The 55,300-nt window shown below is 47.1% G+C and carries 68 protein-coding genes and 1 pseudogene (2 of these 69 cut by a window edge); 55 read left to right on the top strand and 14 right to left on the bottom strand.

All coding sequences use genetic code 11. The features are described from left to right. The 4 genes in view from JQN59_RS25605 to JQN59_RS25590 are tightly spaced (at most 60 nt apart) and all read left to right on the top strand, a layout consistent with a single transcriptional unit that may run on beyond the window. Positions 1-174, top strand: partial view of a DUF4942 domain-containing protein gene (locus JQN59_RS25605; RefSeq protein WP_000096325.1) — the 3' end only. The gene continues 1,518 nt to the left of window position 1, outside the view; only the last 174 of its 1,692 coding nucleotides appear in the window; its start codon lies off the left edge, out of view; the stop codon is at positions 172-174. Then, on the top strand, positions 171-347 hold the full coding sequence (locus JQN59_RS25600; protein ID WP_000070862.1) for a hypothetical protein: 177 nt from the start codon (positions 171-173) through the stop codon (positions 345-347). Before JQN59_RS25605 ends, JQN59_RS25600 begins: the two co-directional genes overlap by 4 nt. Positions 348-407: 60 nt before the next feature. Then, the gene (locus JQN59_RS25595; protein WP_001805248.1) at positions 408-851 is read left to right on the top strand and encodes a hypothetical protein; all 444 of its coding nucleotides are present in this window, start codon (positions 408-410) and stop codon (positions 849-851) included. After that, a complete protein-coding gene (locus JQN59_RS25590; protein ID WP_000535423.1) occupies positions 838-1,119 on the top strand; it encodes a hypothetical protein in 282 nt (93 codons plus the stop codon). The genes JQN59_RS25595 and JQN59_RS25590 overlap by 14 nt, the downstream gene beginning before the upstream one ends. Positions 1,120-1,176: 57 nt before the next feature. Here JQN59_RS25590 and JQN59_RS25585 read toward each other — a convergent pair whose 3' ends face one another. Continuing rightward, positions 1,177-1,803 (bottom strand): hypothetical protein, encoded by a 627-nt coding sequence (locus JQN59_RS25585; RefSeq protein ID WP_000966518.1) that lies wholly within the window; start codon positions 1,801-1,803, stop codon positions 1,177-1,179. Between the two features lie 372 nt (positions 1,804-2,175). Here JQN59_RS25585 and JQN59_RS25580 point away from each other — a divergent pair, with 372 nt between their 5' ends. The 6 genes from JQN59_RS25580 (at position 2,176) to repHI2 (ending at position 9,273) form a co-directional block, all read left to right on the top strand. Next, positions 2,176-2,964 (top strand): Ig-like domain repeat protein, encoded by a 789-nt coding sequence (locus JQN59_RS25580; protein ID WP_239484236.1) that lies wholly within the window; start codon positions 2,176-2,178, stop codon positions 2,962-2,964. 82 nt (positions 2,965-3,046) lie between these two features. After that, positions 3,047-3,430, top strand: a complete 384-nt coding sequence (gene tnpA, locus JQN59_RS25575; RefSeq protein WP_001201739.1) for an IS66-like element accessory protein TnpA — start codon at positions 3,047-3,049, stop codon at positions 3,428-3,430. Then, entirely contained in the window at positions 3,427-3,774 is a 348-nt protein-coding gene (gene tnpB / locus JQN59_RS25570) for an IS66 family insertion sequence element accessory protein TnpB (RefSeq protein WP_000609174.1), read from the top strand. Before tnpA (JQN59_RS25575) ends, tnpB (JQN59_RS25570) begins: the two co-directional genes overlap by 4 nt. A 49-nt stretch (positions 3,775-3,823) precedes the next feature. Next, complete coding sequence (gene tnpC, locus JQN59_RS25565) at positions 3,824-5,359, top strand: IS66 family transposase (protein WP_032430836.1); 1,536 nt, start codon at positions 3,824-3,826, stop codon at positions 5,357-5,359. A 59-nt stretch (positions 5,360-5,418) separates the two neighbouring features. Further along, on the top strand, positions 5,419-7,077 hold the full coding sequence (locus JQN59_RS25560; RefSeq protein ID WP_239484235.1) for an Ig-like domain-containing protein: 1,659 nt from the start codon (positions 5,419-5,421) through the stop codon (positions 7,075-7,077). Between the two features lie 1,107 nt (positions 7,078-8,184). Further along, positions 8,185-9,273, top strand: coding sequence for an IncHI-type plasmid replication initiator protein RepHI2 (gene repHI2 / locus JQN59_RS25555; protein ID WP_000159528.1), 1,089 nt, complete (start codon positions 8,185-8,187; stop codon positions 9,271-9,273). A gap of 2,077 nt (positions 9,274-11,350) precedes the next feature. Here the strand turns inward: repHI2 and JQN59_RS25550 are convergent. From JQN59_RS25550 to JQN59_RS25530, 5 genes are all read right to left on the bottom strand, one after another. Further along, entirely contained in the window at positions 11,351-13,771 is a 2,421-nt protein-coding gene (locus JQN59_RS25550) for an Ig-like domain-containing protein (protein ID WP_000681217.1), read from the bottom strand. A 464-nt stretch (positions 13,772-14,235) separates the two neighbouring features. Beyond that, complete coding sequence (locus JQN59_RS25545) at positions 14,236-14,823, bottom strand: hypothetical protein (protein WP_000491820.1); 588 nt, start codon at positions 14,821-14,823, stop codon at positions 14,236-14,238. A gap of 43 nt (positions 14,824-14,866) precedes the next feature. Continuing rightward, positions 14,867-15,130 carry a hypothetical protein gene (locus JQN59_RS25540; protein ID WP_000149862.1) on the bottom strand — a complete coding sequence of 88 codons (264 nt, stop codon included), beginning with the start codon at positions 15,128-15,130 and terminating at the stop codon, positions 14,867-14,869. A gap of 93 nt (positions 15,131-15,223) precedes the next feature. After that, complete coding sequence (locus tag JQN59_RS25535) at positions 15,224-15,985, bottom strand: methyltransferase (RefSeq protein WP_001167418.1); 762 nt, start codon at positions 15,983-15,985, stop codon at positions 15,224-15,226. An 80-nt stretch (positions 15,986-16,065) separates the two neighbouring features. Continuing rightward, on the bottom strand, positions 16,066-16,566 hold the full coding sequence (locus tag JQN59_RS25530; RefSeq protein ID WP_239484234.1) for a hypothetical protein: 501 nt from the start codon (positions 16,564-16,566) through the stop codon (positions 16,066-16,068). Between the two features lie 62 nt (positions 16,567-16,628). Here JQN59_RS25530 and tnpA (JQN59_RS27300) point away from each other — a divergent pair, with 62 nt between their 5' ends. Genes tnpA (JQN59_RS27300) through tnpC (JQN59_RS25515) form a run of 3 tightly spaced genes read left to right on the top strand, consistent with a single transcriptional unit; the run spans position 16,629 to position 18,941 of the window. Then, positions 16,629-17,006 (top strand): IS66-like element accessory protein TnpA, encoded by a 378-nt coding sequence (gene tnpA / locus JQN59_RS27300; RefSeq protein WP_042922212.1) that lies wholly within the window; start codon positions 16,629-16,631, stop codon positions 17,004-17,006. Then, a complete protein-coding gene (gene tnpB / locus JQN59_RS25520) occupies positions 17,006-17,353 on the top strand; it encodes an IS66 family insertion sequence element accessory protein TnpB (protein WP_042922210.1) in 348 nt (115 codons plus the stop codon). The genes tnpA (JQN59_RS27300) and tnpB (JQN59_RS25520) overlap by 1 nt, the downstream gene beginning before the upstream one ends. Positions 17,354-17,402: 49 nt before the next feature. Further along, entirely contained in the window at positions 17,403-18,941 is a 1,539-nt protein-coding gene (gene tnpC / locus JQN59_RS25515; RefSeq protein ID WP_042922208.1) for an IS66 family transposase, read from the top strand. Between the two features lie 33 nt (positions 18,942-18,974). On the opposite strand, the gene JQN59_RS25510 is transcribed toward tnpC (JQN59_RS25515), so the two are convergent. Both JQN59_RS25510 and JQN59_RS25505 read right to left on the bottom strand, forming a co-directional pair. Then, on the bottom strand, positions 18,975-19,280 hold the full coding sequence (locus tag JQN59_RS25510) for a hypothetical protein (protein ID WP_239484233.1): 306 nt from the start codon (positions 19,278-19,280) through the stop codon (positions 18,975-18,977). Positions 19,281-19,716: 436 nt separating this feature from the next. Beyond that, positions 19,717-20,414, bottom strand: a protein-coding gene (locus JQN59_RS25505) for an IS1-like element IS1B family transposase (protein ID WP_095033700.1) whose coding sequence is annotated in 2 segments (ribosomal slippage) — positions 19,717-20,165 and positions 20,165-20,414 — 699 coding nt in all. Because the reading frame shifts where the segments join, the coding sequence is not laid out codon by codon here. Positions 20,415-20,666: 252 nt separating this feature from the next. Here JQN59_RS25505 and JQN59_RS27100 point away from each other — a divergent pair. From JQN59_RS27100 to JQN59_RS25390, 23 genes are all read left to right on the top strand, one after another. Continuing rightward, positions 20,667-20,903: a hypothetical protein gene (locus JQN59_RS27100; protein ID WP_000288449.1), complete on the top strand. Its 237-nt coding sequence runs from the start codon at positions 20,667-20,669 to the stop codon at positions 20,901-20,903. 103 nt (positions 20,904-21,006) lie between these two features. Further along, on the top strand, positions 21,007-21,438 hold the full coding sequence (locus JQN59_RS25495) for a hypothetical protein (protein ID WP_001251242.1): 432 nt from the start codon (positions 21,007-21,009) through the stop codon (positions 21,436-21,438). 236 nt (positions 21,439-21,674) lie between these two features. Further along, positions 21,675-21,863, top strand: a complete 189-nt coding sequence (locus tag JQN59_RS25490; protein WP_001107529.1) for a hypothetical protein — start codon at positions 21,675-21,677, stop codon at positions 21,861-21,863. A 32-nt stretch (positions 21,864-21,895) separates the two neighbouring features. Beyond that, entirely contained in the window at positions 21,896-22,147 is a 252-nt protein-coding gene (locus JQN59_RS25485) for a hypothetical protein (protein WP_000115760.1), read from the top strand. A gap of 402 nt (positions 22,148-22,549) precedes the next feature. Beyond that, positions 22,550-24,940 (top strand): Ig-like domain-containing protein, encoded by a 2,391-nt coding sequence (locus JQN59_RS25480; protein WP_176556462.1) that lies wholly within the window; start codon positions 22,550-22,552, stop codon positions 24,938-24,940. Positions 24,941-25,373: 433 nt separating this feature from the next. Further along, complete coding sequence (locus tag JQN59_RS25475) at positions 25,374-25,844, top strand: hypothetical protein (protein ID WP_000170639.1); 471 nt, start codon at positions 25,374-25,376, stop codon at positions 25,842-25,844. Between the two features lie 49 nt (positions 25,845-25,893). Next, positions 25,894-26,190, top strand: coding sequence for a type II toxin-antitoxin system RelE/ParE family toxin (locus JQN59_RS25470; RefSeq protein WP_000581857.1), 297 nt, complete (start codon positions 25,894-25,896; stop codon positions 26,188-26,190). A 44-nt stretch (positions 26,191-26,234) separates the two neighbouring features. Beyond that, positions 26,235-27,380, top strand: coding sequence for a hypothetical protein (locus JQN59_RS25465; RefSeq protein ID WP_000339750.1), 1,146 nt, complete (start codon positions 26,235-26,237; stop codon positions 27,378-27,380). Positions 27,381-27,785: 405 nt separating this feature from the next. Then, entirely contained in the window at positions 27,786-28,163 is a 378-nt protein-coding gene (locus JQN59_RS25460; protein ID WP_000645320.1) for a hypothetical protein, read from the top strand. A 91-nt stretch (positions 28,164-28,254) separates the two neighbouring features. Beyond that, on the top strand, positions 28,255-28,683 hold the full coding sequence (locus tag JQN59_RS25455) for a hypothetical protein (protein ID WP_000069824.1): 429 nt from the start codon (positions 28,255-28,257) through the stop codon (positions 28,681-28,683). 64 nt (positions 28,684-28,747) lie between these two features. After that, positions 28,748-29,005, top strand: a complete 258-nt coding sequence (locus JQN59_RS25450; protein WP_001290639.1) for a hypothetical protein — start codon at positions 28,748-28,750, stop codon at positions 29,003-29,005. Between the two features lie 155 nt (positions 29,006-29,160). Further along, positions 29,161-29,769, top strand: coding sequence for a hypothetical protein (locus tag JQN59_RS25445; protein ID WP_000833775.1), 609 nt, complete (start codon positions 29,161-29,163; stop codon positions 29,767-29,769). 170 nt (positions 29,770-29,939) lie between these two features. Further along, positions 29,940-31,190, top strand: a complete 1,251-nt coding sequence (locus JQN59_RS25440; protein WP_000104393.1) for a site-specific DNA-methyltransferase — start codon at positions 29,940-29,942, stop codon at positions 31,188-31,190. Between the two features lie 294 nt (positions 31,191-31,484). Beyond that, on the top strand, positions 31,485-31,805 hold the full coding sequence (locus JQN59_RS25435) for a hypothetical protein (protein ID WP_000834113.1): 321 nt from the start codon (positions 31,485-31,487) through the stop codon (positions 31,803-31,805). A 242-nt stretch (positions 31,806-32,047) separates the two neighbouring features. After that, positions 32,048-32,374, top strand: coding sequence for a hypothetical protein (locus JQN59_RS25430; RefSeq protein ID WP_000556022.1), 327 nt, complete (start codon positions 32,048-32,050; stop codon positions 32,372-32,374). A gap of 65 nt (positions 32,375-32,439) precedes the next feature. Next, positions 32,440-32,697 (top strand): hypothetical protein, encoded by a 258-nt coding sequence (locus JQN59_RS25425; protein WP_001052325.1) that lies wholly within the window; start codon positions 32,440-32,442, stop codon positions 32,695-32,697. A gap of 229 nt (positions 32,698-32,926) precedes the next feature. Then, on the top strand, positions 32,927-33,718 hold the full coding sequence (locus JQN59_RS25420) for a hypothetical protein (RefSeq protein ID WP_000774871.1): 792 nt from the start codon (positions 32,927-32,929) through the stop codon (positions 33,716-33,718). Between the two features lie 50 nt (positions 33,719-33,768). Then, positions 33,769-34,218 (top strand): hypothetical protein, encoded by a 450-nt coding sequence (locus tag JQN59_RS25415; RefSeq protein ID WP_000182312.1) that lies wholly within the window; start codon positions 33,769-33,771, stop codon positions 34,216-34,218. Positions 34,219-34,383: 165 nt separating this feature from the next. Next, entirely contained in the window at positions 34,384-36,768 is a 2,385-nt protein-coding gene (locus tag JQN59_RS25410; RefSeq protein ID WP_000469469.1) for a phosphoadenosine phosphosulfate reductase domain-containing protein, read from the top strand. A 249-nt stretch (positions 36,769-37,017) separates the two neighbouring features. Then, positions 37,018-37,257, top strand: coding sequence for a hypothetical protein (locus JQN59_RS25405; RefSeq protein ID WP_001180999.1), 240 nt, complete (start codon positions 37,018-37,020; stop codon positions 37,255-37,257). A gap of 62 nt (positions 37,258-37,319) precedes the next feature. Then, positions 37,320-37,631, top strand: coding sequence for a hypothetical protein (locus JQN59_RS25400; protein WP_000172888.1), 312 nt, complete (start codon positions 37,320-37,322; stop codon positions 37,629-37,631). Then, on the top strand, positions 37,628-37,822 hold the full coding sequence (locus JQN59_RS25395; RefSeq protein ID WP_000159617.1) for a hypothetical protein: 195 nt from the start codon (positions 37,628-37,630) through the stop codon (positions 37,820-37,822). Before JQN59_RS25400 ends, JQN59_RS25395 begins: the two co-directional genes overlap by 4 nt. A 54-nt stretch (positions 37,823-37,876) precedes the next feature. Then, entirely contained in the window at positions 37,877-38,410 is a 534-nt protein-coding gene (locus JQN59_RS25390; RefSeq protein ID WP_000241452.1) for an HNH endonuclease, read from the top strand. A gap of 160 nt (positions 38,411-38,570) precedes the next feature. Here JQN59_RS25390 and JQN59_RS25385 read toward each other — a convergent pair whose 3' ends face one another. Continuing rightward, positions 38,571-39,539 (bottom strand): IS5-like element IS903B family transposase, encoded by a 969-nt coding sequence (locus tag JQN59_RS25385; protein WP_004099053.1) that lies wholly within the window; start codon positions 39,537-39,539, stop codon positions 38,571-38,573. Between the two features lie 47 nt (positions 39,540-39,586). On the opposite strand from JQN59_RS25385, the gene JQN59_RS25380 reads away from it, so the two are divergent. The 17 genes and pseudogenes from JQN59_RS25380 (at position 39,587) to JQN59_RS25305 (ending at position 49,596) form a co-directional block, all read left to right on the top strand. Continuing rightward, positions 39,587-40,198 (top strand): DUF6012 family protein, encoded by a 612-nt coding sequence (locus JQN59_RS25380; RefSeq protein ID WP_239484232.1) that lies wholly within the window; start codon positions 39,587-39,589, stop codon positions 40,196-40,198. A gap of 570 nt (positions 40,199-40,768) precedes the next feature. Further along, complete coding sequence (locus JQN59_RS25375) at positions 40,769-41,578, top strand: toxic anion resistance protein (protein WP_094935606.1); 810 nt, start codon at positions 40,769-40,771, stop codon at positions 41,576-41,578. Further along, positions 41,575-42,687, top strand: coding sequence for a toxic anion resistance protein (locus tag JQN59_RS25370; RefSeq protein ID WP_000609386.1), 1,113 nt, complete (start codon positions 41,575-41,577; stop codon positions 42,685-42,687). The genes JQN59_RS25375 and JQN59_RS25370 overlap by 4 nt, the downstream gene beginning before the upstream one ends. Next, complete coding sequence (locus tag JQN59_RS25365; RefSeq protein WP_204528225.1) at positions 42,677-43,570, top strand: hypothetical protein; 894 nt, start codon at positions 42,677-42,679, stop codon at positions 43,568-43,570. The genes JQN59_RS25370 and JQN59_RS25365 overlap by 11 nt, the downstream gene beginning before the upstream one ends. A 174-nt stretch (positions 43,571-43,744) precedes the next feature. Then, on the top strand, positions 43,745-43,972 hold the full coding sequence (locus tag JQN59_RS25360) for a hypothetical protein (protein WP_000336109.1): 228 nt from the start codon (positions 43,745-43,747) through the stop codon (positions 43,970-43,972). A 178-nt stretch (positions 43,973-44,150) separates the two neighbouring features. Then, positions 44,151-44,471 carry a hypothetical protein gene (locus JQN59_RS25355; RefSeq protein WP_000071366.1) on the top strand — a complete coding sequence of 107 codons (321 nt, stop codon included), beginning with the start codon at positions 44,151-44,153 and terminating at the stop codon, positions 44,469-44,471. A 516-nt stretch (positions 44,472-44,987) separates the two neighbouring features. Beyond that, complete coding sequence (locus tag JQN59_RS25350; RefSeq protein WP_001165367.1) at positions 44,988-45,299, top strand: DUF957 domain-containing protein; 312 nt, start codon at positions 44,988-44,990, stop codon at positions 45,297-45,299. 4 nt (positions 45,300-45,303) lie between these two features. After that, positions 45,304-45,795, top strand: coding sequence for a DUF3085 domain-containing protein (locus tag JQN59_RS25345; protein ID WP_001371932.1), 492 nt, complete (start codon positions 45,304-45,306; stop codon positions 45,793-45,795). Positions 45,796-46,347: 552 nt separating this feature from the next. Further along, positions 46,348-46,551: a hypothetical protein gene (locus JQN59_RS25340; RefSeq protein WP_000781547.1), complete on the top strand. Its 204-nt coding sequence runs from the start codon at positions 46,348-46,350 to the stop codon at positions 46,549-46,551. A 54-nt stretch (positions 46,552-46,605) separates the two neighbouring features. Beyond that, a complete protein-coding gene (locus JQN59_RS25335) occupies positions 46,606-46,830 on the top strand; it encodes a hypothetical protein (RefSeq protein ID WP_000551490.1) in 225 nt (74 codons plus the stop codon). A gap of 39 nt (positions 46,831-46,869) precedes the next feature. Next, a complete protein-coding gene (locus JQN59_RS25330) occupies positions 46,870-47,070 on the top strand; it encodes a hypothetical protein (protein WP_000814953.1) in 201 nt (66 codons plus the stop codon). Between the two features lie 222 nt (positions 47,071-47,292). Beyond that, on the top strand, positions 47,293-47,604 hold the full coding sequence (locus JQN59_RS25325; protein WP_000633161.1) for a hypothetical protein: 312 nt from the start codon (positions 47,293-47,295) through the stop codon (positions 47,602-47,604). 53 nt (positions 47,605-47,657) lie between these two features. Beyond that, positions 47,658-47,834 carry a hypothetical protein gene (locus tag JQN59_RS25320; protein ID WP_000802040.1) on the top strand — a complete coding sequence of 59 codons (177 nt, stop codon included), beginning with the start codon at positions 47,658-47,660 and terminating at the stop codon, positions 47,832-47,834. 145 nt (positions 47,835-47,979) lie between these two features. Beyond that, the gene (locus JQN59_RS25315) at positions 47,980-48,261 is read left to right on the top strand and encodes a hypothetical protein (protein WP_000703842.1); all 282 of its coding nucleotides are present in this window, start codon (positions 47,980-47,982) and stop codon (positions 48,259-48,261) included. Between the two features lie 216 nt (positions 48,262-48,477). Then, positions 48,478-49,083, top strand: a complete 606-nt coding sequence (locus JQN59_RS25310; protein WP_000137794.1) for a hypothetical protein — start codon at positions 48,478-48,480, stop codon at positions 49,081-49,083. A gap of 335 nt (positions 49,084-49,418) precedes the next feature. Beyond that, positions 49,419-49,529, top strand: a pseudogene (locus tag JQN59_RS27095) (DUF5431 family protein); the annotation flags it as partial. Beyond that, complete coding sequence (locus JQN59_RS25305; RefSeq protein ID WP_223152483.1) at positions 49,477-49,596, top strand: type I toxin-antitoxin system Hok family toxin; 120 nt, start codon at positions 49,477-49,479, stop codon at positions 49,594-49,596. The pseudogene JQN59_RS27095 and the gene JQN59_RS25305, both read left to right, overlap by 53 nt. A gap of 608 nt (positions 49,597-50,204) precedes the next feature. Here JQN59_RS25305 and JQN59_RS25300 read toward each other — a convergent pair. The 5 genes from JQN59_RS25300 to JQN59_RS25280 all read right to left on the bottom strand — a co-directional run bounded on the left by JQN59_RS25300 (position 50,205) and on the right by JQN59_RS25280 (position 53,109). Next, positions 50,205-50,525, bottom strand: a complete 321-nt coding sequence (locus tag JQN59_RS25300) for a hypothetical protein (protein ID WP_000332796.1) — start codon at positions 50,523-50,525, stop codon at positions 50,205-50,207. A gap of 281 nt (positions 50,526-50,806) precedes the next feature. After that, on the bottom strand, positions 50,807-51,010 hold the full coding sequence (locus tag JQN59_RS25295; RefSeq protein WP_001015183.1) for a hypothetical protein: 204 nt from the start codon (positions 51,008-51,010) through the stop codon (positions 50,807-50,809). A 46-nt stretch (positions 51,011-51,056) separates the two neighbouring features. Then, positions 51,057-51,413, bottom strand: a complete 357-nt coding sequence (locus JQN59_RS25290) for a hypothetical protein (RefSeq protein WP_001371908.1) — start codon at positions 51,411-51,413, stop codon at positions 51,057-51,059. 53 nt (positions 51,414-51,466) lie between these two features. Continuing rightward, the gene (locus tag JQN59_RS25285) at positions 51,467-52,069 is read right to left on the bottom strand and encodes a hypothetical protein (protein ID WP_001371889.1); all 603 of its coding nucleotides are present in this window, start codon (positions 52,067-52,069) and stop codon (positions 51,467-51,469) included. Between the two features lie 95 nt (positions 52,070-52,164). Further along, positions 52,165-53,109, bottom strand: coding sequence for a DUF5417 domain-containing protein (locus tag JQN59_RS25280; protein WP_000778029.1), 945 nt, complete (start codon positions 53,107-53,109; stop codon positions 52,165-52,167). Positions 53,110-53,619: 510 nt separating this feature from the next. Between JQN59_RS25280 and JQN59_RS25275 the strand changes: the two genes are divergently transcribed. Next, positions 53,620-53,796, top strand: coding sequence for a hypothetical protein (locus JQN59_RS25275; protein ID WP_001371930.1), 177 nt, complete (start codon positions 53,620-53,622; stop codon positions 53,794-53,796). A 416-nt stretch (positions 53,797-54,212) separates the two neighbouring features. Beyond that, a protein-coding gene (locus JQN59_RS25270) for a hypothetical protein (protein ID WP_001272971.1) crosses the window boundary here: on the top strand, positions 54,213-55,300 show its 5' portion. The gene runs 97 nt beyond the window's last position; only the first 1,088 of its 1,185 coding nucleotides appear in the window; its start codon is at positions 54,213-54,215; its stop codon lies off the right edge, out of view.

Below are 55,300 nucleotides of genomic sequence, written 5' to 3'. Positions count from 1 at the left end.
GCCGGGGGATCTCTAGCAGCCGTTCTTCCATTATCTCTTCAGGGGCTCGATAACCTTCTGGGGGAAGAATTCCGGACGGAATGGATGGACGTTTTTGAGAACGAGTTTGAAAACACGACCGTTTCGGTTCGCATCCTGTACGCCGAACGTATTCAACAAGAGGAAGTCCTATGAGCAACCAACCCACCAGCCTGCCAGAAGAAGATATTGAGTTTGTTATGGATACCTTTCAGAGGAGCATGGGTAAATCCAAACCTGTCAGGGATACTCAAATAGAGGGCGAGAAACCGCAAAGTAAAGAGTCCGCAAACTCAACTGAAAACCCCGGTTATGAAGAATTCTTTTAATTACGCTCATGATATCCTGGTGCAGTTATTTAGAATGATATTTGAGGGATGGGGGACATTGTGATTAAAAGGCGTAACATTCGACGATCAGTTTATGGATTGCTTATTGTTCTTATCGCCGGAAATGTGTGGTTAGGCCTTAGAGCTGATAAAATTCATAAAGTGCGTTATCAGGATTTCTGGTCACCGGCAACTGTGATTAAAGTAACTGTAATGCCTTCAACGAATGAAATCCAGCTCAGTGGTAAAATCCCTAAATCGGTAAGAGTTTCAAACAATTATGTTGAGTACTCGTTACCGGGCACACTCTCGGACAAGACCATTTACCGAAGCGTGTTAGAAGATGAGATGCTCACTTTGCTTAATGCTGGAGGTCAACTTGAAGTTAAATACACTCTGGACAAGCAGACAAATCGAACTAAGGTATGCACTAAGTGCTTACGGGTGATTAAAGATATTAACCATCAATATTCAGCCACTGAGGTAAAGCATGGGCAGTCCTAAATTTGAAATTGCTGAGCAAATTAAAATGTGGATCGTTGTTTATCTAGTTTGCTTTTTAGCACTTTACTGTGTGTTAAGCGCTCTACATGCGCTTTATGATCCGCTAAATTTACCTGCCCTGACGTGGCCTATCAGCTGGTTCGTGGTGCCTGAAATGACAAGTTTTGGCAGTGCATTATTAGCTTTTGTCCTAACGCCAGGCCTTTGCTCTATAATTGCTGTTTTATTCGGTAAGTCTACCTTTAAAAAAGCTAAAACAAAAATATAGAGTTAATTAGATTGGTGGCTCAGGTTTATAAAACCTCTCACTAGAGAGGTTTATTTATTATTTTTGACTGAGATTAACAGCGTTTTCCATAAATGTATCAATAACAACCGTAAGAGACTGGCTGGTACCATGGCTATACTCAGGCCAAGGTAAAAAAGGATATGAAGAATACGCCATCAACATGATACTGGTTGGGCAACGCCAGTCCGTTGGAACACCTTTACTGTAATGGACAATCATAGCCGGGCGACTACAATCAATATCTCCAGCGTTTTTATCGAGTACGAAAGTAGCCAGAACGCCGGTGTCCTTCTGGGATACGAAAACAAGGCTGTCAGTAAAAATAAAGGCCATTAAGGAAGAGGCCAGGAAAGCGCCAGTAAATAAGGACTTCTTCTCTTTCCAAACGCGTCGAGCATATAACCCCATTAGCGCTACCGCTGAAACCATTCCGGACCACTGAGCACCCAAAGAAAAATCTGTTACTGTTTTAGATGTCATACTTTCATTAATAGTAATCATTGCGACAATGAATGGTGATGCAATTCCAAGTGTTGCTAGGACTATCAGCGATATTTCAGACCGGTTTTCTTTAGCGGATCCTTTACTTATTGCAGACATTGCTCTGAACATAACGAATGTACTGTTGAGCATCAGAAAACAGCATAAGAGCATGTATAACATTGGGTTTCCTCAACCTAGAAGTGATGGTTACCCTGTTATTTTACATAAATTTGACTCAACAGATGCTTTTAAAATCTCGCTTCCTTGAATTTAAAAACATATCAGCACAATTGGCAAACATAAAGGAGCAGCGTCTATCAAAAGTTACTTTTATGATTGGTTGAATACTCATTTTGAAGGCTAAAATCCAAAAAAGTGGGTACAAAAAGTTACTTTTGCGTCATCCAGATGCACTGCCGCCATTTTGCATTCTGTACGTTGGTTGCTTTCTCACTTGATGTCTCTTTTAACAGGCAAATTATCACTTTATCCGACCGGACCTTGTAGGCTGAATCCGTAGAATAAGGCTATAACCTATTCCCGGAGCATCATATGCGTAAAACTCTAATTGGCTGCATGGTTGCAACTGCCCTTGCTACTGTATCTTCGGCACATGCTCAGGTATTTAGCTACTCATTTACAGATACCAATAAGGCTGTTCGGAATATTAAGCCTGCAACACAAACATATCTTAATCCCGCTGGTGTTTTGACTCTGAACTTGATATCGGGTCTTGATCGGTACGAGCGAGTGACGGTCACACGAGACAGCGATAAAAAGGTTATGTATTCCTCCGTCTCGACCAAAACGAGCGTTGCAGATCGTATCGTTGCTGCCGATGGAACAGAATACTATGGAAAGGATATGGTTCTACCGGCGCTCGGAGAAGGGACCTTTACTGTAGTCAATGAAACTCTGGATATTCGCCAGACTGTAGTGAGCACATCTACTTATCATTTCATCGTTGATACAACTCCTCCACGCTATAAGAGTATTTATCCGAGTCAAAACGCAGGTTACGACATGGTACTTTCTGGGCCACTTTGGGAGTTGGGCCGAGGCGGTAGTGGCCAGTTTTCTATATTTGCAGACGGTATTGAGGATGCTAGTGGAATTGCCAAGATCCGTCTTGTCATTAAACGAAGTAATGGTTCTGTGGTCTCCGACAATAACCTGAGTTATGACACAGCCAATAAACGTGCGTTCTATCCGTGGATTAAAGATATGAACACCCAGGCTGGCATGCCCTCAAGTGATCTTGATGAAGAATTCACCTTCAATTTCATCGTTACGGACCTGGCAGGAAATACGCTTAACATTCCTCCCCAGCGGTTTTTATAGTAAGCGTCGTCTGAGTACCGTCTGGTCCCGAATCCAGGATCCTGTAACTTAAGCACCCACTTATTTTGCAGGTGGACACCTCATGCGCGCTAAAGAAAGACTTCCCCGGAAACACTATTCCCCTGAATTCAAAATGGAACTGGTCAGGCTGGCTCTTGAAGAAGAAGGCAGTATTGCCGCACTGGCCCGGAAACATGACGTCAATGATAACCTGCTCTTTAAATGGATAAGGCTCTGGCAGCGTGAAGGGCGGGTCTGTCGGCCCCGAAAAAACTCATCGTCGCTTCCTGCCCTGATACCCGTGCAGCTTCAGGCGGGCTCTTCTCTCCCAACCTTCGAACTACCATCCTGCTCTCCTCCCGCTACCTGCCACATAAAATGTCGGGGAGGAGAAATAACACTGACTCATCCCTCTGCTGAACTCATGAGCACTGTCCTGCGCGAACTGATGCGGGGGCCGGTATGATAAATCTTCCCGCAGGCACAAAAATCTGGCTGGTTGCCGGTATCACCGATATGCGCAACGGCTTCAATGGCCTCGCCGCAAAGGTGCAGACCGCGCTGAAAGATGACCCGATGTCCGGCCACGTCTTCATCTTCCGGGGACGCAGCGGCAGTCAGGTAAAACTGCTCTGGTCCACCGGCGATGGTCTGTGCCTGCTGACAAAGCGACTGGAACGTGGTCGCTTCGCCTGGCCCTCAGCCCGCGATGGCAAAGTGTTCCTGACGCCGGCGCAACTGGCGATGCTGATGGAAGGTATCGACTGGCGACAGCCAAAGCGGTTACTGACATCCCTGACCATGTTGTAGCGCTCTTTATCCTGGTTGTCGCAGAATAAGCCTGGTAAAATACAGGCTTATGAACGATACCTCTTCTGACGACATCCTTCTGCTGAAACAGCGCCTGGCCGAACAGGAAGCGTTGATCCACGCCCTGCAGGAAAAGCTGAGCAACCGGGAACGCGAAATAGACCATCTGCAGGCGCAACTGGATAAGCTGCGCCGGATGAACTTCGGCAGTCGTTCCGAAAAGGTATCCCGCCGTATCGCGCAAATGGAAGCTGACCTGAACCTGCTGCAGCAGGAAAGCGATACGCTGACCGGCCGGGTGGATGACCCGGCAGTGCAGCGCCCGCTGCGTCAGACCCGCACCCGCAAACCGTTCCCTGAGTCACTCCCACGGGATGAGAAGCGGCTGCTGCCGACTGAGCCGCGTTGCCCGGAGTGCGGTGGTTCGCTGAGTTACCTGGGTGAGGATGCCGCCGAACAGCTGGAGCTGATGCGCAGCGCCTTCCGGGTTATCCGGACAGTCCGTGAAAAGCATGCCTGCCGTCGGTGCGATCGCATCGTTCAGGCCCCGGCTCCTTCGCGCCCCATCGAACGGGGGATCGCCGGACCGGGGCTGCTGGCCCGAGTGCTGACCTCAAAGTATGCAGAGCACACACCGCTGTATCGCCAGTCGGAGATCTATGCCCGCCAGGGTGTAGTGTTGAGTCGTTCTGTACTGTCGGGCTGGGTGGATGCGTGTTGTCGTCTGCTGGCACCGCTGGATGAAGCCCTTCAGCACTATGTCCTGACCGACGGCAAACTCCATGCTGACGATACGCCTGTCCCGGTGCTGTTGCCGGGCAATAAGAAGACGAAGACCGGGCGCTTATGGACGTACGTTCGAGACGACCGCAACGCCGGATCAGCGCTGGCCCCCGCAGTGTGGTTCGCTTACAGCCCGGACAGAAAAGGTATCCACCCTCAGACCCATCTTGCAGGCTTCAGTGGCGTACTGCAGGCTGATGCCTACGCCGGGTTCAACGAGCTCTACCGCGACGGCCATATAAAGGAAGCCGCGTGCTGGGCCCATGCCCGCCGAAAAATCCACGATGTTCACGTCCGTACCCCGTCAGTCCTGACGGAGGAGGCGCTGAAACGGATCGGCGAGCTGTATGCCATCGAGTCGGAGATCAGAGGTAAAAGAGCAGAGGAACGGCAGGCAGTCCGGCACCAAAAAGTGCTGCCGCTGCTGGCGTCACTGGAGGGGTGGCTGCGGGAGAAACAGAAAACCCTCTCAAGGCACTCAGAACTGGCGAAGGCGTTCGGGTATGCGCTGAACCAGTGGCCGGCGCTGATCCGCTATGCAGAAGATGGCTGGGTGGAGGTGGATAATAACATTGCCGAAAACGCCCTACGACGGGTCAGTCTGGGGAGAAAAAACTGGCTGTTCTTCGGCTCGGATCATGGTGGTGAGCGCGGTGCGTCACTGTACAGTCTTATCGGGACGTGCAAATTAAACGGCGTGGATCCGGAACGCTATCTGCATTATGTACTTGATGTCATCGCCGACTGGCCTGTGAACCGGGTGGGTGCTCTGCTCCCGTGGCGGGTTACTCTGCCTGCCTGACCAGCTTCACTTCGTCAATACGGTTCTCACTGCACGCTTACTTTTTATATGACGATCAAATGGGAGAATTTACGCCATTTGCAGTTCATGACTCACGTGTAAGCACCAGTGTTGTACCCGGCATTTCTTCGGGATACGTCCCGTTTAAACGAGGCCTTACAGTGCTGGAAAACCCCTACAAGTTGGTTATACGTATCCCAAGAACTAACTGGAAGCCATATCGAAATGGTGGCATGAGCATTACCAATAACTATGGCGGAGTACAGGTCCTTTCCGAAGATGCCACCTATGTCTACGTGGAAGTTAAGCTGCCACAGGGTGCCTTAGATGGAAACTACTATAGACCTGTGAATACATATCAATGGTCTGGAGGAGATCTTGGTCAGTATGCCAGCTGGCTCAACTGGGATCCTGCCTCTGTAAAGAGTCCGGCTTGGGGAAGTTCACCCATAGAACGACAAAAGGCTGATGGAACATGGTTCAACAGCGTAAACTGGAACCTGTTCAAGGCATCTGATATGCCTATAAAACTTACTAATATCCGGTTCAATGTACAGGCTAGGCCATATGATCAAAAAATCACTGGCGGAGCAACATGCAGTATTCCAGCTGGCTCAACAACCTGTACCGTCTCTTTGCCCCAGGATATTATAAATGGCACTACCGGCTATCTTCATAGTGGCTATGAAGTAAGGTCAACCACCGAAGCAACCTTCTTTGCCCCTATATGGGAGAATATAGCCTGGCATACACTGGGTCCCTCCGTCACTGGATTTGATTACATTGAAACCACCAACATTCTCCAGGTTTACGTGAATCAACCTGGAGATGGTTCATATTTCGACCATGTTTATGTAAATCGAGTTTGGTTGTCAGATAAAAACCGTAACAACGCAGAAATAAGCGTAACCGGCAAACAAACAGGTAGAAATATGGCGTCTGGGAACTACACGTATGAGTTCAACATGAAAGAGGTACCAGAAGGCAGTTATAACGTGGTAATTAATGCCCAAGATACATTCAACAATACCGGTAACCTCCCTTATCAAACTGTTGTCGTTGATAATACAGCACCATCTGTAAGTATTAGCTACGAAGGAAAACCGATCAGCAAAAACGTAACAGTATATGGGCTGGAGAACGTCCGTATACAGCTCACCGATGCTCTAACTAAACCATCCTTAAGCCGTATGACTCTTCGCGGTGGCCCTGTTTCTGATGCGGTGGAATTGTCTTGGGTGAATCTGGGAAACAACCTGTATGCACCTAATTATCCCAAGATCTTTCCGTCTCTTAATGAAGGCGAAACATACACTCTCACAGTTCAGGCCAAAGATGAGATGAACAACGTTAAAGAAAGCTCAGTCGAATTTAACTACCTTCCAAACAATCTCGTCAGGCTAGAGAATCTGAAAACCTTAGCTGTCAATGCTTCTCTCAAAACATCTGACAATACTCCTCTGGCTGTTCTGTATGCCAGCCAGCTGCGTAAAAAGGATGGTTCAATCGCTACAGGGCTTCAGGACGCAGTGCTTACTGTCCGTAAGGACGCTGCATTCGGCGTGACTGTAAATGGTGTTTCTGCGATGCCAGGTGAAAGCAAAGAGCTTCAACTGGATTTGGGGCTCGGGGACAGCCGTAGCTTTCCTATTTTCCCTGCTGTATCCGGCCTTACAGGCAGATCTGAGTTCATGATTAACATTGAAGAATTAAAATAAAGCAGGGCTGTTTTGCTGAAGCACAACGGCCGTCTTCTGATGCGCCGTAGCCCATGTTGTTGCAAATCAGTCCGACGTTCATTGCGTAAGTAACGCTTACTGCGGACCATGGTAGTGATTAGACTCACTACCATGGTCATTTCACCACATATCTTCTCTGCATTGCTCTTGTTGGGCAGACTAGTAACTCGTCACTAAATTGCAGCTTTTGTCTTGCTAAGTCGCTGGTATAACTGCACTACGAAATCGTCAAAAGATTTTATCCCTCATGTAGATCCAATAAATGATCCCAAAGGTGCCAGAGAGTACAAAGAAGATCCCGGTACGCTGTAGGCCGCATGGTTACTGGGCTGGAGCATTGTCACTGACAACAGTAGCGACATAAGTGACAACGGGAGTGACTTAAAAGACAATGGTAGAGACTATTTCGACGTTGGTAATGATTTTAAGTGACAATGGTAGTGAGGTTAGACTTAAACTTCCACTGTAAGGTAAGGTGACTCGCATTATTTAAATAAATTATTACTTTCAATTACTTGCGACACGAGTCTGCATGTATGCTTCTATTTCTCAAAAATTTATCCACCGAAAATGCCTGTGGCTGTGATTTAGCTTTGACGACAGTTTTTATCAGGGAGGCAAGTTGAGACCTGTATAAGAACTAAGCATTTATTTATCCCCATTTTCCACAAGGTAGTTCCAATAATTAGTACCTTAGTGTTCCTGATAGATCAAAAGAGATCCCCGCTGCCTCCAGGCCAGACGGCACAAGGCCTGAGACGTGATCAGTGACAACAGTAGTGATTATTTTGACATTGGTAGTGATTATTATAACGTTGGTAATGAGTTTTTTGACATCAGTAGTGATCAGAGCGACAATAGTAGTGACTTTTCATTAGATCTTTTTAACTTGATCTGATCCGTTGTTGATAAGAGTTGCAGGTCATTGTATGCAAAGAGTTTTTGCCAAGTTTTAATGAGTGGAGTCGTTTTTTTAGGTAGAACTTATGCACAGATATGGATCATCACAATGATCCATCCAGTGACATAGAGTTCGCTGGGGCTTACTATTCACCAATCTGTTTACACATTCAGTGATAACTTATTATGACTAAAGAGAAAGATACTGAGCAGCAGGACCTGGTCACCAGGGCTTTCTCTGTTAGAGAGAAAGAATCAGGTAAAGACATCATTTTGCGTCCTAACAGCAACCGTACGGTGCAGTCTATTGCTTTGATGCGGCTCGGGCTGTTCGTCCCATCACCAAAGAGTGTGGGGCGTCAAAATCGGGAATATAAAACGGTTGGCTTTGACGCAACGAAAGAGTTACAGACGCTCTCTTTAATGGAGAGCGAGGGGTTCACCAATATTTCAATTGTCGGTGAGCGTCTTGATATGTCAGTAGATTTTAAGACGTGGATGGGCATCATTCGAACCTATGCCAATCATCCGATTAACAATGACACGATAAGCTTAAAATTCACTGAATTCCTCAAGCTATGTACGCCTGAAAATTATCGCTCATCTACAGCGTCCAGAAAACGTATAGACGCCTCCTTACGCAGGTTAGCATCCGTTACCTTGTCGTTCACCAGTAATAACTCGTCCAAAGTCTATACAACGCATCTGGTACAGTCTGCCCTGTTAGACCCGGAATCAGATCAGGTTGTCCTTCAGGTTGATCCTAAGATTTTCGAGCTCTATCAATACGATCATAAGGTTTTGATGCAGCTGAAGGCAATTAAGGAGTTGGCCAAGAAGGAAAGCGCCCAGGCTCTCTATACGTTCATAGAGTCATTACCGCCAAATCCTATACCGATATCCCTTACTCGGCTGAAAAATCGTCTGAACCTCAAAACACGAGCAAATAGTCAGAATGCTACCGTGAGAAAGGCTCTTGAAGAGTTGGCATCGATAGGATACCTCCAGTACACCGAAATTAAGAAAGACGGAAAAGTATACTTCCAGATTCATAAGCGGGATCCCGATCTGAATTTGAACAATACTCAGCCTCCTTTAGAAGTGGTTGAAGATGAAGAAGAGAACTCAGGGTCTTCTGTTTTAGAAGGTGAGTTATGCCCACCAGCTGACCCGATAGACGGCGATGATGTTCTTACCGTCCATGATTTAACCGCTGAAGAACTGCGCTATATTCGTAGTCTTCGAAGCCAGAAAAAGAACAGCAACGCCAGCTAAAGTTAACCCGGCGGTTCAGGCTCCGGGTGCTAAATTACTTCTTCGATTTTCGTTAGTCCCAGCCCGCTCTTTCACGTCAACGGTAATGAGTCAAAAGTCATTACCGTTGTCATTGTTCTCTACCACCCTATGTAGATCGAGATTGCGAATTCAACGCTTTCTCCTGAGTCACCTGTTAACACCCGGTTTCTACGCTTTACTTCATTGGCCAGTACATCCAACGGAAAATATCGTAACGGGGTGACAATGGCAGTGAGTTGACCCACTCACTACCATCGACATTCAAATCCCGGCTTCTCTGGTAGCTATAGTGACAATGGTAATGATGTGTACCTTACTGGCATTGTCATTGTCCTCCGAGTGTGCGTTCAGCTTTGGGAGGACACCGGAACTTAATGCGGCGAGTCACGGCCATTGTGAATCTCGATTGGATTGGCGAATACGGCTTCCGGTTGGGCCAGATGTCAATGGTTATGCTTCATCCAGCTCATTACTGTAGTCATTGCCGTTCAGCTGAGCTGATGCTCCTCTCATTCTATGTGGCGACAACGGTAGTGAGCCCAGAAAGTGACTACCGTTGTCATGGCCGTCCAGTAGAGCGGGTCAACCTCTTAAATCACAGGGTGACAACGGTATTGAGCCCAGAAAGTCACTACCGTTGTCATGGACGTCTGGTTAAGCGGATCTACCTCTCAATTCACAGGGTGACAATGGTAGTGAGCCCAGCAAGTCACTACCGTTGTCATAGTCGTCCCGTTGAGCAGATCAACCTCTTAACTTACAGGATGACAACGGTAGTGAGCCTATTAAGTCATTACCGTTGTCATTGCCATCCAGAAGAGCGGATGATCCTCTCAATTCATACGGCGACAATGGCACTGAGCCCAGCAAGTCACTTCCGTTGTCATAGCCTTCCAGAAGAGCAGATGAGCCTCTTAATTAACAGGGTGACAACGGTAGTGAGCTCATTAAGTCATTACTATTGTCATGGCCGTACAGCTGAGCTGATCATCCTCTCAATTCACACGCCGACAATGGTAGTGAGCTATTAAAGTCACTACCATTGTCATAGACGTCCAGTTAAGTGGACCATCCTCTCAATACACACGGTGACAACGGTAGTGAGCCATTAGAATCACTACCGTTGTCATTGCTTTTCAGGTGCACTGATAAGGCTCTCAATAGACACGACGACAATGGCAGTGAGCAATTAGAGTCACTTCCGTTGTCATTGCTTTCAGCTGAGCTGATAAGGTACGTCATTTACACGATGACAATGGCAGTGAGCCAATCGAGTCACTACCGTTGTTAATGCCGACCAACCGAGGGAAGGGTCCGCTCAAAGAACTGAGTGACAACAGTAGTGAGATCATCCAATCACTACCATTGTCAGCTTAAACCTGTAGGACGAAGAGGCTTGTCCGATAAAATGACGACAATGGAAATGAGCCTATCCATCACTACCACTGTCATTAAAGTCCAGCGGTTCAACGTTAATCAGTAGCTCCGGATGACAATGGTTGTGAGTCAGGCAATTCCCAAGCATTAAGTGACAGCAGCGTAACACCTCTAAGCTCACTCCTGTTGTCAGGGGTTAGGGTATTGAGTCTCTACCGTCGTCAGTGTTTCTGAGACACCAGTATTGCAGATCACTACAATTGTCACTTAAGTATCGACGGGGGAATAGATGCAAGTGACTGGCTAACCAGTACCAGTTTAGATTCAAAACGATCCCATCTTTGTGGATGCACTTGAGTAAGCTCGTATGACGATATGTCAGAGAAGTGACAACGGGAGTGAGTTGCCGGACTCACTACCGTTGTCATCCCCGGTTGAAGGAAGAGGATCCCCGGGGCTGTATATTTACCGGGTATCCTTACTCAAGGGTTTCGACACTCACTCCCATTGTCGTAATCAACGAGTGTGCATTGTCTTTTAAAAGCATCGCTGGAAACGTACGATTAAAGTAACTTTTCTTTCGGTTCTTCCTTGCGAATCTCTGAAGACGTACTGGCTGATCGGAGTCAAGGAGGGCAGTAAAATTGAAGCCGTCAGTTTTACTGTCGGCTCCGGGTAGTTACTTCAACTCGTCGATCTGAATCATGAATTCTGAGGTGCCAACTTTCCCATTTTCGGAAGGATAAACGGGTAACAGAAGATTATCCCCCTGGCCCATATCTATTTGCACCTCAACTGACTCACCTGGAGCCGCCTGTGCCCCGTTAAATTTAATACCGAAGGCTGCATCCTTCCGCACAGTCAGCGTTGCGTTCTGGACCCCTTTAGCAATTTCTCCATTTGTCTTACGCAGAACGTTAGTGGACAGGTACGCAAGGGGTACGCCATCTGTCGTTTTGAGAGGCGAACTGACCGATAATGTGCGTAGATTATGTAACTGCACAAGGTTATTCGGTAGATAACTGAACTTCTGAGTATAGGTTTTGGTATTCGACTGACTATCGGCAACTGTTACGCTAATTGAATAATTTTCAGATGGTTCGAAATTTGGGAACAGCCTCGGATACTCAGGCATGTATGTATCTTTGCCTGCCGGTGACCACGTAAGCTCAACGTTATCAGCTGTGGGGCCACCTACGAGCTGAAGACGGGTTATCCTCGGGGTTGTCAGATTATCTGCCAGAGCGATCCTGAGGTTCTCCAGGCCGTACACTACCGTATCGTCTTTTACCGGCTTTCCGTCGAATGTTATGGCCACTGTCGGAGGAGTGTTATCCAGAGCAATTTCTCCGAAAGTTTTATTGGTCTGGTTCTGGAAGAAGTCCCTGATGTTGACCTCAACGTTGTATTTTCCTTCAGACTGACGGGATAAATCATAAGCAATCGTGTAGTTACCTGAGATACGAGATTTGATTACGCCTGTGGGTGACATCCGGGTACCGGTGTTCTTATCGGAAAGATAAAATTCCCTCAATGAGACCGAGTCGAACCAGTTACCATCGCCTTCAAGTGACGCCAGTACATCCAGCTGCTTGTTAGTCTCGTCATATGATATCGAGTTTATTACCGGCAGTTGTTTATTGTTCCAGCGTGTCATAATCCATTGCTCAGACCGCAAAATGGGATTGCTGATGCTGCGAACGAAGTAAAGGATCCTATTGTAGCCCTGGGTACCCAAGGCCATATCAAACGTCTCAGGCGCTTCACACGAGGTTTTTCCTGCCGGAATGGTGCAGGTCGCCTTACCGCCGATCTCTTGTGCAAAGGGCCGGGCTTCAACGTTAAAACGAAGTCGGGAAATTTTAATTGGCAGTCGTGATGAAGCCACACTCTCAAAATCCTTCCACTTAACCCAGTTCCCCTTATCATCGAGGAAATCTACCCAGGTACCCGCAAATGCAGGCGTTTGGTTTGCAGATGGGTTTAGAACGAGGCTGTATGACGGATAATACCCTCCCCACTGGCCAAAGTTCGCCATACGAGCCATATCCCCATTAATTGAGCCATAGGGAAGAGTCATTTCAACATAAGCATAAGTGCTGTCTACAGCTATCTCTTTGGGGGCGGAATATTGATTGATGAACTGAAGCCCACCTTCTGAATAAGCACGGTAGTTAGATTTTGGGATCCGGTAGACTAATCGAATAGGGTTTTCGTTAACGACCATACCGGCTTTGTAAGCCGGATAATTAGAAACCCCGGGTACGACGCTGGAAGACGTATTTGGATCATGAACGGCCCACAGTGTCATCTCACCCAGCGTGTTGTCGTAGCGAAATTTTTGAGTTGGCAGCGTTCGGCTATTACCTGCGTTATCGAAGATAACAACTTTTGCAGTAAAGTCTTCATCCAGGTTGCTGTCTGGTATTCCGGTTCCCTTAACTGAATTCTTAGAGTAAGTGTGGTACATCTTTTGGCCGGATACGTCATACTGCATCTGTGTAGTGCTGTAGAGGCTACCGTCCTGCCTGTAAATATATATTAGGCCCTTATCAATACCATTTGCATCACTTACGCCCGAAGAGGTGAAGTCATACTGCCCCGTTGCCTCTAATCCAAGCTTCCACACGTCACCAGCGGTAGAGCCAGAACCAGTATTAGCGGTAAGAGCATTTGCCGCTGGAGGGGTGACATCAATTAGCCAGTTATAGTTATAGGTCGCTACAGGCTTCTGATTGAGATCTAACACGTTTATCTGAACGACAAATTTGCCTTCACCCAAAGCAGGCAAAGTTACTTTTTTGCCGTAGAACTCACTACCGTCAGCAGCTGTTAGTCGGTCTGATACACCCGTCCGTGTAGTCGTAGTATTAAGAATGACAGTTCCAGTGTCTTTCGTGACTTTGACATTAACGAAACGATCAAGACCTGAAATAAGTGTCAAAGTTACCGGTGATGCCGGATTAAGCATAAGACGAGAAGACGGGGCGTGGATCTCAATACCGTTCGTGTCTTTAAAGGCCGATTCATATATCTGAGCTGGGGCCTGAACAGACATACCGAGTCCGGCTACAGCAGTAATAAAAGCGAGATGTTTCATTCTTATTCCCCTTTAGGTTTGGTGTTATTTTAAGCTTTTCCTAAAGGTCACTATGTTCGTAAAAGTATAAAAAACTTCTCCATATGGTGCTCGAAATTACAAATCTATAATTTGCCTTTCGACAAACCTTATTGTGCGTTCAGGACGGAAATCTTTCTTTTTGGAATTACATCTGACATTTCTGTGGTGTCCAAACTGGCAACGATTGCAAAACTTATAACATTAGCCTGAAACTATCGGCATCCACATATCGCATTAAGTGATGCTTTTACTTTGTGTAAAAAAGAATCAGGATAAATTAGGTATGTCAGATATAAATGCGTTAACGGACGGCATATATGAATCAAAACCTGGCGGCATTACGCCACCAGTCGAGAGGGGAGTGAACCTCAGTCAGTACGTCTACCTTCGTTCCGCAAGGCGCTTCTTGTTGTGAATTACAAACTGCCCTGGCGAGAACTGCATCATTTCACCCCTAGCAACACACGTGCCTCTTCAACGGTTTGCCAAGAAGGCATTGCTACGCCAGATTGAGTGCCGTTGCCCCTGCGCTCACCTGTGTCACATTCTACATAAAGACGCATCAGCATCGCTTCTGTTTCAGCGGCCCGGCTATTATCCATTACCAGTTCTGCTGCGCGTCGTAGCTGTTCTGGAATGTCATTCCACATTCCCGCACCACTTCTGTCTTTGTTAGTGAGCAAGTCTTCAATAGCAGATGAAGCCATGTTAAGCAGGTCAGCCGAAACTAAAGGCATCGGCGGGGCGGTATAGAGGATTCGACGTCTTCCGCGTCTGTCTGGATCGTATTTATCATAAAAAGCTTTGTTCACATCTTCCCAGTGCCACTGAAGTTGCCCGGTTGCGTCATGGTGGCAAAACTCGCACTGATAAACAGGCGCAATCGACATAACTGCCTTTCCAATACGTGCCAGTACAGCAACTTCGTCAGCTCTGAGACTCATTGCTTCGCTTGGGTTACTACCCTCGGCAAATTCCAAAATTTGTTCAATACGTTCTGGTGTGAAAGTGGTCATAGGCTTTGAAAACATATTTTTCCAGTTGTGCTTACCATATCATCAGGCATTAGGAGCGTTAGCGAATAATTAACAGGTCAGGACCAAAACTAAATCCTTCCCCCATACGGTCTTCATGACGGGAGACATATGCCTTACCGTATTTCTCCAGATCCTGTAAGCGATCTTTTGCCAGATTCCACGAGTATTCCTGGCCCCACACGGGTCCGTCACGCCCGTCAAAGCGGTCAGGTTTACAATTTGCTTTCAGAAGAGCGTAGACATGCTCCACCGTGGGTAGCTGCAAAGCACTATTAGCCTGAGAAACGGCAGTATGCGTCATTTCTGTTCACTCTTTATTGATTTAGTCAGTTAAGCCGGTCAGGTAACTTTAACCGGCTACTCGTATTAAGATTTCTTTCCGGTTGCTTGTCAGTTAGCGGCGAAGATCAATTTCAAGGCGGGCTGTTTTGACCTTTGTTCCGGACTCCCTAAATGTATCATCCGGAAGAGGCGAAATTTGTCCGCCAAGTTGTTTGACTCGCTCCCTGAGCGCTTTTGTCAGTGTGTCTTCCCGGAACAATACCCCAGCTGACAGAATGGCCTGTAAGCGACCTCGCTTAGCGAGCATTGCGATGGCATGCATGACTTGTTTAACGTCAGAGCGTTTAAGGAATGGTGGATTCATAACGATAACATCAAAAGTTTCATCGGGCTGGTACCCAAGAAAGTCGGTATGCACCAGCTCGACTCCTGTGCTAAGGACACTATCGTTCTTCACTGCAAGGAATCGCTCATCGTTCAATTCGATCCCGGTAATCAATGCATCCGGAGCCGCCAGTTTTAAGGCTTTCAGAATGCGGCCATCACCAAACTCTGGCTCCAGTACACGCTCCCCGGCAGCTGGTTCAGCGCGTAGAACCATATCTGTGACTAAATTCTCAGGTGTAGGGAAGAAATTGAACAGATCTCGTGGGATGTCAACCGAACCTGTCAGAATGATTTGCTCGATACGCTCAGCTGCATCCGCCGTAAAAATATGTGCCTGCTCTTTTCGGTTCCATTTGCCACCGGCGGCTTCGAGCACTTTGTTTGTCTTAACATAAATGCTGCGGTCGAGCTGGTCGGCCAGGAAAAGAAAGTTCCCTTCAGCACGGCAGCGAGATAAGACGTTCAGAACTTCAGTTGAGATTTGCATTAAAACTCCATTAAGAGGATTTACCCGCCTGGCGGCAGCGGGTTGGTTACTTAAACGGGACAATTCAGATTTGGCCTTGGTTAGTCGGCAGACAACAGCAGGGATGGGCTGTTATAAGAGAAGCGGTCAACGGGAGCCTTATCAAATCGCTGACCGCTTGCATCAGGGGTCAGAACGAGTCCGTTATGGGCGCAATGAATGTGGAGCAACATATCCCCGCCGGTGTTGATGTGTAAGGCAGGCACACCCTGATCGATTTCGAACATGACACCAAAACAGGGGTTACCTTCCTTGTTAACAACTTCACAGTGGATGTTATGTTGGCCGGTAACGCTGACCTGATAGGCCTGACTGTCCTCTTCTGGCAGTGTTTCCTCCTCCAGGCGCCAGTCCTGAAGTGTGAGGCTAATTTCAGGGGTGTCATGCTCTTTCTGAAGAGCCTGGATACCTTTACGGAACAGCTGCATCATTTCAGGAGTAAGGCAGTCTTCCTCAGCTCCAAAATGTTCTTTCCAGCCTTCAGGATCTGCATACATCCAGACGTTTTTAGCGTAAGCGTCCAGCGAGAGCCGTCTGGTCATAATCTGAAGCATACGACAAAGTGGTGTCCACCAAATAAGTAGTGGGAACCAAAGTGTCAGATATGCAGAAAAATATGACTCCCGGCAGGCGTAAGGGCTGCCCTAATTATTCTCCTGAGTTTAAAAAGCAGCTCGTAGCTGCCTCCTGTGAACCCGGGATATCCATCTCAAAACTGGCGCTTGAAAATGGCATTAACGCCAATCTGTTGTTCAAATGGCGCCAACAATGGCGTGAGGGAAAGCTGCTGTTACCTTCCTCAGAGAGTCCTCAGCTACTCCCTGTGACTCTCGATGCCACCTCCGTACAGCCAGAACTAACCGCTGAGGGCCCGGAGGCTCTCAGTATCAGCTGTGAGGTAACGTTCCGGCACGGGACGCTCCGCCTTAATGGTACGGTCAGCGAAAAGCTCCTGACTCTGCTGATACAGGAACTGAAGTGATGATCCCGTTACCTTCCGGGACCAAGATCTGGCTGGTTGCCGGTATCACCGACATGCGCAACGGCTTCAACGGGCTGGCTGCAAAAGTGCAGACGGCGCTGAAAGATGATCCGATGTCCGGCCACGTCTTCATCTTCCGGGGCCGCAGTGGCAGTCAGGTCAAACTGCTGTGGTCTACCGGAGACGGGCTGTGCCTGCTGACCAAACGGCTGGAGCGCGGGCGCTTCGCCTGGCCGTCAGCCCGCGATGGCAAAGTGTTCCTGACACCGGCGCAGCTGGCAATGTTGTTGGAAGGCATCGACTGGCGACAGCCGAAGCGGTTGCTGACCTCCCTGACCATGCTGTAGGCCTCTTTATCCTGGTTGTTGCAGAATAAGCCTGGTAAAATGCGGGCTTATGAACGACACCTCTTCTGACGACATCCTTCTGCTGAAACAGCGCCTGGCTGAACAGGAAGCGTTGATCCACGCCCTGCAGGAAAAGCTGAGCAACCGGGAGCGCGAAATAGACAAGCTGCAGGCGCAGCTGGATAAACTTCGCCGGATGAACTTCGGCAGTCGTTCCGAAAAGGTCTCCCGCCGCATCGCACAGATGGAAGCCGACCTGAACCGGCTGCAGAAAGAAAGCGATGCTCTGACCGGTCGGGTGGATGACCCGACAGTGCAGCGTCCGTTGCGTCAGACCCGCACCCGCAAACCGTTCCCCGCATCACTCTCCCGTGACGAAAAACGGCTGCTGCCGGCAGAGGCATGCTGCCCGGACTGCGGCGGTGCGTTGAGTTACCTGGGCGAAGATGCCGCCGAACAGCTGGAGCTGATGCGCAGCGCCTTCAGGGTTATCCGGACCGTGCGGGAAAAACACGCCTGCACAAAATGCGACGCCATCGTGCAGGCCCCCGCGCCTTCACGCCCCATCGAGCGGGGTATCGCCGGGCCGGGGCTGCTGGCGCGCGTGCTGAGTTCAAAGTATGCAGAGCATACCCCGCTGTATCGTCAGTCAGAAATATACGGTCGCCAGGGTGTGGACCTGAGCCGTTCACTGCTGTCGGGCTGGGTGGATGCATGCTGCCGGCTGCTGTCACCGCTGGAAGAGGCGCTTCAGGACTATGTCCTGACCGATGGCAAACTCCATGCCGATGATACCCCGGTGCAGGTGCTGTTGCCGGGTAATAAGAAGACGAAGACCGGGCGGTTGTGGACATACGTTCGCGACGACCGCAACGCCGGGTCAGCGCTGGCACCGGCCGTGTGGTTCGCCTATAGCCCGGACAGAAAAGGCATCCACCCGCAGACCCATCTTGCCGGCTTCAGCGGTGTGCTGCAGGCGGATGCATACGCCGGGTTCAACGAGCTTTACCGCAATGGCCGGATAATGGAAGCCGCCTGCTGGGCTCACGCCCGCCGAAAAATCCACGATGTGCATGTCCGAACGCCATCGGCGCTGACGGATGAAGCCCTGAAGCGTATCGGCGAGTTGTATATCATCGAGGCGGAAATAAGGGGAATACCGGCAGAACAGCGCCTTGCCGAACGTCAGCAGAAAACGAAGCCACTGCTGAAATCACTGGAAAGCTGGCTGCGTGAAAAGATGAAAACCCTGTCGCGACACTCAGAACTGGCGAAAGCGTTCGCATACGCCCTGAACCAGTGGCCGGCCCTGACGTACTATGCAGACGATGGCTGGGCGGAAGCAGATAACAACATCGCTGAAAATGCTCTGCGGACGGTCAGCCTGGGTCGAAAAAACTGGCTGTTCTTCGGTTCGGATCACGGAGGTGAGCGCGGCGCGTTGCTGTACAGCCTGATCGGGACGTGCAAACTGAACGGTGTGGAGCCAGAAAGCTACCTCCGCTATGTCCTTGACGTCATTGCTGACTGGCCGATAAACCGGGTCAGCGAACTGCTCCCCTGCCGCGTAGCATTGCCAACTGAATAACACCTCCCCGTCAATACGGTTCTCGCTGCACGCTTACTTTTTAGCGAGCGAAGGTAAGGAAGCATCAGGCTCTACAAGGAGGTGAGGGATGTTCTCTTTGATTCCGAGATAACGTACCGGCTGGCCATTAAGCGGTAACCCATCCGACACTGTAACTTCTGTTCCTGGCAAGACGACGCTGTTTACCAGACCTCCACAATGTTCGGCCACCACGCGGCCTAAATCTGCCATAAACATCCGATGCTTTTCTGGTGAGTCCAGCTCACCAAGGAGTTCAGGTTTAAGCAGTAAACCGGTAATAATCTCAGTCAGTTCACGAGGAGATACTAATTTATACATTTTGTTTTCCTTTTCTGTGTTGGCTTTATATTACCAATCCAGATGCACGAGCTAATAACCTCCAGACAACTTTTTCAAAAATTATTTACTTAAAGCAGGGTGCTAATATGCGCAAGAAATGAATTTAGGAAGGACGGCTTCAAATTTAACTTTTTGGTTTTTTATTTTAGACGGACTTTAAAATAGCATCGTTGATAAAATAATAAACATGGTTTGTTTTTTTGTTTGTATTGACAATCAAATGGGTATAAATTAATTTACTTACATGGCGTATATTTAACGCCACCGCCCCGGCGGCACCGGGCATAAAAGGAAAACCATTTTGAAACCGATGCTCAAAAAAGATTTTTTTTCAGCTATTGAAAACCTTCTCAAAGCTGGCTTTCAACCTCGCTTTTACACTGTTAACAGTGGCCGAATCGGTAATGACTCCAACTTATTGATAGTGTTTTATGTTCAGATAATGCCCGATGACTTTGTCATGCAGCTCCACCGATTTTGAGAACGACAGCGACTTCCGTCCCAGCCGTGCCAGGTGCTGCCTCAGATTCAGGTTATGCCGCTCAATTCGCTGCGTATATCGCTTGCTGATTACGTGCAGCTTTCCCTTCAGGCGGGATTCATACAGCGGCCAGCCATCCGTCATCCATATCACCACGTCAAAGGGTGACAGCAGGCTCATAAGACGCCCCAGCGTCGCCATAGTGCGTTCACCGAATACGTGCGCAACAACCGTCTTCCGGAGCCTGTCATACGCGTAAAACAGCCAGCGCTGGCGCGATTTAGCCCCGACGTATCCCCACTGTTCGTCCATTTCCGCGCAGACGATGACGTCACTGCCCGGCTGTATGCGCGAGGTTACCGACTGCGGCCTGAGTTTTTTAAATGGCGGAAAATCGTGTTGAGGCCAACGCCCATAATGCGGGCGGTTGCCCGGCATCCAACGCCATTCATGGCCATATCAATGATTTTCTGGTGCGTACCGGGTTGAGAAGCGGTGTAAGTGAACTGCAGTTGCCATGTTTTACGGCAGTGAGAGCAGAGATAGCGCTGATGTCCGGCGGTGCTTTTGCCGTTACGCACCACCCCGTCAGTAGCTGAACAGGAGGGACAGCTGATAGAAACAGAAGCCACTGGAGCACCTCAAAAACACCATCATACACTAAATCAGTAAGTTGGCAGCATCACCGCCGAATCGGTCTCATTACATTCACTGATAAAAATGGAACAAAACAGGTCGAACAGGTTTATTCCTGCACTTCTTTAGCCGCCAATACTTTTGGAAAGCGCTTCACCACTTGGTTAGAAGAAATTTTTCAAAAGCATAATGAAGAAAAAGTAGCTGATTCCGGGTTCGAGGTTGGTAGCCGTGTCTGGGATAAATTGATGTATACGTTGCGCACCATTTCAGAAATTCGTGCCGGGGGGGTGCTGGTGCTGGATAACGGTGCACAGCGTACACTGGATGAAGTGCAAAAAACGGCACCTGAAACAAACCAGGTGGAGCCAAAGGAAATCTCTTCACTTCAGGAGCTGCTGAACGCTTCCAAAAATCTGGAGCCGACTTCGCCTGAGCTAATTGCGGCTCTTAATGAGGCTCTGTCAACCGCCATAAAACGGTGAATGCAACGGCAGTCTGGCACATCAGGCCTTGTCAGAGATTAGGCCTGAAAAGCACTTACGTACCGATATAACACCTAATTCCCCTCTAAGGAGATTGCCCTAAATGGCGATGAATAAAAAAGAACAAGCCGCGTATGATGAGCTGGTGGCACAGGCCAGAATAAACCGCGCTTTACGCTGGTCTGACTATGGCGTTGAACGCGATATGCCCGTACCAGAGGTCTCGGGGGAATACCAAAACGGCTGGAGCTTCAACACCGCCACTGGCACTGTTTATCCGACATGGAGCGGAACTACGGTTCACGGCACACGGGAAGAGGGAGAGGTTGTCGATGCAACCTCCCGCCGCATGCGAGGCATGAATGGTAGCCAGAACGGCATACCACAATACAGCACCAAAGAACGCGCCCTGAAGGCATTACGCTGTTCGCTTGAAATCAAGTTTGCCATGCAGCTGGATGCCATAGATAAAGCTATCGCAAAAGAAATAGAGCTGTCCACCGCTCGCCGGGAGAGCGATACATCAGATGCCTAGCGGTAAACCATCAATTCAGGCCCGTGATCAGAGGGGCCTTAACGCCCTGAAAGAGGCGGTTCCAGCGACGGCACAACTACAGATGCGGGTTACCCCTGAACGTAAACTGCGTTACGTCAATCAGGCAAAGGCCGAAGGTCTGGGTCTAACAGACTGGGTCCAAAAGCATATGGATAACGTGTGTGATCTGGCAGGCCAGCCTGAAATAACCATGTACAAAGATGATGGAGAAACAAGTGGCCAAAAATAACAACAGTCTCAAACAGCATGTCTTCAATATGCTGTCGGCTGGCAGCGAACTTAAAGAAGTGAAGCGTTTTCTCACCAGCAAGCGAGTTAAAGCCCGCCTGGCAGTGTCAATGATCCACGAGCAGGCGATTGCTGTGCAGAACACTGAATACCAGAATTATCCGGCTTATAGCTAACTGGTAACAACAATTACAGAGAGATACTTAAAATGAGCGTAAACCCAGAATACACCAGGGTTCAGCATGTCCAGATTATTCGCGAGCGAGATGGGCAGAAGGAAGTTGTTCGAGTCTATGATGAAGATGGCGACGTGGTTCTGTGTTTACCTGCCTACATTCAGGATGAGGAAATAAATCTTATTCTGCGCCGGTTGAATGACGTATATTCAGTCGGATATCGTGTAGGTGATGCAGCCCGCCGCCGCGCCATCAAAAAAGCGCTGGGGGATGATGAGGAGTAAGGCCATTTTTACTGGCAAGATATCTGTATACCGGAGTCTTTAGAGTACGTTCTAATGGCTCCGGATTATTAATACTGTTTTACTCATGCAATAAAAAGCAAACCAAAATTCTTTCGCTAATTCATTTTTAAATGCTCAAATCATTAAATGTAAGGAGCGTTATTTATCAATAGGTATGGCGTTCTTAATGGCTATTAAGCTAGTTCTGCTTTCGCTTGCTTCTGGAAATTAGGGAAACCTAATTTTACCCTATCAAAAAGTAACTTTTCTGGTTTTGTTGCATTCACGTAAACAAAAAAAGTCCCGCCGGGCAGAAAAGAAAAACATCAAAAATAGCTATTTTCCCGAAAAGATCACGAACACTGAAAAAGTATCATGGGGAACCTGATCAGGAGACAACCCATGAAAATCAAACTAGCCCTGCTTATTGCATTTGCAGGTTTCAGCGCAGGAGCTTCCGCTGAAATCGCAGAATTCAGCTTTAAAGATACCCTGAACGTTAAAAAGACCGTATCGCCTGCATCCGTATGGATTAATCCGGTAACGAGCTTTGACGTTGCCGTTATTTCCGGTCTGGACCGTTATATTACGCTCAGTCTGCTGAAAAGTGACGGGAGCCTCATCTGGAGCACGAAAAGCAGCCTGGTTACCGTTGATGACCGTACCACATCTTCGACAGGCTTTGATTATTACGGCAAGACTCTGACCGTACCAGCGATGGGAGAAGATAGCTTCACCCTCAGAGAGGTGATTACCGACTTGCAAGGGAAGGAGGTCTCCCGGCAGGATTACCCGCTTGCAATTGACCGAACGCCTCCGGCAACGGGTACCATAAGTTATACGAGAAATGGGTGGAACTTTGGCAGCGAAGCGATCTTCACTTCAGTACCAGCCGGTATGCAGTACGCCAGCGTCCAGGCACTGGTCTTTAATGGACTGAGTGATAAAGGTTCCGGGCTTGCTAATGCTGAATATTTCATAACCGATGCCGCTGGAGTGGAGCGTAAAAAGCCAGCGGAAATTAATACAGTGGAAGGTAGCGTAACCGTTCAAGTCGCCGACGCAAGCAGCAATGCCCTGGCACCGGAAAACCGCTCTGAATATAAAGTGGGGATCTACCTTTATGACAAAGCGGGAAACAGGAGCGAACTAAGCCGCCGAAGCGTAATTGATCGGGTTAAGCCTGACGATATCATCCAGGTGCAGGACGCCACTACCGGATCATGGGTCTCCTATCAGTCTGGCATGACCGTCTTCCAGAACCCTATTTCCGTACGGGTATTAAGGAAGAAAAGTGACTTTACTGCTGTTAACGGTTCCAAATATGGCTGGGCGGACTCGAATTTCCAGACGTCCGATAGCACTTATAATATCTATACTTTCAAATACATATATCCAAATGTGGGGGATACTTATCATGAATTTCAGACTCTGGCGGGAGGAGTAAGACGAATTCATCATAACTCCCTCAACTTCACTCCAGCCCCGGCGATGGAAATAGCCCCGAAGATAGTGGCTAAAGAGATGTACCGGAGTGATACCAGTGAGTGGTTAACTCAGGCCTCAATCAGCGTTAAAACCGCCACCATTAGCCGCATAAAGGTAACCGCAGAACCCCGACCATACGTGCAAAAGTTCAGAACGGTAAAAAATGCAGCCTGGTTCTGCACTATTCCTGTCGGACAAAGTTTATGCGAGATGACGGTTAACTTCAACTACACCAGTGACAAAGGATTTGAGTATCTGCATCTTTACTCGGGAAAAGATGGTGACAGCATATTCGATGCGCTTGCTGGTAATTTTACGGTTATCTGGGATAACAACCCACCGGTGGTTAATGTCGCTCAGGTAAACAAGGCCTCCAAGACAATCACTATGACGGCCACCGATAATGATCGCGTCAACGCCTGGAACATCAGCTACTGGGATACCAAAGTTTTCGAAGCCACCCTTAAAAATGCCCGGGGGGAAACTTTCACCCTGAAGCCTGTGACTGTCAGTGAAAGCGATTATAAAACCAAAAACGCCACTTTCTCATACGCTGGTCTACCGGACGGGGATTATACGGTTGTTAGCGTGTCTGCCACGGATCTTGTTGGAAACACAGGAACCAAAACGCTTAATGCACCGCTGAAAATTGACTCAACGCTTCCGGTTATTGCGTTCAGCTTTAATGGCGCAGACGCAGAAGGAAAACTGGTTAAAGGGCTTGAGAACCTACGCATAAGCGTTACTGATGCCTCTGGGGATGCTTCCCTGATATCGCTTCAGCTCGCTGGTGGACCTAACTCTGAAAAGGTCACCCTTGCATTCACGCCGCTATCCAAGGATGTCTTTATTCCTGAATACCCCAGAATCTTCCCCAATACTGACGAATCGGGACAGATGTATCATCTGGAGGCTCTGGCTATTGACGAATCAGGTAACCGGACCACTAAAACGCTTAATTTTACCTACCAGCCAGCTAACCTGATTATGCTGGATAATCTCAAGACGCTGGCCACAGCCGTAGCACTGAAAGCAACGGACAACACGCCGCTGGCCATCATCCGAACCAGTGTGTTGCGTCGTCAGGACGGTTCTATCATTACCGGACAGTTAAACGGAACCCTGACTGTTCAGAAAAACGCCCAGTTCGGCGTTACGGTTGCCGGAGTTACGGTCCAGCCTGGTGAAACTAAATCGCTGTCACTGGATCTTGGTAATGGTGAAGAGCGCACATATCCCGTTACTCCCGCTGTAAGTGGTCAATCTGGCACGGCCACATTTGCTATAGAATTCCCTCAAACATAAACCCTACACAAGGGTACGGTAGTATGCCGTACCCTGTTACGCCATCCTCAATGTAAAATGTAGAGTTGAGCATGACTTAATTATTACTTTCTCATTAAGTGTCTCTTAAACTGCAAACGGGAAAGTAATATTCCCGAGACGGGAAGGACTCCTTCCTTTTGGTTATAATCTATGATGCTAAACTGTGTAATTACACCGGAACAATGTCCTCGTTTAAATCGCTGGCACCAGTACATGATTTATCCATGAATGCTTTTTGATGCAATTTTACTTCAGAATGCTCTTAATTTTTTAAACAAATTATATTTGAATCCTTCGTGTATAAATTTGCAGACCCTCTCTCAATGTTTTTTTAAAATATTTACTCTCAGGTTATTAGCCAGTAGATTCATTCTGTCATGATTACTCCAGAACTAACCGGAGGAATCACATTATGACCAAATATTATGATCGCAGTGGAATTGAAATCTCCAGCGCAAAAATCCGCTGTGTTGATTCTGTAAAAGGTACTGCGGAATATACTTTTCGTATTGTTTGCGATAAATGCAATGGGCGGGGAGAGCGTAAGCATTTTTATAGAAGTCGCTGTATGGCTTGTAAAGCCACGGGTTACAGCCTCGAAACGACCCGTACTGCTTACACGCTGAATGCGCTGTACCGCATTAATGCGCAAGCTGCCCGCAAAGTGTCAGCATCCCTGCAAGACGAGCGTTTAAGGACTGAAAGCGCCCACAGTTCTGCGTTCACAGCATGGTGCAGGTCTCATCAAAAAATGGTTGATGCAATCACCCAACAATCCAGTAGTAATAATTTTCTGGAAAGCCTTAAGTCTTCTTTAACCCACCAGCGTCAGTTAAGTGATAAGCAGCTGGCAGTTGCCGCCCGCATTTTAGGTATTCATTAATTCAAAGCCCTTTTAATTTAATTTTAAGGTCAATTATTACGGAGGAACTATGATCCATTCATTTAAAGACAGACGGCTTGAAAAGTTCTTCCGTAATGGAAAAACAACGGCAGGTATTCCTTCTGAAATTATTAACGCAATTCTGTGTCGACTTGAAACGCTGGATAATGTCCAGAGTGAGCGGGAGTTATTATCCAACAGCTTGCGTTATGAACGCTTAAGAATGACGTCAAACCGTTATTCCTCCATTCGAGTAAACTCTAAGTATCGATTATTCTTTGAATGGAATGATGGCGCACATAATGTTCATTTGTCTGCACATGACTATAAATCGCTCATCCATTAAGGTTAAAAATGAAGCTATTTTCAATTTCATCCCGGGATACAAGCATGGACGCGATGTTTTATATCCAGGCCAGTACTAAACAACAGGCAAGTTACATATTTAGTACCCTTTCCCCGAAGCCTACTGCGAACTGCCAGCTTACAGATTTGCAGAATGAGACGGTCGTCCCTTCCATAAGCCCTATTTCGCTTTCACTTAACCCCTGGTCGATCAATTCCCAGTCCCGAACCCGGGAACTGCGTATGGCCACGCATGGTCTTAACCTGATCTGTGCAGTCACGGATGAGCATACCCGTCAGATAGTTGACTTTTGCGATAACCTTGGACAGCAGCTTAAGGATCCGGACGACAAAAGCGCCTGGGTTAAGCTCATTAATTCTGAATGCGCTTTGCTTAATTCTCCGCGTCTCTATCCCGTTCTGCTTGAGCCGGATACACCGGCACAATTTGAAATCTTTGTGCCAGCTCCGGAAGATGGAGAACACGACACGGTCATAGCCAGCGTTGTTAAAGAATGTTTCGGAGATGAATGCCGGTACAGAGTAACGGACAAAGCTTTTGCAATGTCGGAAAAGCCAGTCATCAGGCTGGAAGCTCATTTCAATGACAAACGCGAAAAGGTTTTAGAACTGACCTTTTCCTGTTTCAATCTTTCACTCTCAGCGTCCGTGCATGAAAACCAGCTACGTCAGATTTTGTTACTTTGCGAAGACTTTGGCGTAAGGCTTCAGGGTAGAGCAGGGGCATCCTGCCACGTTAATATGCGCAGTGCTTACCGTCGTCTTGCTCATGTTGGCACCGGCTCTCGCCCAGGTGATGACAGTGATGTGCGGGTCTATACCTCGTTAAAAGAAGAAAAAGATGTTAAGAGGCTGCTTGATAAGTCAACCAGGGGAAGTGAGCTTGTACCGGCGAGGCACGGGCAGCAGTTTAACGGGGTCTTAGTGAATGCCACACCCGCATCGGCCACTACTGGTTTCATTTACCTTTCGCATGATTTTCCGGAAGGCCAGTTTATGATGACAGCCGAGGTGTTGCATGTTGGAATTACACCAGGCGGTATTTACTACATTGAAACACTGGACGGTTACCGGTTTATCGTGACAGCGTTTGAGAAGGGATTAATGAACGGTTTGAGGGAGTTTATAGCTGCAAATGAGGAATATTTTAAGTATTACCGCTGGTCTTAGTATCTGAGCTGAAACCGGTAGGCCAGGGAAGGCAACCGGGAAAATGCAATTTAACCTGATCCTATACCTACGACTATCTTTATCCACTTATAATAGCCTCACCAAATTATAATGCCCGATCACCGCATTTGCTTAAACCTCACATATTCTTCTTATGCTTCCCCTGATAATCTACGACCGAAAGACAAAGGAAAGTGAATACGAAATAAGATTTATGAGCACATAAAAGTTACTTTTCCTTGGTGGCACATCACAAACATTGTGGGTTTCATAATCCTTTTTGTTATTTAAAAAGGATGTGTTCAATTCTAATTAAAGGTGGTATTTTTTTTGAAAGTTTGCTGGGAGGTTATTAGCTGGGGGGATGGGTAACAGTATAATAAGTACAGATGAAAAGGAGGTTTTATGAAAGCGTTAGACGTGGTTTCAACTCAACTCAACTTTATTAATCTGTTGGATCAGGCAGGATATGCTCTTTCAGAAATTGTTGTAAAACGCTTCAGTGCTGCACCAGCCTTTAACGAAGGGCACTGGTTGTTCATTGCAGAGCAGGATAACCGCTACATTGAAGTGGTCTGTATTCTCTCTTTAGCTTCAGAAAGCGGAGAGCAGCATATTGATGTTTTTATTAATATGTTCGAAGACCCGATTGATGATGTTATTTCACGAAACATTGAAACCAAAACCTTTGCGACGCTTTATAAATACATTGAACGTATACCTTTTACTCCGGGTGTAAAGAAAGAATTCTTGAGCAGTATTGAGAACATCAATTTTAGTTAATCAAAAACCACAACTTTTTGCCACCAAGTTATTAGGTAATGCTATCAACCTGATATAATTACCTTAACATGAATATGAGCGGAGCCGGGTTATGTCTAATAATACTGAAGTCATTAGCTGTGATTTATTTTCAACTCTATCTTCACTTAATTTTAGCACCGAGGATATTACAGGTTTGACTCCGGCCAACTTTCGAAAGGGAGCTTTCTTACATGCAAAAATTTCTGCTAGCCAGGCCACGCGAGCGACTGATATTTCCATTCAATTACTCACGGATCGTGTTTCAGGTGAAATGAACTACGTAATAGTAATTGGCAGGCACGAAGGACTCCTGCAAAGCGAAGCAATTGACCCAAACGCTGATAAGCAATACCGGGAAAACCGTTATTCTCGCCATTTTATCTCAGTAACCGATGCCAATACCAAAGCCCTGAAAAAAACCTGCAAGGTAATGAAAACATATATCAAAGAGCAGGCATTTAAGCCTAACACCTGGGGGCACAGTTTCATTAAGGGTTGATTTATTCTTGCCCCGGTGAGCCGGGGCAACGCTAAATTAACCTCAAACTGTGCTGGAGGCACAAATGTCTGAAAAACACTTTATCGTTAAAATCCAGAACCGAAACGGCGACCATGAGAATAGCTATGTTCGGTTACTCGTCAGCGATTGTGAGAAAAATGCTTGCCAGACGGCACTCATTTCAGAGTGCCATGGCGAGCTTGAACAGCTGAGTTTTGAAGACGGTGGGGTTTACGACTACAACGGCGAAAATCACTACAGTGTCAGGAGCTGCGTGGAGGTTGCTCCAGAAGACGTTGCAACTTTGCAACGCTTCCTTTAACACCTGCGACATTTGATTAAATATCGGGCGTCCGCTACAGGATGCCCGTGATTTAAACGATTCCTCAAAGATCGCTGTCACTCCTGATAACTGTATTAAGAGCAGGTTTGTGATAGGTTCAGCGTAACAACATTACTGGAATTTTGGTTGCCTTGATGAAGAGCTGCTTTTCTGATTTACCCGTTAAAGACGGCACGTCCGGAACCTGGAAACTGGACACATTCGAAATTACCGCAGATAAGGCGATGAGCCTCGCCCTTCGTGCCGAGTATACAGGTAATACAGACGAGTTTATCCCGCCCGGTAGATATCGGCGTTTGTCCAACGGCTGGGATGTGGTGATGTCCAATACCCCGATGGAGATCAGAACCTGCCAGGATTTTTTAGAGCGAGCCACCGGGCGCGTGCTCATTAATGGTCTTGGTCTGGGGATGGTGCTTCACGCCATTCTTCAAAAAGAAGATGTAACCCATGTAACAGTAATTGAAAAAGAACAGGACGTTATTAACCTCGTTGCGGCCTCGTTTGCAAACGATCCTCGCGTTGAAATTATCCATGCTGATGCAATGATGTATTGCCCACCAGCAGGCGTCACGTACAACGCATGCTGGCACGACATATGGCCAGACTTCGCAACAGCTAACCTCTCACAGATGGATAAGCTGGAAATTAAGTACCGGGACATCTGTGAATGGCAGGGCTCGTGGGGCAGGGAGGAGTGTGAGCAAAAGCACATTGAGTTTCAAAATCTTGGGGCTGATTGAGTACAACTTTTGAAGGTGTCTCCGCTAAAGAAGACTGGGTCTCTTTGCGCATGCCCAGCTGTGCTGCATGACCTGACAAAGCCTATAAATAAACAGATCGGTTTGATTTAGTAATCCCCCTTCCAACCATCAGGCCGATATTTAAACTGCATCTCCATTAAGGATGGCTGATGAGCACGATTTCTACGGATTTAATTGCACGGATCTACGCAGCCTCCGAATTGCCGTTGAGCAACGACGAGCTTTATCGCGAAGTGCAGCGTGAAACTGGCATGTCGGATGCCGAATTGCACGAACTGAAAGAATTTGGGTCAGATAAAACCAGAACCAGCGGCGTCAAACACAAAGTACGCTGGTTTCAGCAGACTCTTCGGCAGGCCGGAGTCATCGAACGCGTTCCAGAAAAACGGGGCGTCTGGAGATACTCCTCTAAGACGAAAACAAACCTACACGAGTCATGGGAAAAGCTCTGTGTTGTCGGTTTCTCAACTTCTCTTGGGGCATCGGTTTTTGGAAACGCCTATGCCTTCTTCAGCAATATCACAGAGCAAATTCATCTTTGCCTGACCTCGCCGCCTTACCTCCTTCGAAATTCAAGAGACTACGGGCATGGCGGGGGGCGTGGCGAGCAGGTTTATATTGACTGGCTTCTGCGTATCCTCGAACCGATCGTGAAACAGCTTGTACCCGGCGCAAGTGTGGCATTGAATATCACTCAAGATAGCTTTAATAGGGGCAGGCCTTCACGTTCTCTGTATCTGGAGCGTCTGACACTGGCATTATGTGACAAGCTGGGGCTTGAGCTCATGGACAGGCTTCAGTGGGTGAATCGCAGTAAGCCCCCATCGCCAACGCACTGGGCATGTAAGCAACGAGTGCAGCTCTGCTCATCGTATGAGCCTGTGCTGTGGTTTACCAATGATGCGAGTAAGGTTCGTTCAAACAACTTACGTGTACTGCAACCGCATTCAGAGCAGCATCTTAAATTGCAGGCAGCAGGCGGTGAAAATCGCACGACCTTTTATGGTGATGGGGCGTACCAGCTTAAAAGCGGATCCTTTGGAAATAAAACAGAAGGAACGATCCCCAAAAATACTTTGTTTTACGGCAATAGCTGCGCTGATACGAGATTTTGCCATTCCATTGCCCGCGAGCTAGGTTTTCCGCTGCATGGTGCAACGTCTCCTACCAGGCTTGCAGCGTTTCTGATTGAGTTTTTGACAGAGCCGGGAGATCTTGTTGTAGATCCCTTCGCTGGCCTGCATAAAGTTCCCATCGCAGCCGAGCGACTTGGCAGACGTTGGCTGGCGACGGACAAAATCATGGAATGGCTGGCGATTTCCCGAAACCTTTTTACGGCCGCACCGGGATATAAGAGTAACCCCATGCTGGACGAGCTCGCCGAACTGTATCGGGCTTAATGCAAGTTAACGGTTTTGATAAAGTGGTTTGAAGCGACAAGCGGTTTATTCATTTTGCATTGTTTCTACCATAAAATGACAATATTAACGGCTTAGCATACGCCGCAGAGATAATTAGGGTGCCATTCATTTCCGGTTGTCTGTATTAACGAGTGTATTCAATATTCACTTGTTTCTCCGATATAGACCCAACAAAAAAAACTGATGGTTGTGATACAGAACTTGTTGAATTAACATCCGGTACATTAACTATATTGGTAATTTAGACGGTTTCTAAATTAAAGGTGGACAGATATGAAGTCAGATACAGAAATGGTTTCTCCTATCGAGTTGCACATTGGCGATCATGTCCAGCGGCATGGTGCTTTATTTGAGGTTATGCATATTGTTGAATCCGAATGCGATATTCCCGGCGGCATCCGGGTAGCAGCATGCATTTCACGGGTTATCGGTGACGTTACGGGCAATATTCCTCGTGGTTGGCTGGAAACACCGAAGCGTATGGCTGAGCGAGGAGTTAAGTGGGCGACGAGTCTGCCTGAGGGGCTTTACTTTAACATCCAGGGGAACGCACATGCGAAAGTAAGCCGGGTTATTCGTAATGTGACTAATTGAAACTTTTTTCTGAATTGCGGTGTAAAAGTTACTTTTCACCGCATCGTTTTCCCTAACTACTAAATCAGAGCTTCTCTGAAATAAGCGGATTTAACCGCTAGCGATTTATTCAGGCCATTTTATTCTAATCATTATCCTACACTTCAAAAATATTCATTATTTTTTCTTCTGACCTATTAGCCAGAATTCTCGATTCGGTATCATTTACTTACGGTAAATCTTTTGAAAACGAGGTAAATGGCATGCATTCTCAGGATCCTATCACGAAATTAACCCAGACGTTGCAACGCGACGATGGTTCTCAGGTTCGTATTGTAGCGCAGCGGGGATATGGAAGTGGGCTTACAGCCTCGCTTGATGTGTACGTTCTCCGTCGTGATTCCTCTGAAAGCAACTGGTCACTGTGCGGAAAAGATCCTCACCCAGAGTGGAGAAAGATGTCAGTAGATGAGTATCAGAAATTTGGACGCTCTGAAATGCTGCGTTATGCCACACCAGGTGAAATTCTCAGGGTGGCATCCGCTATTGGCCAGCCAATGAGCTTCCTCGATGGCAACCCTGCGTTTTAGCCCGAACCCTGGCGACGCCTTTTAAACCGGCGTCATTCTTTTTACGAGCAACAGACGGAGAAAAAATGAATCTGAACGAACGAAGCACGAGCGCAGCAACGCCAGATTTGAGCCGACTTTATCTCATTTCCGGGCGCATTATGTTTGATGATGATGATCAGGCCTACCTGGTCGAAGCCGACTCCCCTGGTGATGCAGAGGAGGCTTTCCGGCATCATATTGCTGACAGTGCCGACGACTTAGAAAAGGTGATTATAGTTTCCTCTACAAGTTTCGCTTCAGCTCACAGCAGTCGCGTAATTTGTCGGCCTGCCGTGAAGTAATTTCAACTTCCAATGATATTTCCCTCTTTATAAAAGCCGCCGTCTGGCGGTTTTTATTTGCAAAAATGAATATTAATCCTGAATGATATTAATTTAAGATGAGGTAGTGTTCATATTCTTCTTCTTAATATTTTTTCTAAAAAAACGCCTTCAGGTTATTAGTTGGTATTAGTGTATTTGTTATGATCTTCTCATCAAATACATTAATTAAATAATCAAGGAGTCAACTGTGGCAGATAATTATACTCAGGCGTCGTTTATTATTCCCTGCACTCAGGAGCAGGCAAAAATGGCACAAGAAGCAATCACATTCGTTACCGAAGCAGAAATTGCAGAAGGTGAGCGTTTGCTTGATAAGCCACTGACAGATTGTTCTCTGACTGAGAAGCTGATCCTCAGTATTATCGAGAACCACCCTGAGTATGACCCTTCTGAGCCGAGCTTTGGGCAACCATCCTGCCCAGACTGCAATTATGAACTGTTGTTCGCAACAGAAGTTACCAGCAGTGGGCTGGCAGTTTTTCATGGAGAGACCATTGATCTTGACCATGCAATTTGCCTCACAACTGCCGTGCTGTCGGTATTCGACCTCTCGGAAATGGTAACAATTACTGCTGCATTTACATGCAGTAAAAGCCGGACAGATGAATTTGGGGGTATGACTATTCTGGTCACAAAGGATACCCACTATTACCAGGATGGCTGTCAGTTTTCTCGTCTCATGAATGAGGCTCACAAAGCCGGTATCCAGTATGCTCTGTGTAAAGTGACGCATTACCACGGTGAGAGCAGCTATGTGGCAAGCTATGTCCTGAGCTGCGACGTAGCGGATTCAGCCCAGGAGGTCGTTAACAAACGACTGAAGGCATGTGCCGGAAAAGAGCCAGAAGACGGAATCTATATTCTGTGTGAAGAAGACAACACTAGTCTTTCGGTCGAACTCGTTACAGAACTGTCTCCGCTCGATTACGACAAGCTGAGCAAGCTTCTCCCTTCCCTTGACACCCTTTGCGGCGCTTAAGCCTGCCAATTACCGTAGCCACCGGTTTCCCCGGTGGCCTGGAGCCTGCCATGACCAATAAATTCATAGTTTCTACCGTTGATTGTATCAATGAATTTGCAAGTGACGTTCCGCAGAGTGTTTCCTTACGGATAGATACAATGCTTGAACAGCGTATCCGCAAATTGGCGGCATACGTGAAAGAAAACGATCTTCATTTAACTGAGTTTTACTTCTATGACGCTAACTGGTCATTTTGTGGTGAAGATGAAATTCAAGAAATAAAAGACATGGATGAATATAAGCATAGCGACAGCATAAAGCAGGAAGCGATGCTGCGGGAAGTAATGCCATCAGCACGTACGGAATGCCCGGTTATTAGGGTGATGAAAGATTCATTTCAGCTTTCAGCTCTACCACGCCATTGTGGTGATGACATGACTCTTAACACTCCTTTTATTCCGCTGTCTGAGTTGAAAACAAATAATACGGCATTTATTACGCCGCCAACCTATAACTAATAGCTGTGCCGGGTGATTAAATTACAATGGATTATTTTTATATATATTGACATTAAATCCGCGTGATTTTGATTTAATATAATTTCGCTAAATGGTTGCGCTGTAGTTATTTTAAAGTTCTAATAATATCAGTGATGCAGCATATACCGTGGTTCAGGAAAATATATGTTTATTGAAAAAAGCGACTCATTCCTTGAATTATCCTCAGAAGTTATTTTTCCTGAGGCGGCTAATGCTGCCATTTTGAAACATGATAAATGGGCGGATGTTTGGGAGACCCTGACAACCGATGCCGATCTGAACTATACCGATGAAAAGGAGACTGTGAGTCTTTCTTCTCTGGTCATGTCAGCCACATCTGCTATTTATCAGGCTATTACGGACGGCTGGACAATGTGCGTGGGATACAGTGGCGGCAAAGACTCCCATTCTCTTCTGCACCTGTTTCTGATGGCATTGATCAGGGCAGTACGTAACGGCACAAATATCAGCGAACATCATTTCATTCAGATGTCCGATACGCTGATCGAAAACCCTGAGATGCACTATCAGGCTTCACAGGTTCTCAACCAGCTCAGAATGTTCATTGCTGAACACCAGCTACCGGTCACAGTCCTTGTCGCCCGACCGTCTCTTACGCAGAGCTGGGTCGGCCGCATTCTGACTGGGCGCGGACTTCCGACCTGGACTAATTCTTCTACCCGACAGTGCTCAACCGACTACAAAATCGCGCCCCTGCGCCAGGCCAAAGCTCGTTACCTGAAAAACGCCCCGGCATCCGTTCGAAGCAGGGTATGCCTGATGCTGGGCTCCAGGGATGATGAAAGTGCCCGAAGGGCCGGAAATATCCTCAAAATGGGAGGGCAGGCGAGGAAAGTAACCCTGACTGAGCACGGTGGTGAACTCTATCCGGTAAAGGAGTGGCGCACTCAGGACATCTGGTCTTTTCTGATGGCCTGTGGTTCCGAATCACGCTTCCCTTTACCAAGCTTTATGCCGGATAACTTCAGCCTGGCAACGCTTTATAAAGACGCCACCGGGGAGTGTATCTGGTCGCCGGAGAAACCCACTCGAACATCAGCTTGTGGGGCTCGATATGGGTGCTCGCTTTGCACAGCAGTAGGGGTTGACCATTCAATGGAAACGCTCCTTCGAACTGACCCGGAGAAATACGGTTATCAGGCTGGCCTGAGTCGTCTTCAGCGATTTCTTTCTAAGATCCAGTACGACTGGAGCCTGCGGGATTATATCGGTCGTAAAGTGTTCGAAGGCGGATATGTGCGTCTTCAACCCAATATCTTTTCTTCGTCCCTGACTGAACGTCTTTTTCATGCCTGTTGCAGCCTTGATTATGTTGAAGCAAGACGTGCGGCAGAGCATCGCAGAAAGCTACTTTCCGGCGAGGTTGACGATACGGCTTATAACCGTCGTATGGCTGAGCCACAATTTCGGCTTGTACAGGAAGCAAACGTGATCCACGTTGATTTCCTCTGGTCGTTGCACTGTTTCAACCCTCGCCCGTTTCGGGCAATTGAGATCTATCGCAGGGTCTGGGAAGAGGCCGATCTGGACCTTCTTGAGGATGAGCCTGACATGCAGCCTGTGCCCCGTACACCAATGCCAGCTCCACTCTGGATGAAACTGCCCGGAGGCCGGTTCGGTACAGCTTATGATGGACTGACTGATACGTTGCCGCTGATGACCTATTTTGACGGGCAGGCTGACCCCAGGGCTTCACGTAGCCTAAAGACCGGAGAGAGCAGTTCTGTCGTCGTGGCATTCGAGGAAGAGGATGAGCTGACTGTTGAAGAAGATACGGCGTCCTGGATTATCTGGCATGAATACGACGGGTTACGCCAGCGCATCGCTGACGGTGAGTTTACTCCAACGACTGCTGCTCAGTATCTTCTTCGTTATGGCGCGGTCCGAATTTCAAAAGGCAAGGGCGCTGTCTATCATCGTCTCGCACAACGGGGACAAACCTTTTCCCGCCTGGGGATAGGCGACAGAGTGTCGCTTCCAGAGCTGGTTGCCAGTCGGCGTTTTAAAATACTCAGTGATTCTGCATACCGTCAGGTTGTAGCCCGGAAATTGCGTGGACAGATAAAAAAGTTCAGATTCTGGGCATGCGTAGCTGCCTGTGTTCAGTTGCACGTACACAACAAGACGGCACTCGGAGAAAGAATTTTAACGTTACTCGAAGGTGAGAGGGAACAGCAACAAGGTGCGATCCAGGCGAAGCTGAAGGCGGGAATGATGGATGCAGTTCTAACTCTGTGTAACCAGCGACTCCGGGTGAAAGAAAATACTAACCAGCCAGAGGAGTTCCGCTATTACCGTGCCGTAAGAGCTCGTTTCATGCGCCATTTATCTGAATGCCTTAAGCCAGAAAATGGCGGCGTTATCCGTGACGTTATCTGGGAACTGAGGGTGCTGAGCAGTGCTCACGGTACGACCAAAACAGGTTTTTACTATGTCGATAGCAATCGCCCGACAGCGAAAGGACTGTTAAACCGCCTTCTGATGAGGATGGTCAAGCAGGTCGTATAAGCGTCTGAAACGCGAAACACACGAAAATGGAGGGGTTATACAAAAAAAACTTAGCTTTGATCGTGATGTAATGTGGACATCATGTCCAAGCGTTGCTGCATCCAGAAAAGTAACTTTAATCCTGTTGATACAGCCCTTGCATTACCTGTTTACGCATAGCGTGGAAACGTTCTAATTAAACCAGACGAATATAAATTTAAATTAATTCACTCACCCCCGGAATCGGGGAACTAAACAAAAGGATCATCAATGCAAAATCAAAATACACCCGCTCAGGAAAAACACACCGTATACCTTTTTAATGCCGAACATGCTGACAAGACAGCCGCCAAGCAAGCCGGGAAACTCTTCACGCTGGACATTGAACACCCAATGACCCTCAACGATCTCTCGCTGCTGTGTGAGTCGGTCGCGGACGCTGTGGGAGCACCTGGCGGAATTAAATATGAAATCACAACAGAGCCTAATGGGGTTCAGGAGGAATACTGAATCAGTGTGGTGTGAGTCCATTTTAATTTGACGTTTCATGAGTTCTATCGAGAGGCTGAAGTATGACTTTGAAAATGGAAAGTTCCCGGACTTCCAAGCCTGAGGGGCCATTTGTATTAATCACTTTTGAGGGGGACGAATTTCTTTTTGATGACAGACATAATGTCGTCAAGATAAATGGCAGGCCTAAAAAAATGGATGTAAAGCGAAATTATTTTGAGTCCGATCTGGGAGAAGGGAAAGCGAAATACTGGACTTTAAATATCGAAGAGGCTCATCGGTTCAATTCGATTGATGAAGCGACAGAACAACTTTGTAAACTGAGTCGCCCTCATCTGATCAAAATTCGCAAAGTTGAGGGGGTATCTGAATGACCAAAGAGATGTTTTTACGCATTTTAAATGAGGCACAGGCTCGTGTGGATAACGATTCGCTTCCGCTTGATGTTCGTATCCGGTCACGCACCACGGTAAATGATTGCGTCATCCGGGCAGATAAAGAGGGGTGGCCTATTGAGTATAAACAGAAGGTCTGGGTAGATGCAGTCAGTGGCTGTTATCTTTAGCGGTTACTTAAGCCAGTTCCTGTGCCCGTGAGCTTAGTAAAGGCGGAAAATGATATGGTCAAGGTGATAAATATCAACGGGAATTTAGTTGAATTACCTGAGCCCTCAGCAAAGTTATCCAAAGCTGAATCACCTGATGGTAGGTTCTCAAAACCTAAAAATAAGATCTCTAAAATACAGCGAGCTGAGCTGCGAATGAAATTTGGGGGGCGTTGTGCCTATTGTGGTTGCAAGCTTCCTGAAAAAGGGTGGCATGCCGATCATGTTGAGCCTGTTCGACGCGACTTTGAACTGGTGAGAGCCCCTGTCGGCAGCGGCGTAACTCATGTTGCCCGAAGTACGGGTAAGGTTATGCACCCTGAACTGCATGCTATAGAAAACTTATTTCCATCATGCGCCCCCTGCAACCTTTTTAAAGGAGCTTTTAGTGTTGAAGGAATGAGAAAAGAAATTACCAAACAGGTTGAACGGGCTCGCGCATATAGCGTGAATTTCCGTACCGCAGAACGTTTTGGGTTGCTTCATATTGTAGAAAAACCGGTCGTCTTCTGGTTTGAGCAGTATAACGAACAGAAACAAAACGAATAATTTCTGTGAAACATAAAAGAAGTTAATCAGCAGTGGTTTACTAATTAAAGAGTGATTTAAATATTTTGATGCTGCTGAGGAGCTGCCTGGTATATCCTTCAAAGGGCTTTGTTGAATAAATCAGATTTCGGGTAAGTCTCCCCCGTAGCGGGTTGTGTTTTCAGGCAATACGCACGCTTTCAGGCATACCTGCTTTCGTCATTTTGTTCAGCGCTCGTACCAGGGCCATAGCCTCCGCAACCTGACCATCGTAGTCACGCAGCGTCAGTGAACCCCCGAACAGCTGTTTTACCCGGTACATCGCCGTTTCCGCTATCGAGCGACGGTTGTAATCTGTTGTCCATTTCCACCGCGCATTACTCCCGGTCATTCGCTGATTAGCCACTGCACGGTTACGGTCTGCATATTCACCGGGCCAGTAACCCGCACCTTTTCGGGGAGGGATAAGCGCGCTGATTTTCTTACGCCGCAGTTCATCGTGACAGAGCCGGGTGTCGTAAGCGCCGTCTGCCGATGCTGCCCTGATTTTTCTGTGAGTCTGCCGGATAAGACCCGGGAAGGCTTCTGAGTCCGTCACATTGTTCAGCGACAGGTCAGCGCAGATGATTTCATGTGTTTTACTGTCAACGGCGAGATGCAGCTTACGCCAGATACGGCGGCGTTCCTGGCCATGCTTTTTGACTTTCCACTCGCCTTCACCGAAGACCTTCAGCCCGGTGGAATCAATTACCAGGTGTGCGATTTCACCCCGGGTGGGCGTTTTGAAACTGACGTTAACCGACTTTGCCCGCCTGCTGACACAGCTGTAATCCGGGCAGCGTAGCGGAACGTTCATCAGAGAAAAAATGGAATCAATAAAGCCCTGCGCAGCGCGCAGGGTCAGCCTGAATACGCGTTTAATGACCAGCACAGTCGTGATGGCAAGGTCAGAATAGCGCTGAGGTCTGCCTCGTGAAGAAGGTGTTGCTGACTCATACCAGGCCTGAATAGCTTCATCATCCAGCCAGAAAGTTATGGAGCCACGGTTGATGAGGGCTTTATTGTAGGTGGGCCAGTTGGTGATTTTGAACTTTTGCTTTGCCACGGAACGGTCTGCGTTGTCGGGAAGATGCGTGATCTGATCCTTCAACTCAGCAAAAGTTCGATTTATTCAACAAAGCCCCTTCAAAGGAGAAAATGATGTATCTGCATCTTGTGCCCCGTATTCTTCACCATATGAAAAACAAGTGTACTCTCGTGTCAGTTTCTGTACCTGAATTGTCACTTGAGCTTAAAGCTGATTCGCTGGTGGCAATGAAACCTTATCCCAACAAGTCCTACCACGTTGTCATGTTGAAGGGGCGACGTGCATTAAATGGCTTTCTGGTAAAAAGCCCACGGACTTTAACTGAGTTCACAATGATAACAATCTGGGAAATTGAAGGCTTTGGAAAAATTAGTCATACCGTAAAAACGCTCGTTCAGGACAAAGACTATGACTTGGTCTCCCATGATGTCCTTTTGGCACATGCATACCATCAGAGGGAGGAAGAATTGGGGTACCGTGTACATCCATCCTATGACAGTCTAGCTCCCGTCGATTTTGAACCAACAATGCAGTCAAGGTACATAAAGGAATCCGATCTTTCCCACGACGTATGGGAAACCTATTCATGGGGGGAATTGCTGCGTTCGCGTGAAGAGACATTTCTGGCGATGACCATGTCATCTGCTCGTTTAAGCCATCCAGCATTCATCAGAGGAAACCGACTTCCTCAAACTGACCTGGCCATCATTATCAGTTCGTAACGACCTTTTATTCTTTTTGATGCCAGGCGAGTCTCCTTTTGCCTGGCCACTTTGATTTATTGCCTGGGAGTAACCTATGGATGAGCAAGATATTCTCCGCGTTATAAACGGCCGTGAGATTGATGCTTCTGACCTCCTGGAAGAAGCTATGCCGAACGCAGCCCGACGCTTTTATCGTTTAACTAACAGCATGAACAAATTGCTTTAGGAGGTCAGGGAGCACTTTCCTGACGCGATGTATTACTCTGCCAGCGGAACGGTAAGCCTGCTGTTGGGGAGCAGCCACGACAACAATGACCATCCGGTTAGAGAAATGGTCGCTGTAAGGTCACCAGATCTAAACATTGAAGGCGGTGATTGGTAGGTCAAGCAGGGGATCTATGTGCACTTCATGTCCTAACTTCATCCAGTGCTGAATTCAGTGCACAGACAGTAGGGGACTTCTCCTTTAATCAGAATGGCAAAGGGTTACGTGAGGATCAGATTCTATTTTTTTGCCTCGAAAACGGATAAACCCAGGTTTTGGCGCTTTAACCGAAAAATCAGCAGAACGGTAAATGATAGGCTGTCATGGATAACCATTTTGAGGCAAAAATGAACGTTTCAACTGACAGCAGCAACATATCGATAGCAGAACTCAAAGAAGAATTTATACCCGGTCTTCTGCTTAATGCTGGGGCAATAAGCCATTACGGCGACTCGGGTTTATCTTCGAAGGCTATGGATAAGTATTCAAATCTTCTGGAGAAAGACGCAGTTACCGCTTTATCAGGAGCCTTGAACCGTATCGTAAGTGCCTTAGCGGAGGCAGATCCACGTTCTATCAGTAGCAATCCATCCTGGTTTTCCCGCTTTACGGGCAAACACCTTGAAAAGCGCGTTCGTTACCAACACGCACGTGAGAAGGTGGAAAATCTTATTAATGAGGGGAACGGATATCTGACACATGTGAATGAGACGCTACTGGCTTTAGAAGAGCTGCTTGAAACATATGTGTCAGAAATCAAACGCCTTAAAATTTTTATCCAGGCAGGCCATGAGTTCCTTAGGGATTCTACCGAAGAAAAAAATAGTGACGATCTAAGCCTTGTCTTCGATAAACCGAGGGAAAGATTTGCCAGACGTTTAGCTAACCTGGCAACACTGCTTGCGTCTCATGAAATGGCCGCCATGCAGATGGAAATCACTCGCGGGACTTGTATAGATATTGCTGACCGCTTTAACGAAACTATAAAAGTCCTGGTTCCAGTATGGCGGCAACACACACTTTCGCTGTTATCAGTAAATAACACTGACCCTACGATTGTTAGAAAAGCTAATCAGGCCCACGAGGCTCTTCTAAAAAGCCTGCGACAAAATTTAGAGGGATTCCAAAAATGATTAATAATTTGACCACCAAAACTGAGGTTGTTGCTTTTACTTTGACTTCCGCTGAACTGGAAAAGTTCGGGCTGAATGAGCAAGATGAACAAGAGATTAAAGCCGTCGCGGAATGCATTAATGCCGATGATCCAGGAACAGTTTATCGTTTTGGCCGGGCAATGGGGGAAAACACTGCTAATTATGCGGATAGCCTGCTTGAGCAAATTCGCAATAAAGATTTAGACGAAGCCGGGAGCAAATTAACTGAAATTATCAACCTTGCAAGAAATGTAAACATCTCGAACTTAACTGAAAGTCGTTCAAATCTGCCAGTTATTGGCCCTTTGTTGGATAAAATCCGCACCCGTGGGAAGAATTTCGCCGCACAGTTTGAATCAACTCGTGAACAAATCGATGCTCTGGTTTCAGAGGTTTCAGTTACACAGAATAGCCTCGGTTCTAATAATATTTCGCTCCAGCAAATGTTTGATGAAGTCGTTAAAGAACACCACTTAACAGGTGTACATATTGCTGCCGGTAAATTAAGGCTGGGAGAATTACAATTAAAAGCAGAAAATCTCAGAGCTAATGTTGGTAACAATCCTGCTAAGTTCCAGGAAGTATCTGATCTGGATACGCTAATTGCTAATTTAGAAAAACGTATTGGCGATTTAGTTGTTTCTCAGCAGTCTGCTATGCAAGTATTGCCAATGGTACGGATTATACAGGCAAATAACCAAAGTCTTATCGACAAGTTTCATAGCGTCAAAGAGGTTACTGTCCCTAATTTCAAGCGTCAGTTTCTGTTAGCCATTTCTCTAAATGGACAGCGTAACGCTGTAAATCTTGCCAATGATATCGATAATGCCAACAATGAGTTACTCCGTAGTAATGCAAAATTACTGCATCGCAATGCAGTAGAAACTATGAAAGCAAACCAACGGCTGGTTATTGATATAAGCACCCTTAAAGAGGTGCAGGATACGCTTATCCAGACGGTTGGCGATGTTGTTAAAATCCAGAGAGAAGGGGCTATTAAGCTCAGGGAAACAGAAAAACAGGTTCTTGCCATGCGTGAGAATTTGCGCACCCGACTGACACAAAAAGGGGTAGATCATGGTGCGTAACCTTAAGAGTAGTGACGATTTTTCCCGTGAACTGTCATTTCTTTTTCACCGGTCTATAAAGATTAGAAATTCAGGTTTCGCGATATTTGGTGCGGGCCTGCTGATAATGATTTTTGGTCTTTGCTTGTGGTTGCTGTCATTACACCTCTCACCTTCAGTTCTGGACTTTGATATTGATGTGCCCTTGTCATTCTTCAATTCATCTGAAGGTGAAGATAAGTTAGTGGTTTCGGATTTTGGCGATGCATTTGGAGGCTTCCTAACTACATATTCTAAGTTGCTATTAGGGATTATGGGGCTATTAGTAGTTTCTTCAACTGCCTTTAAAATTTTAAAGGGGGAGGAAATAGGTGAGATATTCCCGATGCTTCTAATTGCTGGCGCTTTTCTTATCGGCTTGTCAGTTTTTACATCTGCTTTAGGTTCGGAAGAGACTGATGCCACTTCAGCTTCGACTGTAAAGGTTATCAAGAAATATGTAAAACATGAAAAATACGATAAACTTGTCGCATATTTAAATGATAGTAATTGGCCCTCAGGCGAAGAGGTATCTGTAAACTATTTAAAGGCGCAACTACATATAAAACTCGGCAAGCCAGATGTGAAGTTAACACAGAATGTTGTTAGGGCGTATATGTCTGGTGTATTACAGTCAAATATTCCCGTGAAAGTTCGTTATGCATTGGAAAAGACAGCTTTAGATAAATCCGTCTCACCACTTGCGATTCGTTATGAGCAAAAACGTATGTCTAAATCACATATCTTTTCAAAAGCGTCGGTTAATTGTCTTAAAGTAGGTAGTCCCGTCGCATTCGTTGGCGTTTTGTTCGCTCTTCTTGGTATAAAAATCAGGCGGCGAGTCAGATTCTTAGAATCAAATTGAATGAAAGCCCGGTACGCTGGGCTTTTTTATTCAGTAACTTTTATCAAATATGTAGTAATTTACCGGAATCTGCTTCTCCAGCTTGTTAGCTGAAAAGCTTACTCAAGTATAATAATCTACTTCTGATTATGTTTTTTATGGTTTTATTTTTACACAACTTATTAAGGATACATGATGTGTAACTTTACTCCTGTTCAAATTATTGCTGATTATATACTGAGGTTTCTTAAAAATAATACTGATGCCAAGCTTTATGAGGCAATGCAGCGTCTTGAAAAGAAAATTGGTCAGTTTGTCGCTGATGGGGTTGATGAACATCAATTACGCTCTTCATTAAGCAAAGTCTGTCGATCTCGTTCCAGGGCGGCTCTTAAAGAGGAGTGTGAACAACTCATTCCATAAAAAGAACATCATACGGGAAAGTTACTTTAACGGTGAATGGCTCGCTTCTGGCGGTTTAAGTTGACGGCCATTCCTACCATAGCCATCATAAAGTATGATTAGCATTCGAGTGTGGCACTACTAATTTTAATGGGCTACGCATTCAGTCTCCACCTCTCTAACTATAAAGGTTCTTTTCATGTCCAATAGCTTCGATAAGCCGCAAACGCTCCCGGTACATAATTCTGATGCCGAACCCTTTTTTCCGAAAAACCTTGGTCCATTTATCGAGCAGGTATCCGGAAGGGATCTGGCAATGCTCACAGAATCAGAGAAGGAAAAACTTGCGCACCTGATCAGAACTGGGCGTAAATATGGAGTTTCTGTCGCTATCGTTCCTGATACAGATTCTGCTGAGCTTCATGAATTACTGTCTAATGCCGATTCCATTGAAAGGCAGTTTTCCATCTATGAACGCATCCAGACGAAGATTGCGTTCACGCGGTGTCAGGAAGCATAAACAAAGTGAGAAATACAACTACGTGGTATGACGTAGAACATATTGAAATCACCACAGGCGAGCGAGGCGGCAGGATATGGGTGCTGAAGCTCTCCTGTGGCCATACAGTATTTCGCCGAATACCTCCTATACGTCTTCATAACCTCACAGCTTTTTCTCTGCGGGAGCCCCCAGAAAAATGTCGGTGCTCTCTTTGCAATTCAAGTCCATAATAAAGCCTTTTTAAAGGCCACAAACTGCATATCACTGGATAAATCATCCTCTACAGCGTTCATTCTTAAACGCAAAATTTATATTTCATTCATTCTATTTTAAAAGCGTTATAAAAGACGGAATCCTATTTAGTCTGTTTGATGCTTAAATCATCTTCAGTGCCTTTTATCTTTTACCCAGCGACTTTAACATTAACCTGAGCAGAAAACTTGTTTTCAAACTAAGTTCGAAAACTTTCTGCTCAGGTTATTAGCCGGGTAAGCCACTTTGTTATATTTGTTTCATGTTAACAGAGGAGGCGATATGCAAATTGAAAAGGTGATGTCATTACTTGAAGTGCTTTCAAGCTGGCTTGAAGATAACATCAATATGGATTCTGAAATTATCTTTGATAATGACGAAGATAATACCAACTCAGAAATTCTGTATCCTGCTGTAGAAAAGGCTAATGCCGTTTTGCGCAAAATGGCATCTTTATCTTCAGATTCTGTTCATGCAATTCGACAGCGCTTGCAGCTTGCCGTAGAAGGCAAAGCTGAATTGTCCCTCAAGGATGTGGGAGAGCTTCTGCTGGCAACAAAGTATCTGATGTTGTCCACTGAAGAGGGAGAGTAAGCCTGTGACCACTCTCGTATTTGAAATGGCAGATATCAATAAACTGATCGAAGAAATTCGCACCGCAAAAACGTTTTCGGTCACCCCAGATCAGATCTATGACCCGGCATGCTATCCGGGGGGAGCCCTCCTTAACGCTGAGGGACAGACTGAAGAAGAGGCGCGTAAAGCTGGTAGGGTTTTCTTTCCCTCATCCTCAAAAATTGCCAGCACACATCTGGTGCCAAAAGTGCTTCTCGCGCACAGTCATGGTGTATACCTGATCACTAATGCTGAGCTTGAGGGCTCTCCCGCATCCCGCGATACTGTGGCTTACGCCCAGGGGATGAATCCAAAACTGGATGAGGACTGGGATTACGCTTGTGATGCCGCTTTGGGTGGGTCTGATTGTAGCTATACCATTCCCGTTGAGTGGCTGGAGTTAGCGGTAGAGCAGGGTTTTCAGGAGTTTCGACTTCGAATGAGTGAAACCAATATCAAACTTGTCAGCAAATAGTATGTCCTTGCTGTATCCAGTCAAACATTGTCCGCCAGTCGAGCTGCTGGCGGATTGTTTTATATAAGGCCGGGAAGGTATGTCAGGTTTAAGCAGTTCCGCCCAGAAGCTTACAAGGGCGCAGATTTACGTGTTAAGACGGATGGCATCCGGCACGATCTATGATATCTCTGGCAATTTCAGACGGGCCAGAGAACGGCGTACGTTTATGGGGAATCCTGATGATGTGACGTGCAGGAGCTCTCCGGTCCTGTTCCGGCTGGGCCTCGTGGAGTTATGCCAGCCAGTAAGGCATCTGGAGCCAGGTTTATACTATCGGCTCAAGTTGAGCTCCTCAGGGCATGAAGCTCTTAAGGCGAACGCACACCTCTAACATTTGAGATAGTTCGTTCGCAGCCAGGAAAGTAACTTTCATCTCAAGTGTGACCCTTACTACCTCATTTATGAGTAAAACCCCCCTCTGATATGTCGAAAATGCTCATTTATACGAAAATAGTTTCTCTTCAGGTGTGATGTAATTACTGAGAATTCTCCCTGAATGGAAGGCAACCGATGAAAATGTTTTTTACCCCTTATGTTCGTATCGTTTTCTATTTTTGCGCATTGATTTTTATTGTTTACAGTTTCAGTGATTTTTTCCAGGGCGTCCCTGACAGCACCTTCTTCAGTGCGGTCATCACGCTACTTGTTATCGGAACCATTGTTGCCCGGCATCTGGATCGCAAAAAATCTCTCAAATATACTTCACAGATTTAAGTTTCCACTCAGGCCACTCTCGGGTGGCTTTTATAATTTAATAAGGACCGGTTCATGCATAACCACGAAATTCAGACCATTGCTATATTTAGTGCCCAGTATAAAAACATCGAAGATGCTGAAAATGCAGGTGCTTTATATTCAGTAGATATTGAATATCCGATGACACTAAATGATTTATCGCGGCTTTGCGACTCTATTGCCGAAGCAGTAGGTGTGCCTGGCGGCGTCAAATACCAGTTCGTGTCCCAGCCGGAAGCGCATGAAACCAGCTTCTGATAACCAGTAACCAAACTGCCTAAAAGCAGGTGCAAAGCCATGAAACAAACAAAGTCTTCTATGTCACGTATTGTGCAGCTGTACGACGGGAGCCGATACGGAAACTGCGAGCAGGCTGATAACGAAGGAGAGCTTTTTACGGTGGTGTTGAATAAGCCTTCGCAGATCGATGACATCCGTAAAATCGTAGACACAACCGCCGAAGTACTTGGCAAAGCTTTGCCAGTACTCCTCTTTTAAAGCTTACATCCGTGAAGGATAATTACGGTCTTACTACTTTCAGTTTTTCATTCCAGTGCCGTCCATTTTAATTTATCGATTTTAAGCGGTCGGCGCTATTTCATTGTTTCTTTTCCGACTGTAATTCCTTATATATAGGAATATTTCAAAGAATTTATCTCAGGTTATTTGTGGCGTGGTGCCAGTTGTTATAATGATTCCACATAATCTGGAGAGTCAATCATGATCACATCTCTAATGAATTTCCGCGATTTAACCGGAGAGGCAGTCATCCAGGCGCGGCAATGCGTTATTAATGCTGAGATCGAAGCGGCCCGGGAAAAGGTAATTCATGCTCGTTCGTTATTCAAAGCGGGTATACATAATGTTGTAAACGGTAGTTCTGGCATTAAGGCTGCGGCAGCACATTTTCTGGTGATAAAACGTTTACAGACTGACACTCGGTATCTGGACGCGGTTATCACTGATAACCTTTGCATGTTTTCTCCTGAGGGTTATCTGTATCTGTTTATGCAACAACGTTATTTCCTATAAAACAATGGGTTAGGTAAGTATCTTTCCATTAAAAACATTAAAAAGGTGACTTGATGAAACCATTTGGACTTGCCGGAAAACCCCGGCCCGAACCTTGCGGCTGCTGCTGGTATACCCGTGAGGACTGCCCTTACGTCAGCGCAAAACAGATCTATCGCCGCAGGCAGCGCAAGGCAGAACGCCAGCGTCAGCGCAGCACCATTGTGATGGCCGTTTCTGAATTTCGCTGACCTCTTCTGGAAATATCATTTTTTCTCCAGAAGAATTTTAAAATAAAGGGAAATCTTTTCACGGGTATCTGATGTTTATTGTTTATGGTAAATTGCGCCACATTAATTGTTTGTGGCGCAGTTCGTGATGGCTTAAGGATATAATATGAAAATCAGCCAGCTGGAATCCGGGATGCAGGTTTGGTCTGTAACCCGTACCAAAATGGGAAATACCACCATTTCAACGGTCATTGTCCACCCCGTTGTCATTATTGAAATTCATGATAACCATGTGATTGCTCGCTGGAACGGCAATGCACCACGTCGGTTTGGAGAAACGGCTATCAGGGGCTGGAAGAAGGAGAAGCCACTGCTTGTCCGTGAGCCTTTCGGAAATGTTCGTCTGGCCACCCGGGCTGAAAAAACCGCTATGCAGGAAAAAGAGTAATACCCCCTTTTAGCACCCACAATTTCACCGTCCATCTGCCTTTAACCTTGCCTGTTATTAACGGAATCCTTTCTGACTGGGCGGATCCCACGCATAACCTGAACTGTTGGCTAACCGTCTTACAGCCAAATTCCCTCCTTTATCTGGCAGGAGTGCGTCCGTGAGCTCTGTATGATCTACGTGTTTGTTAAGTAGAGCACATAACAGGAGTGGGGTATGACTGAATTAAATAAAAGCCCGTCCGGTTTTTCCGGAGCTGATGTCAGTAAAGAACAGGCTGCCATAAGGGCACTTGTAGAAAGAGTAGTGACCAACTATCGCAGCCGGACAGCACCTGATCGGGTTCAAAAGGCTTCGGTAGCGTTTAATGGGGGATTAATCCTGACCCTGATGCTGGCCTTGACGCTATTGGGCTACCTTGTGGCGGAATTGCTCAGGGGGTATGTTGCGGATAGTTCACCCTATGTGCCCGGTCTAAGTTATTCGCAATTTTCGATGCTTATGGTCGTTGAGCTGTGTCTATGCTTTCTTGCATGGTTTTTGGTTGTCACAGGGGACTATCCCCGGCCGTGGATATTTCAGGTAGTCCCGATGGAGCAGTACTGGTTCTTTGACGAAGTGGATGACGACGATCTTGCCCGGCTTTCCTGTAACCCTTACATCAAGCGCTGGCTACTTGATGAAATGTCCGGTATTCATCGACTGACCTACACGAGGCTGCATGATCGACTGGAGCGCATCTGTAATATTGCATCCCATCTCGAATACAGCCGTATTCAGGCACATAAGATTTCCCTAATCAACGGAAGCAGTGCCTCCTGATCCTACCATTGCATCCGGAAATTAAACGGGCAGGAACTGCACTGTATGTTCCGACCCAGCAGCTGCCCGTTACCCTTTTCTTTAGTATAAAATGACTTTCGCCGACAACCGGAAGTGAATCATGTCAAATAAATGAAAAATCAGTAATTTATGTAGGCGGGGTGTTTGGCTGATCAGGGCAGGGTGGTATAATAACGCTGGTGCTGGAGGCTTTTGCCCCAGCCAGCGGTAACACTGTTTGACTGTGGTAAAAGCAGAAAGCCCCGAGTAATTTTTCAATTAACCCGAGGCCCCTGTATGCTAGTCACATTCAGAGTAGCCTCTTGCCTGCTTAAATGCAAGGAGAAGAAGGCCATGAAAATGCCGAACCAACCCATTGTTTTGTGCATATTAATAGTTTGTTTAACGCTGTTGATATTCACCTGGCTCACACGAAACTCGCTTTGCGAGTTGCGGATGAAAGACGGAACAAGGGAGGTATCTGCTATCCTGGCCTACGAATCCGGTAAGTAGCTGACAAAGAGGGGGGCAACCCCCTCTTTTCGGGGTGTGGATTAGTATGCCATCGGCACCTTTTGAAAGGGTTTCTCCAGTCGGGGAAACCCTTTTTTCCTCCCGTCTTGTGGCATATAGCCTTTTGTATAAATCAAGAACCAGACCCAAAGAGTCCCACTTCACGCAAACCGTTCAAAAGCCTTAGCGTAATCCAGTCGGGAAAAATTTCACCGGTGCTCGTCCGGGCACGTACCGGAAACAATGGACTTCTCACTGGTCGGTAGCTCATAGAACGTAGCCATTGCGGTCAGTCCTTATTCTGTACCCAGTAGAGTTTTATGGCCGTCTGGCAAATCGTTCAAACATTGTCATTTCTGTTCTCGCTGCATCCGGTCAAATGATACGGTGAATTCAGCTCATGGGCATTCGCATCGCAGTCTACGAAGGCACCAGAAGTTTGAGGATGTTACGCAAAGAACAGTTATCAGGTTTGCTGGTGGGCGTAATGCCTACCTCTACTTTACTTCATAGGGATTCTTCTGCGGGGAAGCAAGAATTGACTCAACGTTGTCCGGTCGTACCAGATTTGTCGCGGAAAGCGCCTTTTTGTGAGGGGGGCCGCAGCGCTAAACCTTTTCCTGGAACGACATGAAGGACAGCAGAGCGTCCGCCCTGGAGGACAGCTCAATACAGTCTCCACGCTGCGGTTCTATCTCTTCGTCAATGGTTTCATTGTACCAAATACGCAGCCGCCATCCCTTCGCAGGGAAAGCGCTCTGCATCGCCAGGACCATCCCCTCCGGCGACAGCAGTTCTCGACAGAGGTAGCAGGCCCCGATCCGGGTTGAATCCCGCAGCCACATTACGGGATACTCTTTAACCAGTTGGTCATACACGCATTCTGCCATATGAAAGTAATTTTCGTCAGCCCTGCAAAAATCACACATTCGATTTCCTTAAATGGTGTTCATCGAGATAATTCAGAAAGTTGATTCGCCAAACTACGGGGCATTTCTTTAATGGCGGAGCTTTACATCACTATTTCTGTCATTTTCAAATCCGCCGGATACAGCAATAATTGCACCGAACAGCGGTTTGAACTGCAATGCATCCGTAGGGTATGCGACAATAATAAGGCTCTTCCCGTACTCTTAAAAATGGAAGAGTTTAAAACCCATACTGCTGGGATGAGCGAAGCACGGTACATTATGCCAGCGTATAAGGGCCGTCATAACTTGTTTTTTTCTAGAACACGGCGAAGTTTTCTTACCTGGGAAGCTGTGGAAAGCGTACCGGTTCGGGGATGGCATGCGCTTGCCTTTTCACCTGGTTTGAGTACATAGGCTAATGCCAGCTCGTTCAGAGCCGCCTCAGCTTTCAACAGGGCCTCAATGGCCGTGTTCAGGTATACAGTTCGGCTCTCATGGTTCATCAGGATTTTCCTCACAAGGGTAAAAATGACAGGCGATACCTGCCGTTTACCCTTTGTCTCCGTTAAGAATGGCATCACGGCAGGCTTCCCAGATTACCTGGGCATTAGCATCACACTCCACGAACCCGCCGCACTGATCGTATATCACCTGGTATACCTCAGGGGGAATCTTCCCAGGCGCAACCGGAGTTGAGCGTTTGCCTTTATGAATCTCATCTGCGGTATCACAGACAGCGTCGAGATGCCGCGACATCCACTCAGATAATTTCAGACCCTCTCGATTTGCCTGTTTTACATAGCGAACCTTTCTGGAAACCGTAGATCGCATCTGAATCTGTGTCACAGCTGGCACATCTTCTTTCATGGCATTCTGTAATGCAGCTTTGGGCTTTTTCATGTTCATGGTTGCTTTAAATTATTCTGGAGTTCGTCTGATATAAATGCTGACGTGATCTGTCAGCGTCGCTTAAATAGTTTATCGCCTTCCGCCAGTTCGCCGTTGAGCTGTTCAATCACGCTCCAGATGAGCCGATCATCCGGCGTTGAGCCTGCACACTCTTTCACGACCGCCACGGGTCTAAATTCTTCAGGGTCTGCCTGCCCGGAGGTGAAGAGCCTGCTCTCAATCCAGTGGGCCCCCTCTGTGCAGCAGTGGCAACTGGTTTCAGGTGGTTCATCCAGACCGTCCACTCCACAGGCTGAGCAGGTGAACAGTTTGCGAGACCCACCAGCCAGTGGCGTATCGCAAGCTGCTGGAAGTGCGCCAGCATTGCGCCAGTACAGCACATGATTTGAATCGTAGCAGTGTCCATGAAGCAGAAGCGAAACGCCGCAACTGCGAGTTTCAATGGCTTTGCCTGTGCCAAGGTATTGCCCGATCTCGTCCCATACGTCCACTAAGGTGTCAGGCAGCGGACGCGTAACAGGGAACTTAGCGCAGTCGTCCGGGGTGCCTTTAATGCAGCAGAGGGCCGAATACGCAAGCTCCTGCATTTCGTAGGAGTACTGACCACATACCACGCGTTCCAGTTTGTCGATTAGTTGTTCTTTATTCATCATACTCAGCCTTATTAAACAAATTCATTACGCCACTGGCACCATCTGGCCGGAGCAGACTGCGGCCCGGTAGTAGAGCCGCAGGGGGTGTCGCTGGACTAACAGGTGCTCAGTGAGTCCCGCACTTCCTCATGACTGGTCATTTTCAGAAGAAGCTTTCCAGGGCAGCGTGGTTCCGCCTGTGAACGGGTGACGTCTTCGTTGATTGCCTGGATATGAGCAGATTCAACGGTCCGACGCTGTACGACATGGTTGCTCAGGTTGAATTCGCACTGGAGCCTTCTGGCATCAGAATCCGCGTTCATTGCAATACGTTCATCAAAGCGGCGGTTCATTCGCAGAGCCTCTTCGTGAGCTGCATCAACAAGGGTGCGTCTGGTGACATAGTCGTTACCAGCAAAAAACGATAGCTGAGCGTGTTCCGAAGAGTAGTCGGAGCTTCCCTTACAACGGGCAATCGCGGCTTCAGAGTGCAGGATTAATGAACTCAACCGTGAACAGACGTCATTGATGGTGCCGGTTTTCAGACAGTCGTGGATAAGTGTCCAGGCGGAAATGCTCAGCGGGCGGCTGGTGATCACATAGGGATTGTAATGATCAACCGTTACGATAGTACGCAGTGAATGAAGCGATTCGGACTGCGTACGTAAGTCACGGCGAACAGTACATGCCACCGAGGCAACATCTTTACATTCTTTGTCGGACATCGAGTCCAGTACGCGGATCTCCACCTCTGCCGCCTTTGAGGCGATATGCGCACTAATCTCACCCTTAAGACGTTTGTAGTCAGCCTTGAAGCTTCCCACGCTGTCAATATCGATCCAGTAACCACAGCTGTAACCAGCATTACCAAACTCGTCATCTTTCTCATAGTTCGGACAGCCGTCATTGCTCCAGCCAGCTTTTTCCAGCAGCTCGTCAATAGCGACCAGCTCAGCCATTGGTGCATGTTCGATAATGAAATAATGGACACGGCCCCAGGCATATGCGCGTGAACGGCCATCAACAGAAGTATCAGAAGTCGTCTGACGGGAAAGTTTCATGAGGTACTCCAGTTCTGCCCGGTACCGCCGGGGCGGTGGTGCGAAAGCCGCACCATGAATGACACTATGATCCTCCTAACTTCTATTGTCAATACAATTGAAGTGGCGTTGTATTTATTCATTATTTGGACCCGGCTCGTACGGAACGACCGTCGGGACTTGCCAATTATTCTGCGGTGAGCAGGGGGAAGGGAACATCCCACCGCTTGTTTCAAGATGTACAGCCAAGGAGGGCGCAGAATGCCTGACAGAATCATCGTGCAGCGGTAGCGAAAGACCTGACAAACGGGAAAAGTATCCTTTTATTCCAAAGCCAACCTCAGCTTTTAATGTCGCCAGTACGTTTCTTAAACATGCCAAATCGGTCTCTTATACGGCCGGATGGGCCCGATGAAAACGATAAAATGAGAAACAGAACCCGACACATCGCTGCTCTCTGGGAAAGCCGGTCAGCAGATGGAGCGCCAGGAACTAAATCCGCTGGTTTTAATAATGATTGAGGAGAACAAGATGAAAGATAACAAGACACGTCCTGTAGACTCGTATGCTCATGCTGATTTCATGGAGTCCGTCTTCAGCAACCTCAGGGCTTTCTGTGATGCGGAATGCCAGCGGCTAACTGCCGGTTATCCCCCAACTGTCAAACCAGAACAGCAAAGCACTGACGGCCAGCTGTCGGCGGCATAAATCATTACCTGCCAGTTCGTTCAAATTTCCGCTTCCTTAAGCCCGGGCCAAAAGCCCGGCTCAATCCAAAAACTGAACGTACCGGTTTACCTCTATATCTCCTCAATCCCCTGCGACTTACAAGAGACCCGCACCGGTTTAGCCATTCCTGTCCTGCCACTCTCTCATCACTGGCCCAGACAACCGGAAAAGTAACTTTTCTCTCCGACTCACCTTCTGAACCAGCTATTTTGCTTAAACGTAAAAACGGCCCACTGTTGTGAAGATTTAAAACGGACGGATCGAGTAGTATTGTCTCAGGAATTTTTTTTAAGAAAAGTTACTTTTTCTTCTGTGCAACCTATTAGAAAAAATGTCGAACCTGGTATTGTTGTGTTGTAGCGCAGTTAAACAACCAACCAAAAGAGAGAACAAAAATGTCCGCAATCGAAACTGAAGTAAAAAACAACAGCAACGAAATCAGCCTTCGTGGTTACCTGGAACGCACTGGTAACGGTGCCCGTAAAGGTAACGGCCTTATCATTGACCCTTCGGTTGTTGTAGAGCAGGAAGGCTTTAACACCCGCACGGCCGGTATGGGCGAGCTCTACTATTCAATGCCTCACGTTGTGGAACACCTGAACAGCCTGGCCGATGCCTACATGGAAGACCCGTTCAGCGTGACGCCTATCGTTGTTCAGATGGTTAATGGCGTACCTGTACTGCGTCAGGGGGCTTGCCGTATCCGTTCCATCGCTATTGCAAACCGCCAGCTGGAAGCAGAAGGGCGTGAACGCATTACTCGTATTCGCTGCGAAGAGTTTCGCGGTAGCGCTTCAAAAGCAGAACTCTTCACCCTGACCGGCAACTCCAACCTGGCGCTGTCTGTCGTAGCTGAAGCGCTTTCAATTAAGCGTCTTGTTGAAGATAAAGAAGAGCCTAAGACCTTTGCGGAACTGGCAAAAAAACGTGGTAAATCAGAGCAGCATCTTCGCCAGATGGTTCGCGTACTGGACCTGCCTTCTGAACTACAGACCATGCTTGTGAGCGATCAGGTGAGCATGTACGTTGCGCTGGACGAGTATATGTACAGCGGTGAGGATGCGGTAGATAACATCAACAAGGCGATCTCCATCTATGGTAAAGCGACGAAAAACACGCTGAAATTCGTCAAAGCTGCCAAGGTAGAAGAGCGCATGGCAGATCCGCAGACTCCGGAAAACTCCGGTGATGAGCAACCGGCAGGTAATGCTACCGTTAACACCCCGGTACCGGATCAACTGAATGATGAAAGCAATACAGAGACGCTGGTTACGCCACCGGTACAGGAACCAGCTCCGGCTCCAAAGGACAGCGCTCCTAAACAGAACCCGGCAGGTAAAGCACCATCCATGTCCAGCGTTCTGAACAAAAAGACCGTGACCGTCATTGCCGACACCGCGATCCCGATTTTTGAACGTATTGCTGAAGAAGCCAAGCTTAAAGAAGGTGAATCTGTCAGCACTGATACTTACACGCTTGTTCT

The organism is Citrobacter sp. B72 (assembly GCF_016894305.1).
In the GTDB taxonomy this organism is placed as follows: Bacteria; Pseudomonadota; Gammaproteobacteria; order Enterobacterales; family Enterobacteriaceae; genus Citrobacter; species Citrobacter portucalensis.
Note: the sequence above shows the minus strand (reverse complement) of the source record. Positions and strands in the feature narration are given on the sequence as shown.

Bases quoted from the DNA above. Each gene is read 5' to 3' on its own strand.
- JQN59_RS25600 (WP_000070862.1), top strand. From the start codon at position 171: ATGAGCAACCAACCCACCAGCCTGCCAGAAGAAGATATTGAGTTTGTT.
- JQN59_RS25400 (WP_000172888.1), top strand. From the start codon at position 37,320: ATGACTTTGAAAATGGAAAGTTCCCGGACTTCCAAGCCTGAGGGGCCA.
- JQN59_RS25430 (WP_000556022.1), top strand. From the start codon at position 32,048: ATGCATTCTCAGGATCCTATCACGAAATTAACCCAGACGTTGCAACGC.
- repHI2 (WP_000159528.1), top strand. From the start codon at position 8,185: ATGACTAAAGAGAAAGATACTGAGCAGCAGGACCTGGTCACCAGGGCT.
- JQN59_RS25285 (WP_001371889.1), bottom strand. From the start codon at position 52,069: ATGATGAATAAAGAACAACTAATCGACAAACTGGAACGCGTGGTATGT.
- JQN59_RS25470 (WP_000581857.1), top strand. From the start codon at position 25,894: ATGATCCATTCATTTAAAGACAGACGGCTTGAAAAGTTCTTCCGTAAT.
- JQN59_RS25425 (WP_001052325.1), top strand. From the start codon at position 32,440: ATGAATCTGAACGAACGAAGCACGAGCGCAGCAACGCCAGATTTGAGC.
- tnpC (WP_032430836.1), top strand. From the start codon at position 3,824: ATGAACGATACCTCTTCTGACGACATCCTTCTGCTGAAACAGCGCCTG.
- JQN59_RS25355 (WP_000071366.1), top strand. From the start codon at position 44,151: ATGTCCAATAGCTTCGATAAGCCGCAAACGCTCCCGGTACATAATTCT.
- JQN59_RS25440 (WP_000104393.1), top strand. From the start codon at position 29,940: ATGAGCACGATTTCTACGGATTTAATTGCACGGATCTACGCAGCCTCC.
- JQN59_RS25445 (WP_000833775.1), top strand. From the start codon at position 29,161: ATGAAGAGCTGCTTTTCTGATTTACCCGTTAAAGACGGCACGTCCGGA.
- JQN59_RS25335 (WP_000551490.1), top strand. From the start codon at position 46,606: ATGCATAACCACGAAATTCAGACCATTGCTATATTTAGTGCCCAGTAT.
- JQN59_RS25350 (WP_001165367.1), top strand. From the start codon at position 44,988: ATGCAAATTGAAAAGGTGATGTCATTACTTGAAGTGCTTTCAAGCTGG.
- JQN59_RS25535 (WP_001167418.1), bottom strand. From the start codon at position 15,985: ATGCAAATCTCAACTGAAGTTCTGAACGTCTTATCTCGCTGCCGTGCT.
- JQN59_RS25320 (WP_000802040.1), top strand. From the start codon at position 47,658: ATGAAACCATTTGGACTTGCCGGAAAACCCCGGCCCGAACCTTGCGGC.
- tnpB (WP_000609174.1), top strand. From the start codon at position 3,427: ATGATAAATCTTCCCGCAGGCACAAAAATCTGGCTGGTTGCCGGTATC.
- JQN59_RS25390 (WP_000241452.1), top strand. From the start codon at position 37,877: ATGGTCAAGGTGATAAATATCAACGGGAATTTAGTTGAATTACCTGAG.
- tnpA (WP_001201739.1), top strand. From the start codon at position 3,047: ATGCGCGCTAAAGAAAGACTTCCCCGGAAACACTATTCCCCTGAATTC.
- JQN59_RS25280 (WP_000778029.1), bottom strand. From the start codon at position 53,109: ATGAAACTTTCCCGTCAGACGACTTCTGATACTTCTGTTGATGGCCGT.
- JQN59_RS25590 (WP_000535423.1), top strand. From the start codon at position 838: ATGGGCAGTCCTAAATTTGAAATTGCTGAGCAAATTAAAATGTGGATC.
- JQN59_RS25290 (WP_001371908.1), bottom strand. From the start codon at position 51,413: ATGAACATGAAAAAGCCCAAAGCTGCATTACAGAATGCCATGAAAGAA.
- JQN59_RS25460 (WP_000645320.1), top strand. From the start codon at position 27,786: ATGAAAGCGTTAGACGTGGTTTCAACTCAACTCAACTTTATTAATCTG.
- JQN59_RS25405 (WP_001180999.1), top strand. From the start codon at position 37,018: ATGCAAAATCAAAATACACCCGCTCAGGAAAAACACACCGTATACCTT.
- JQN59_RS25435 (WP_000834113.1), top strand. From the start codon at position 31,485: ATGAAGTCAGATACAGAAATGGTTTCTCCTATCGAGTTGCACATTGGC.
- JQN59_RS25475 (WP_000170639.1), top strand. From the start codon at position 25,374: ATGACCAAATATTATGATCGCAGTGGAATTGAAATCTCCAGCGCAAAA.
- JQN59_RS25370 (WP_000609386.1), top strand. From the start codon at position 41,575: ATGATTAATAATTTGACCACCAAAACTGAGGTTGTTGCTTTTACTTTG.
- tnpA (WP_042922212.1), top strand. From the start codon at position 16,629: ATGCAGAAAAATATGACTCCCGGCAGGCGTAAGGGCTGCCCTAATTAT.
- JQN59_RS25380 (WP_239484232.1), top strand. From the start codon at position 39,587: ATGATGTATCTGCATCTTGTGCCCCGTATTCTTCACCATATGAAAAAC.
- JQN59_RS25275 (WP_001371930.1), top strand. From the start codon at position 53,620: ATGAAAGATAACAAGACACGTCCTGTAGACTCGTATGCTCATGCTGAT.
- JQN59_RS25410 (WP_000469469.1), top strand. From the start codon at position 34,384: ATGTTTATTGAAAAAAGCGACTCATTCCTTGAATTATCCTCAGAAGTT.
- JQN59_RS25545 (WP_000491820.1), bottom strand. From the start codon at position 14,823: ATGTTTTCAAAGCCTATGACCACTTTCACACCAGAACGTATTGAACAA.
- JQN59_RS25310 (WP_000137794.1), top strand. From the start codon at position 48,478: ATGACTGAATTAAATAAAAGCCCGTCCGGTTTTTCCGGAGCTGATGTC.
- JQN59_RS25455 (WP_000069824.1), top strand. From the start codon at position 28,255: ATGTCTAATAATACTGAAGTCATTAGCTGTGATTTATTTTCAACTCTA.
- JQN59_RS25415 (WP_000182312.1), top strand. From the start codon at position 33,769: ATGACCAATAAATTCATAGTTTCTACCGTTGATTGTATCAATGAATTT.
- JQN59_RS25560 (WP_239484235.1), top strand. From the start codon at position 5,419: ATGGGAGAATTTACGCCATTTGCAGTTCATGACTCACGTGTAAGCACC.
- JQN59_RS25485 (WP_000115760.1), top strand. From the start codon at position 21,896: ATGAGCGTAAACCCAGAATACACCAGGGTTCAGCATGTCCAGATTATT.
- JQN59_RS25550 (WP_000681217.1), bottom strand. From the start codon at position 13,771: ATGAAACATCTCGCTTTTATTACTGCTGTAGCCGGACTCGGTATGTCT.
- JQN59_RS25530 (WP_239484234.1), bottom strand. From the start codon at position 16,566: ATGACCAGACGGCTCTCGCTGGACGCTTACGCTAAAAACGTCTGGATG.
- JQN59_RS25465 (WP_000339750.1), top strand. From the start codon at position 26,235: ATGGACGCGATGTTTTATATCCAGGCCAGTACTAAACAACAGGCAAGT.
- JQN59_RS25360 (WP_000336109.1), top strand. From the start codon at position 43,745: ATGTGTAACTTTACTCCTGTTCAAATTATTGCTGATTATATACTGAGG.
- JQN59_RS25315 (WP_000703842.1), top strand. From the start codon at position 47,980: ATGAAAATCAGCCAGCTGGAATCCGGGATGCAGGTTTGGTCTGTAACC.
- JQN59_RS25540 (WP_000149862.1), bottom strand. From the start codon at position 15,130: ATGACGCATACTGCCGTTTCTCAGGCTAATAGTGCTTTGCAGCTACCC.
- JQN59_RS27100 (WP_000288449.1), top strand. From the start codon at position 20,667: ATGTATACGTTGCGCACCATTTCAGAAATTCGTGCCGGGGGGGTGCTG.
- JQN59_RS25330 (WP_000814953.1), top strand. From the start codon at position 46,870: ATGAAACAAACAAAGTCTTCTATGTCACGTATTGTGCAGCTGTACGAC.
- JQN59_RS25340 (WP_000781547.1), top strand. From the start codon at position 46,348: ATGAAAATGTTTTTTACCCCTTATGTTCGTATCGTTTTCTATTTTTGC.
- tnpB (WP_042922210.1), top strand. From the start codon at position 17,006: ATGATCCCGTTACCTTCCGGGACCAAGATCTGGCTGGTTGCCGGTATC.
- tnpC (WP_042922208.1), top strand. From the start codon at position 17,403: ATGAACGACACCTCTTCTGACGACATCCTTCTGCTGAAACAGCGCCTG.
- JQN59_RS25300 (WP_000332796.1), bottom strand. From the start codon at position 50,525: ATGTGTGATTTTTGCAGGGCTGACGAAAATTACTTTCATATGGCAGAA.
- JQN59_RS25295 (WP_001015183.1), bottom strand. From the start codon at position 51,010: ATGAACCATGAGAGCCGAACTGTATACCTGAACACGGCCATTGAGGCC.
- JQN59_RS25325 (WP_000633161.1), top strand. From the start codon at position 47,293: ATGATCACATCTCTAATGAATTTCCGCGATTTAACCGGAGAGGCAGTC.
- JQN59_RS25480 (WP_176556462.1), top strand. From the start codon at position 22,550: ATGAAAATCAAACTAGCCCTGCTTATTGCATTTGCAGGTTTCAGCGCA.
- JQN59_RS25580 (WP_239484236.1), top strand. From the start codon at position 2,176: ATGCGTAAAACTCTAATTGGCTGCATGGTTGCAACTGCCCTTGCTACT.
- JQN59_RS25375 (WP_094935606.1), top strand. From the start codon at position 40,769: ATGGATAACCATTTTGAGGCAAAAATGAACGTTTCAACTGACAGCAGC.
- JQN59_RS25585 (WP_000966518.1), bottom strand. From the start codon at position 1,803: ATGTTATACATGCTCTTATGCTGTTTTCTGATGCTCAACAGTACATTC.
- JQN59_RS25510 (WP_239484233.1), bottom strand. From the start codon at position 19,280: ATGTATAAATTAGTATCTCCTCGTGAACTGACTGAGATTATTACCGGT.
- JQN59_RS25450 (WP_001290639.1), top strand. From the start codon at position 28,748: ATGTCTGAAAAACACTTTATCGTTAAAATCCAGAACCGAAACGGCGAC.
- JQN59_RS25495 (WP_001251242.1), top strand. From the start codon at position 21,007: ATGGCGATGAATAAAAAAGAACAAGCCGCGTATGATGAGCTGGTGGCA.
- JQN59_RS25365 (WP_204528225.1), top strand. From the start codon at position 42,677: ATGGTGCGTAACCTTAAGAGTAGTGACGATTTTTCCCGTGAACTGTCA.
- JQN59_RS25395 (WP_000159617.1), top strand. From the start codon at position 37,628: ATGACCAAAGAGATGTTTTTACGCATTTTAAATGAGGCACAGGCTCGT.